Below are 55342 nucleotides of genomic sequence, written 5' to 3' on the forward strand. Positions count from 1 at the left end.
CGTGGGTTCCAGATGGTGTTCGTCGACAAGGATGGCGTGGTCAAACTGCGCAAGCCGTCCCCGTGGAGCGTGCGCGAGATCGGCCGTTCCATCGACAAGACGCCCCTGCGTGAGCGCGAAATTCGCGAACGGCGAGAAGGCGGCTGAACGCCTTCGCCACGCCCAAGCCCCTCGGCGCAGAACGCCGGGAAGCTTTGGGTATATGGCGAAAACGGGTTCATGATCACTCAAACTCGATGATCACGTCGTCCACGGCGAGGCTGTCGCCGGGACCTGCGTTTACCTTGGCCACAACACCCTTCTTCTCGGCGCGAAGGATGTTTTCCATCTTCATCGCCTCGACAGTGCAGAGCGCCTGCCCCTCCTGCACTTCCTGTCCGACTTCGACGTCGATCTTCACGATCAGACCGGGCATCGGGCACAGCAGCATTTTCGAAGTATCCGGCGGCAGCTTTTCGGGCATCAGTTTGGCCAGTTCCGCCTGACGCGGACGGCGCACATGCACCTTCATATCCGCGCCCCGGTTGCGGATACGGAACCCGCCCGAGACCTTGCCAACCTTCAGAACCAGCGGGCTGCCATCGACATCCAGCACGGCCAATTGATCACCGGGTGTCCAGTCAGAAGCAACTCGCAGAGTTACACCGTCTTCGAATTTGACGGTTGCACCCTCTCTGTCGGCGTTGACCTGAACCGCGAAATCCTCACCCTGCAGCGTTACAACCCAGCGTTTGCCAACTTTGCGTTCGTGGTTGTCCATGCGACCCGAAACACGGGTCCGGCGGATTTCGGCAACACGGTGCATTGCGGCACAGGACGCTGCGATCCGGCGCAGGTCAGCCTCAGGCAAAGTGACACCGTCGAATCCGTCCGGGTATTCCTCGGCAATGAAGGCCGTGGTCATGTCGCCGCTGACGAACTTCGGGTGATCCATCACTGCGGACAGGAACGGCAGGTTGTGCCCAATGCCCTCGACCTCAAAACTGTCCAGCGCTACGCGCATGGCTTCTATCGCTTGCTCACGGGTCGGAGCCCATGTGCACAGCTTGGCGATCATCGGGTCATAGTACATGCTGATCTCGCCGCCTTCGTAGACGCCGGTGTCGTTGCGCACCGCGTGTTCGCCCTCGGGCGCCTCACCTTGCCATTTGCCATTCACCAGCAGCGGACCGGCGGCGACTTCCTGCGGTGGGCGATAACGGGTCAGACGACCGATCGACGGCAGGAAGTTGCGATAGGGATCTTCCGCGTAAAGGCGGTTTTCGATGGCCCAGCCGGTCAGCGTCACGTCGTCCTGCGAGATCGTCAGTTCTTCACCGGCAGCCACTCGGATCATCTGTTCAACCAGATCGACGCCGGTAATCAGCTCCGTCACCGGGTGCTCCACCTGCAGACGCGTGTTCATCTCGAGGAAGTAGAAGTTCTTTTCGCCATCGACGATAAACTCCACAGTACCCGCGCTGGCGTAGTTCACGGCCTTGGCCAGGGCCACTGCCTGTTCACCCATCGCTTTGCGGGTTTCCGGGTCGAGGAATGGCGACGGCGCCTCTTCTACAACCTTCTGGTTCCGACGCTGGATCGAACATTCACGCTCGCCCAGATAGATGCCGTTGCCATGACTGTCGCACAGAACCTGAATTTCGATGTGGCGCGGCTGAGTCACGAATTTCTCGATAAAGATCCGGTCATCGCCAAAGGAGTTCGCTGCTTCGTTCTTGGACGACTGGAACCCTTCGCGCGCTTCTTCATCGTTCCACGCGATCCGCATGCCTTTACCCCCGCCACCGGCGCTGGCCTTGATCATGACCGGATAGCCGATCTCATTGGAAATCCTGACAGCCTCGTCTGCGTCCTCGATCAGACCCATGTATCCGGGAACGGTCGAAACACCCGCCTCCTGCGCGATTTTTTTCGAGGTGATCTTGTCACCCATGCTTTCAATCGCCCCAACCGGCGGACCCACGAAGGCAACACCTTCGGCGTCCAGAGCCTCGGCGAATTTCGAGTTTTCAGACAGGAAGCCATAGCCGGGGTGCACGGCCTGCGCACCGCTTTGACGAATGGCATCCATGACCTTGTCGATCACGATGTAGGACTGATTTGCAGGCGGAGGCCCGATGTGAACGGCCTCGTCCGCCATGGACACATGCAACGCGTTCTTGTCCGCGTCCGAATAAATGGCGACGGTGCCGATACCCATCTTGCGGGCGGTCTTGATGACCCGGCAGGCGATTTCGCCCCGATTGGCGATCAGGATCTTGTTGAACATGGAACGTCCTTTGTCTTGGTGTTCTGAAAACGCAAAACGCCGCCGCAGAGAGCGTTCTCCACGACGGCGTTTCGCGCGATGACGGTCGGGGCGAAGCGCGCCCCGAAAAACCTGGTGTTACCTACAGTTGTTCTGCGTCTTGCAATACAAGACGTTGCCCGCTGCGCCGACCACCGCTCCAAAGAGCGGGTCGGAGTTGAGAACGGCTGCGCCCACCGCTCCTGCGCCGCCGCCCAGCAGTGCCTGTTCGCCAGTGGAGTCACCACAGGCGGCAAGGCCCGCACAGGTCGCCACTGCAAGGAAGAATTTCGAGATTCGCATGATATCTGCCCCTTTTGGATTCTTGATGCGTTCAGGGGCAGATGTCGGATTCTCGCCGTGTTATTCAATAACAGGCAGACCTGATCGATTTTTTGCGCAAGATTGTGCCGCTTTATGTCTGAAACGTGCGCAAAGAAAAACGCGGACAGGACTTTGCGAAAATCACAAGCCTGCCCGCGGAAGGAAGGGGTACGGAATAGTAGGTGCATGTGCGACGCAGGCAAAGTAGAGCCGCACGGCCCAATCACCATGCACGGTGTGGTTGCGGCTGCAAACCAGGATTCACAGCCTGCGATCTTTCCGGCTGGAATCTGCCCATCCCGTAAAATGTCGCGCAGATTTGCGCCGATCAGGGTCGACGAATATTCATGAACATTCGCCGATAACCCCGTCACATTACTGTTACAAATCGACTTCGATGCCGGGCTTTCTGCGCCTGCCACATCACATTCTGCGGGCGCAAAGAGCGGCAAAAAACCCTGCTGCTTCATGCGATTAAAATGCCGTTTCACTGGACGGTGATGTGAGCCTCTGATTTCTGCAAAACTTCTTGAGATTTTCGGGCGCGCCCGTCCCGTCCTCGTGATTTCCCTCAAATTCCCTTGCGTGAAACGGTGCTCCTGCACACTCGCACACAAGGAAACATCCACATGATTACAAAGAGAAAAACGGCACATTTGCTTGCCGTTTCCGCGCTTGGCCTGACCGGAACCACCGCTTTCGCTCAGGACGCGCAAACTCAAGCCGAGCTCGACGCCTTGCGCGCCCGTGTCGAAGCTTTGGAAGCCGAAAAACCGGGGGCCGGAACCGGTGACCTTCGAATCGGAAACACCACCCTCGATGTCTACGGGTATGTTAAGGCCGACTTTTTCTATGATTTTGATTTCGAGCTTGGGGATCTCGCCGACGCAACCAGAATTGGGGAACCCGCCAATGCGACAAGCGGCACCTTTGGTGCTACTGTGCGTCAGTCGCGCATCGGGCTTCTCACCAGCACACCTTCTGCCATCGGAGATATCTCTGGTCAGTTGGAGGTCGACTTGTTCGCCTCGGGCGGTGCCGCCGAGTTCCGCCTGCGACACGCCAACATCCGCATCGGCGACAACTGGTTGATCGGTCAGTATTGGACCAACTTCCAGCCGCTGGACACCTACCCGACGACCGTCGAATTCAACGGTCCTGTCGGTATCCCCTTCGCCCGCGTTCCGCAGGTGCGCTACACCAACACGATCGGTTCGAACACCACGTTTGCACTTTCGATCGAGGAAAACGTTGGCGGTTCTGACTCGAACGATCCGGTCCTGACCGGGGCCATCGAATTCAACGATGGCAAGTATATCGCCCGGGCTTCGGCTCTGTATGGCAAGGCGCAATCCGGGGATGTTGAAGTGGACCAGACCGGCTTCACTGTCTCGGCTGGTATCCGGCCCTGGGACGGTGGCCTGTTCCAGGTCAACTATGTCGACGGTGAGGCTTTGGGGCCATACCTGATCGCTGCAGGTGACGCTATCGTCAACGGTCAGGCCAATGACGTCGACGGCTTCACTGTGGAATTCCGTCAGGACATCGGCCAGAAATGGAATGTCGGCATTGCCTACGGAGAAGAGGATTACGACCTGCCGACCTCGACCGGAACATTGTCCTTTACCGAAGTTGAGACGGTCCACGTGAACGCCTTTTATCAGGCCACCGACAATCTGACGCTCAGCGCCGAGTACTTCTTTGGCGAGCGGAACGACGCCCCGACCGGACGAACATTTGACGGAAACCGGGTGCAGTTTGCGGCTCAGCTGAATTTCTGAACGCACATACCGGCCCTGCCCCGATGTGGGCAGGGTTCCGGATCGGGAGATCCCCAAACCTTTATGTGCGACAGCTGATTGCACGGTCAGCGCACCCCGTCGAAAATATCGGGAAAAGAAACCCGGCCCACATCCGGATCAATCACCAGCAGCGCATCATAACTGGCTGGATCAAACGGGTCTTCGGCCGGCACGACCTCGCGTTCGAACAGCCAGCTAAGGCGACCTGCATCCAGATTGCCGCGTTCAAAAGGCTGATCGCCGAAATGTGCCCACAGGGCTTCCATGAACGCCGCATCCGCCCGCTTGTCCGCGGGTTTACGATCGCGGAACCTGTCGCGCCGGGTCAGTGGCGTTACGCCTTTAGGGTTGGCCCGGCGAATGGTGAACTGAAAGTCCGTGCCCGGCAGGCGTCCGGGAAACCCGCGATGTTTCAGCATGTCGTCACCTCGCGATTGCCAGGATTTACAGGGATCGGATATCCACATCCGTCACAGGATGATGTCATGGCGCGCACCTCCAAAGCCGCGTAGCTGTTCAGAAACGTTCTGACAGAATGAAAAACCAGTTTCATGGTCAGAGCCCCTCCCAGATACACCGGGATTGTTCCAGCCGGTAGGCTTCAAAAAATTGGGTGGCATCGGGGGATGCGCGGCCAAACTCGATTGGTCGGTCGGATAGGGAAATGACCACGCGTGCAGGATCAAGCTCGTGCTTTGCCACGTACGCAACCGCAAGTGTTTGACACAGATGCTCCATATCGGCCGAGGCAACGTCATACCCGATCCGGCCAACCGTCGAGCCGATTTTCGGCGCAATAAACCGAAACCGAACCCACAGCTCACCGGGGTTGTTGTCCAGCAGAACGTCACTCAAGTGCACGGGTTGGCCAGATGGAACAGGCAGCAGGTTTTCTGTTTCTGCCAATACGGGGGAAACACATCCAATCAGGGAAAGAACAAAGGCGCGATCCCGGACCCACCGTAGGCAGGCTCCTCTCTCCGGGATCGCGCGCGCATGGCTTTTGGCCCGCGCTTTTCTATGTCCTATAAGATAGTTCATTTAGCAGTTGTGGCCTCAAAGTCAATTTTTTCCCCAATCAATCTGCCCTGACCGTTGTTCCAAGACGCCCCGGCCGGGCAGATCAATCGGCGTGTGCCCTTAAAGCGGAATGTTGTCGTGCTTTTTCCACGGGTTCTTCAGCTGCTTGTTGCGCAAGCTGGCAAAAGCCCGGGATACACGACGGCGGGTCGATTGCGGCATGATCACCTCATCGATAAAGCCACGCTCGGCTGCGACGAACGGGTTCGCAAACCGGTCCTCGTAATCCTGAGTGTGCTTTGCGATCTTCTCGGCATCGCCAAGGTCGGCACGGTGGATGATCTCGGTCGCGCCTTTCGCGCCCATCACGGCGATCTCGGCCGTGGGCCAAGCATAGTTGAAATCGCCGCGCAGGTGCTTCGACGCCATAACATCATATGCACCACCATAAGCCTTGCGGGTGATGACAGTGACTTTTGGAACCGTCGCTTCGCCATATGCAAACAATAGTTTGGCGCCGTGTTTAATAACTCCGCCGTATTCCTGCGATGTCCCCGGCAGGAAGCCCGGCACATCCACCAATGTCAGGATCGGGATTTCGAAACAGTCGCAAAAGCGCACGAAGCGCGCCGCTTTGCGAGAGCTGTCGATGTCCAGACAACCGGCCAGAACCATCGGCTGGTTTGCCACAACGCCTACTGTCTGCCCCTCAAGCCGGATGAACCCTGTGATGATGTTCTTGGCGTAGTCTTCCTGAATCTCGTAGAAGTCGCCCTCATCCGCCACCTTGGTGATGAGCTCCTTCATGTCGTAGGGCGTGTTCGGGTTGTCGGGAATCAGCGTATCCAGCGAGGTTTCGATCCGGTCGGGCTCATCAAAGAACGGACGCACCGGAGGTTTCTCACGGTTGTTGAGCGGCAGGAAATCAACAAGACGACGCACTTCTGCCAACGCTTCGACGTCATTTTCAAATGCGCCATCGGCGACCGAAGACTTTTTGGTGTGGGTCGATGCGCCGCCCAGCTCTTCGGCGGTGACAACCTCGTTGGTGACGGTCTTAACCACATCGGGGCCAGTCACGAACATGTAGGACGTGTCTTTGACCATGAAGATAAAGTCGGTCATCGCAGGGCTGTAAACCGCGCCGCCAGCACAGGGGCCCATAATCACGCTGATCTGCGGAACCACGCCCGATGCCATGATATTGCGTTGGAACACTTCGGCATAACCCGCCAGCGACGCCACGCCTTCCTGGATTCGCGCCCCGCCCGAGTCGTTGATGCCAATCACAGGGGCACCATTCTGGATCGCCATATCCATGATCTTGCAGATTTTCTGCGCATGCGTTTCCGAAAGCGAACCGCCGAACACAGTGAAATCCTGGCTGAACACATAGACCATACGGCCATTGATCGTGCCCCAGCCGGTGACAACTCCGTCGCCCGCAGGTTTCTGATTTTCCATCCCGAAATCGGTGCACCGATGGTTGACGAACATGTCGAACTCTTCAAAGCTGCCTTCGTCCACCAGCAGTTCGATCCGTTCGCGTGCAGTCAATTTGCCCCGCGCGTGTTGCGAGTCGATGCGCCTTTGTCCGCCCCCCAGCCGCGCGTCGTTGCGGCGGTCTTCTAGCTCGGAAAGGATGTCTTTCATAACGATGATCCCCTGTAAAATCTGGCGGGACATTATACGCTGAGGCACCCAGACCAAAGCACCTTTCGGCAAATTTGCAAATCTTTGTCAACTCATGAATTGCATATTGTAAAGTGGCAAATTTTTGCTGCTGATGCCTAAGATGGATGGCATTCCCTGGCGCGGTCACTATACACGTGAACCATGCAGTTTAGTTCTTCGTCGGCGCATCGCTCGCCACCAACTATTACTACGCTTGTTTTGCTGTCGGGATTGTCCGCGCTCAGCCTCAATCTCTTTCTACCCAGCCTTCCCAACATGGCCCTCCACTTTGAGGCCGACTACAAGGTCATGCAACTGTCGATCGCCTTGTATCTGCTGGTGAACGCTGTGCTCCAGATTCTTATCGGCCCAATTGCGGACAAGGCGGGGCGTCGCCCCGTGCTACTTTGGGGGCTGGCCCTGTTTCTGCTGGCCACGCTGGGTTGCATCTATGCCCCCAACGTCGAAATTTTTCTGGTTTTCAGAATGTGCCAGGCAATCGTCGTTGTTGGGATGGTCCTAAGTCGCGCGGCCGTGCGGGACCTCTACGATCAGGATCAGGCGGCCTCGATGATCGGTTATGTAACCATGGGCATGGCCATTGTCCCTATGATCGGCCCTGCAATCGGCGGCTTGCTCGAAGAAAGCTTCGGGTGGAAAGCCAATTTCTGGCTGCCGTTCATCCTTGGCGCACTGACATTGTTGCTGACCTATTCAGATTTTGGCGAGACCTCGGCCAAAAGCGGCAAAACACTGATGCAACAGTTCAGGGAGTACCCCGAACTACTTGGGTCACCACGGTTTTGGGGGTATTCGCTGTCTTCGGCGTTGTCGTCCGGTGCCTTCTTTGCGTATTTGGGCGGGGCTCCATTCATAGGCACCGAACTGTTCGGCCTCAGCGCTGCTGAGGTCGGCATCTACTTTGGCGCGCCCGCAGTCGGATACTTTTTCGGGAATTTCTTCAGTGGTCGCTACTCTGTGCGTTTCGGCGTCAACCGGATGGTGCTGTGGGGATGCTGGATGAATGCGGCGGGCGTCGCACTGTCAGCCGTATTGTTCCTGGCAGGATTCGGAACAGCACTCAGCTTTTTCGGCTTTATGACCTTTGTCGGCATTGGAAACGGGATGACGATACCCAACGCCACGTCCGGAGCCCTGTCGGTTCGACCACATCTGGCCGCCACTGCATCCGGACTGAGCGGCGCGATCATGCTGGGCGGCGGCGCAGGACTAAGCGCCCTCGCCGGAACGTTACTGACCCACGAGACCGGAGCGATGCCCTTGCTGTGGCTGATGATGGCGACCTCAGTTCTGGCCGTCTGCGCGATTTTGTCTGTTATTCGGCGCGAGCGGCAATTGGGCCTTTGACACGGCTTGCCTATGGCGGTTTGCAAAGTTAGCTTACCGAAATAGAAAAGTTGCAAAGGCCCGCTATGGCAACCCAAAAACTCTATGCTGGCGCAAAACTGCGCGAAATGCGCACGCGCCTGACGCTGACCCAAAAAGAATTTGCCGCCAAACTGGGCGTATCACTGCCCTATCTAAACCAGATGGAGAACAACAACCGGCCGATCTCGACCACAGTTGTTCTGGCACTAGCTCAGGAATTCGGCATGGACGTGACCGAGCTGAGCACCGGTGATAGTGAGAGGCTGGTCTCGGACATGCGCGAAGCGCTGGCGGATCCGGTCTTTGACGATGCCATCCCACCACTTGCCGATCTGCGCCTGACGGCCTCGAACGCGCCAGCGCTGGCACGGGCTTTCATCGCGCTACACAGAACCTACCGCCAGACGCACGAGCGGCTGGCTTCGCTGGACGAGGCGTTGGGGCGCGAAGACGCACAGATCCAGGCCAGCCCGTGGGAAGAAGTACGGGACTTTTTCCATTACTGCGACAACTACATCGATGCGGTGGATCGCGCGGCCGAGCGATTTGCGAGCCGCGCCCAGGATGCCGGCGGCATTCGCACAGCCGCCCTGGACAGCCTTTCCGAGCGCGGTATCAGGGTACAGTTTCGGGATATCGAAGAAACCAGGATTTACGATCCCGACGGCAAGACACTGCTGCTTTCCTCTCGGATCGCTCCGCAGACCCAGGTTTTTCAGTTATTGCTGCAGATCGCCCTGATCAGTCAGGACAAGTTGCTTGAGGCGACACTGGACTTTGCCAAGTTTCAAAGCGACGAGGCACGCGCGATTGCCAAGATCGGGCTTGCAAACTACTTCGCAGGGGCGTCGCTGATGCCCTATGCCGAGTTCCTGGCCGCAGCACAGGAATATCGCCACGATCTGGAGCTGCTCAGCAACCGTTTTGGCGCGTCAATCGAACAGGTCGCTCACCGGTTGTCGACGCTGCAACGCCCCGGGGCAAAGGGCATTCCCTTTTTCTTCGTGCGTGTGGATCAGGCCGGGACCATCACCAAAAGACACTCGGCTACACGGCTGCAATTTGCCCGGTTCGGAGGCGCCTGCCCTCTGTGGAACGTCCATCGCGCCTTTGAAACACCCGGCCATTTCCTGCGGCAACTGGCAGAAACACCTGACGGAGTGCAATACATTTCGCTTGCGCGGGATGTGTCAAAGTCCGGCGGCTCGTTCGGTGCACCAGTGCGTCGTTATGCCATTGCACTTGGGTGCGAAGTGCGCCACGCCGAGGCGCTGGTTTACGCCGACAATCTCGATTTCAACAACGCCAGTGCTTATGAGCCGATTGGTATATCCTGCCGCATCTGCGAGCGGCAGAATTGCCACCAACGCTCGGTTCCGCCATTGGAACGGCGTCTAACAATCAACGCCCATACCCGGGGCACCCTGCCCTACGAAGTGACCTGATCTTCACCTGGCCTGAAAATACCTCGGGCGAGGCGCGGCTTGCCGCGACGGGGGCAGAGCCCCCGCCCCATCTCAAGCCTTAGACAAAATCGCCCAGATCTCGTCCTTGAGCGCCGCGCGTTTTTTGCGCAGGTCCGTTTCTGCGAGATCATCCATCGGTTCGACATTGGTTTCGGCCCGATGAACTTCGCGATTCACCTCATGATATTCATCCGCCAGCCGTGCGAAATGCGCATCCGATTGCTTGAGTTGGCTCATCAACTCAACCTTGTCCGGAAACTCTTCGGCCAGTTCATGCGGGGTGTGGGACATTCCTGTTCGCTCCTGAAAATATGTTGGTACGATTCAAGTCTATTTGCCCCAGCTCCGCCCAGCTTTGACGCGGATCAATTCATGCCCATAATCACCGCTGTGCAACTGCCCATTGCGGATTAATCCACGGCCGGTCATTGGCGGCAGGCAATGCATCCTTGCCCAACAGATGGTCCGACATCTTCTCGCCCACCATGATCGACGGGGCGTTCAGATTGCCATTGGTGATTTGCGGGAAGATCGAGCTGTCAGCGACGCGCAGCCCGTCCACTCCGATCACACGCCCCTGAGGATCGACCACAGCGTTTTTGTCGTCGGCGCGGCCCATACGGCAGGTTCCGCAAGGGTGATATGCACTTTCCGCATGCTCAGCGATGAATGCGTTCAACTCTTCGTCCGACTGCACATCCGAACCCGGCTGGATCTCTTTACCAGAGTAGGGTTTGAAGGCGTCTTGCCCGAAGATTTCGCGAGTCAGGCGAATACAGGTGCGGAAATCCTCCCAATCCTCTTCATGACTCATGTAGTTGAACTTGATCACCGGCGCGTCTTCGACTTTCGCGGAGCGAAGGGTAACGGCACCGCGAGAAGGCGAGCGCATCGGCCCGACATGAGCTTGGAACCCATGCCCCTCTGCTGCCGCCTGACCGTCATAGCGAACGGCAATCGGAAGGAAGTGATACTGAATGTCCGGGTATTCCACACCGGGCTTGGACCGGATGAAAGCCGCGCTTTCGAATTGGTTCGACGCGCCCAGGCCGGTCTTCGTGAACAGCCACTGCGCTCCGATCAGGCCTTTGCTGATCAGGTTCCAGTGTTTGTACAGCGTTATGGGCTGCAGGGACGCCTGCTGGATGTACAGCTCAAGATGGTCCTGCAGGTTCGCCCCCACGCCCGGGCGGTCGGCAACAACTTCGATCCCGTGCTCGGCAAGATGGGCTGCGGAACCTATGCCCGACAACATCAGTAGTTTGGGCGAGTTGATTGAAGACGCCGCCAGAACCACTTCGCGCCGGGCGCGGATGACCTCTTTCTTGCCGCCACGGATCAACTCAACCCCGGTCGCGCGGCCATTTTCAATAACGACCCGAGCGGCCAGCCCGCGGACGATATCGCAATTCTCACGCTTGAGCGCAGGCTTCAGGTACGCATTCGCGGCCGACCAGCGCCGCCCCTTCCAGACGGTTTGCTCCATCGGGCCGAAGCCTTCTTGCTTTTCACCGTTATAGTCGCCCGTGACTTCGTAACCAGCCTGCTGGCCTGCGTCGACAAATGCCTGAAACAAGGGGTTTTCACGTGGACCGCGCGAGACATGCAGCGGGCCATCGGTGCCGCGCCATGTCGGATCGCCACCATGGCCGCCGTCATGCCATGTCTCCATACGTTTGTAGTACGGCAGCACATCCGCATAGGACCAGCCATCGGCACCCATCTCGGCCCACGTGTCGAAATCCCGCGCGTGACCACGGACATAGACCATACCGTTGATCGAGGATGATCCGCCAATCACCTTGCCTCGCGGGCAAGCCAGTTGACGGTTGTTCAGATGCGGCTCGGGCTCGGACCGGTAGCCCCAGTCATACATCGGCATGTTCATCGGATAGCTAAGCGCCGCCGGCATCTGGATAAACGGGCCGGCATCGGTGCCGCCATGTTCGATAACCAGAACCGAGGCCCCGGCCTCGCTCAGTCGATATGCCATCGCGCATCCTGCGGATCCTGCGCCTACGATGACGAAATCTGCTTCCATTTTCGGGTCTCCATGACCCGCCGAGCCTATTTGAGGCGCTTTCGGCGGGAGTATTTTCAAAAAGGTGAAGAGGTCACTCGCCGCGCGGGAAGCGGGCGTTTTCCTCTACGACATTCAGATCCATGTGGTTTCGCATGTAGCGCTCGGATGCCTTTTGCAGCGGCTGGTAGTCCCATGGGTAATAGCCACCCTGCCGCAGCGCTTCGTAAACGACCCAGCGGCGCGCCTGACTGGCACGAACATCCGCATCGAACTGATCCAGATCCCAACGCGCCTGAGATTTGGCGCGCAAGGTCTCGAGTGTGCCTGCGTGTTCTGGTTTCTCGGCCAGGTTTTCCAACTCATGCGGGTCGGCCTCCAGATCATACAATTGATCCGGATCCAACTCGCAGCGATTGTATTTCCACTTGCCATAGCGCAGCGAAACCAGCGGTGCGTACGAAGCTTCGGCGGCATACTCCATCTTCACCGGCGCTGTCCGTTCGGTGCCATTGGCCAGCGGCACGAGGTCCTCGCCATCGGTCCATGGCGCGATTTCGGCCATATCCACGCCTGCCAACGCGCCAAGAGTTGGCGTAACGTCGATTGTCGAAACCGGCGTGTCTATACGGCCTGCCGGCATGTCCGGGGCCGAGATCATCAGCGGCACACGCGCCGAGCCTTCGTAGAAGTTCATTTTGAACCAAAGGCCGCGTTCGCCCAGCATGTCGCCGTGGTCCGAGACAAACATGATGATCGCCTCTTGCCGCGTGGTTTCCAGCACTTCGAGTATTTCGCCGATCTTGTCGTCCAGATACGAAATGTTGGCAAAGTAAGCGCGCCGCGATTTGCGGATGTCGTCTTCGGTGATGTCGAAACTGCGCCAGTCATTGGCATCAAAGATACGCTTCGAATGCGGATCCTGATTGTCATAGCCAAGGTCCGCGACCTCGGGCTGCAGATACTCGCAGTCTTCGTATAGATCCCAGTACTTTCGGCGTGCAACGTAGGGGTCATGCGGGTGGGTAAAGCTGACCGTCACACACCAGGGGCGGTCATCCTTGCCGCGGGCCAGATCATAAAGCTTGGCCTTGGCGTTATAGGCAACCTCGTCGTCGTACTCCATCTGGTTCGAGATTTCGGCCACGCCCGCGCCCGTGACCGAGCCCATATTGTGATACCACCAATCGATCCGCTCGCCGGGCTTGCGATAATCCGGCGTCCAGCCGAAATCGGCCGGGTAGATGTCGGTGGTTAGACGATCCTCGAACCCGTGCAACTGGTCGGGGCCGACGAAATGCATCTTGCCCGACAGGCACGTGTAGTAACCCGCCCGACGCAGATGGTGCGCATAGGTTGGGATATCGCTGCGGAATTCGGCGGCGTTGTCATACACACCCGTGCGCGAAGGCAACTGTCCGGACATGAAGCTAGCCCGCCCCGGCGCGCAAAGGGGCGATGCCGTGTATGCATTGGCAAACCGGGTTGACCGCTCGGCCAGCTTTTTCAGGTTCGGAGCGTGAAGCCAGTCAGCGGGACCGTCTGGAAAGAGGGTCCCGTTAAGCTGATCCACCATCAGGATCAGAATGTTCGGTTTTGTCATTTTTCAGCCTCGAGCAGAGTGTTGAGGACACGCATCGCGTGGTTCACGGCCAGTTGCGGTTCTTCGGGTGCGCTGAGTGCGGCGCGGATATACAGCCCGTCGATCAGGGCGATCATGTTCTCGGCCGCCTCGACCGGGTCGCTCAGAAGCGGACGCAACGCGTCGATGAGGTTTGACCGAATGCGCGCCTGATAGATTTGCCACAAGCGCAAAGCGTCATCGTTGGTCTGCGACAACACGTAAAACGTCATCCACGCCGCAATGACATCCGGTGTAAAACAGGACGGTGCGAAACAGGCCCGGATAATGGCCTGCGCTCGCTCTTGCGGAGCAGCGTTTCTGAGTTCACCGCGGGCTTCGGCGGCAAAATCGGACAAGATGCGGCGCATGGCGGCCAGGAATATCTGATCTTTACCACCGAAGTAGTGATGCGCCAGCGCGCTGGACATGCCGGCCCGCTTTGCGATCTGGCTGACGGTTACATCAAGGGATTTTTTCGACCCGAGCTCAGCAATCGTCGCCTTGACGATCGCATCACGACGGATTGGCTCCATTCCGAGTTTCGGCATCGCTATCCCCTCATTACGTATACTGAGAAAACGCTAAGGGGTTTTTATTGACTCGTCAATCAATAACGTTTTGAGCCACGGGAAACAGCTAGAGTTTGGGTGCGATGCTGGGGGTCGTCAAGCTGCTACGGTTCAGCACCGCCTCACGCCAGGCGATGAAGCTGACGGCGCACAGAATCAGACTGCCCCCTGCAACAACCCAAATGTCGACACGTTCGTTGAAAACGATCGCTCCCAGCAATGTGGCCCAGATCAGCTGCAAGAAGGTTACGGGCTGCGTGACCGCGACCGGAGCCGCTTTCAGCGCCAGCGTCATGAAATAATGGCCCGCCGTGGCAAAGCTGGCGACCAGAAACAGCACGCCAAGGTCGCGCAGACTGGGTGGCGTCCAAACGGCAATCGCAAAGGGTATCAACGCCACCGTCACCCATATGGACATATGGGCCACGACAACCGAGGGCGGAAGATCGCGAACAAGGACTTTGGCGATCAAATACGATCCACCCAAAGTCAGCGCTGTGAACAACATCGTGATATGGCCGGCCGAGATTTCCCGGAACCCTGGGCGCAAGATGATCAGAACGCCAATCAGCGCGACGCAAATTGCTGCGATCCTGCGAATTGCCAGGCTTTCCCCCAGGAAAAGGGCGGCCCCCAAAGTTACGTAGACAGGCGTCATGTAGTTCATCGCCGTGACCTCGGCCAACGGGATCTGCGTCATCGAGAAAAACCACATCATCACTGCAAACGCATGGACGACCCCTCGCGATCCGAGAAGGACGATGTGCCTTTGCGTCAGGCGGGTTTCCAGAACCAACCGCAACGCGGGCAACAGAAACACCAATCCGAATGCAAAACGCAAGAACGCCGCTTGAATCGGGTCCATTGTGGAACCGAGCGACTTCACCAAGGCGGTCATGACCACGAAGGACAGACCGGCAGTGAACATCCAGAGCATACCTGCCAGGGGGCGATGTTGGGCGGCTAAAGTTGTCATGTTAACGGTAGAACACCGAAACCCGGCTAGACGCAACCCGTCACATCAACACAAGTTTGGCAGCAATCGCCAGCATGACCAAACCGATAAGAATATCCAGCACTTGCCATGCTCTTGGTCGCGCAAAGATCGGCGAAAGGACGCCAGCCCCGTACCCAAGCGAAAAGAAAAAGACAAAGCTGGAGGTCATGGCGCCCAGAGCAAATGCCATGCGGTCATCATACTGCGCCGAAATCGACCCAATCAGAACAACCGTGTCCAGATACACATGCGGATTGAGCCAGGTGAACGCGAGCACCGTCAGCAGAACCGGTTTCAGGTTGGTGCGGCTGCCCTCACCAATTTCCATCGCAGCGCCGCCGCGCCAGGCCGAATTCAGGCTCCGCAGCCCGTACCATGTCAGGAAGATCGCGCCGCCATAACGCATTACCGTCTCGAACCACGGCAACGCATGCGCCAGCGTTCCAAACCCGGCCACCCCCGCCGCGATCAGAATAGCGTCTGATACCGCACAGGTGAGACACAAGGGAAATACATGCTCACGCCGCAGTCCCTGACGCAAGACAAACGCGTTCTGCGCGCCAATGGCGAGGATAAGGCTGAAACCAAGCGCAAAACCGGCGATCAGAGATGTGAACATGGAGCCTCCTGCGTTCTGAAGCATTGACTACGCGCCCGAAGGCCATCTATCAAATTAAAGATGTTCATCCGAATTAAGAACTGCTAATGCTGCTGGACCCCAACCACCTGTCTGCACTGTCTGCCATTTTGCGCCATGGCAGCTTTGACGCAGCCGCATCCGATCTAGCGGTGACACCATCTGCCATTTCGCAGCGGATCAAAGCGCTTGAAGACCGCGTTGGTGCAAGCCTGATTAATCGGGGAACTCCCTGCACGGCCACTCCGATGGGATTGCGCATAGCGCAGCATGCTGCGGATATCGGACTGCTGGAGGCGGAATTGGCACGCGAACTGACATTGGATCAGACAAGCGGCCCAGCACGCGTTCGCATCGCGGTTCCAGCGGACGTTCTGGCGACGTGGTTCATCGACGCGATAACGCAGGTCGACGGTCTGCTGTTCGATCTGGTCGTCGACGATCAAGACCACTCGGCCGAATGGCTACGACGCGGCGAGGTCAGCGCCGCCGTCACAGTCGGAGGAGACACGATCCCCGGCGCTGACGCCCTCGCCCTTGGTGCCTTGCGGTACATTCCCACGGCCAACCCGGACTTCATGCGCAAGTGGTTCGCTGAGGGCGTGAATGCCCACACATTATCCCGCGCACCCTGCCTGACGTTCAACCACAAAGACGGTCTGCAAAAAGCGTGGATAACCCGGCAAACAGGTCAGCGCCTATCGCCGCCATCGCATTTTCTGCCCTCTTCGCAGGGATTTGTAGAGGCAGCCATTGCCGGATTGGGATGGGGCATGAACCCTGTCGGCCTTGCGCAGGAAGCTTTGGAGGACGGCCGCTTATGCCCCGTTCTGCCAAACGCTCCGCTGGACGTCAGACTGACCTGGCAGGTCGGCCGGGTCCTGTCCACAGCACTTGCCCCCCTGACCGCCGCGGTCAGGCGCACTGCGGCCATCGCCCTTCTTTCCGTCGACACCTGAGATGTCGTTCAAGAGCGCGCAGTTTCCTTGGTATGGGGAAGGACTAAACGGTAACAGGTGATGGCTGCAAATACGCTGGTGGCGACAATGAAGGCGATTGCCCAGGCGACCTCGTGCATATGCGCCACACCCGCCAAGGCGGCAGAGAACAGCACCCCGGAAATCCTGCAAATGCTTTTGACGGCGGCCGCCCCTTTGACCCGCTGGTCCTTGGGGGCGACATCCAGAAAATATAGCTTTCTGGCGCTGCCGATCCCGGTCACCGCCACTGTCACAATGAACAAGGCCACGGCATGCAGGTGCACCTCATGATCCATGCCCAGAAAATGCACCAGCAAAAGTGCAGCCCCGGTGAATGCAACCATCAGGTTCCCGACCACCATCACGGCGCGGTGTGACTTCATGTTTACGAACTGCCACAACGGAGCGGACACCAGATATCCCGATGCCGACGATACGATCATGGCGGTCAGCCCCTTGGCCGAACTGTGATGAGCCTCGGCGGCGATCAGGGCGAAGAAGGGCACGGAAAGCGAAACAACCACAAGCGGCATACGCATAAGCATGTATCGCCGGAACCATGCTTCATCGAACATGGCGGCGATATCGGTAAAGTTCTCGATGAACTTTCGCTTTCTCGCGGGCGGCGGATCGACCCGTTCCTCGGACGGCCCTGCACCCTCTGACATCATGAGGATCGACAAGCCCGACAAAACGAAAAAGGTCACAGACACGGCGATGACTGCGGAATGGCGGGAGAACGGCGGGTTTTCCTTGGTGAATTCATGCACCAGCAGCGCGATACCAATCGCCCCAAGCCCACCGACACCAAGCTGCAGGTAGTGCATGACCATCCGCGATTTGGAGTGCACGTGATCGCCCAGCAGGTCGGTATACATTAGCGACTGGATTTCTTCGATCAGGCCGATCAGGAAGAACGCCGCCACAAAAGCCAATCCGATGATCGGTACAACTCCGGTCGCTGCAACAACCACAGCCATGACGAGGCAAGCGCCAATTGCGATTTCGGTCATTGCGATTGCGCGTTTCTTCCGTTCCCGCGCCGCAATGGGTTGCGCCAGGAACACGTCCGAGATCATGCTGCCGACCATGCGCACTGACACCAAGGCCCCGGCTATGAACATCGGAAGCTCCAACGAGACCGCCAGAAACGGCAAAACGACGGACGGGCTGCCCAAAGTCCAGGCCACCTGAGACAATATGCTCTGCCCGGCCAGGACCGGGACGTTTCTTTTGGACTTGTCCTGAGCGATGTCCGTCACTCGCTTGTCTGTGTTTCTCCGTGCTCTGCGCAGCGTGTTCGCCGCACAGGGTCGAATAATCTAGTCTTTTTAGCTTACTCAGTTCGGCACGACCGGCCAAGAACCCTTTGTGCGCAATGCAAAAAACCCGGCCAGAGGCCGGGCTTTGTTAGCTTTTACTACGATAAGGGTCAGAGCTGCGCCATCACCTCGTCTGACGCTTCGAAATTCGTCGTTACGCGCTGGACGTCATCGTCGTCTTCCAGCGCATCGACCAGCTTCATCAGCTTTTGCATGTCTTCCAGACCCAACTCGGTCGTGGTGGTGGGCTTCCAGACCAGCTTGGTGGATTCCGATTCCCCCAATGCGGTCTCAAGCGCATTCGACACTTCGTTCAGGTCCGTATCGGCACACCAGATGATGTGACCTTCGTCCGCGCTTTCGACATCTTCGGCACCAGCTTCGATAGCCGCTTCAAACACCGTGTCTGCATCGCCTACGGTCGCCGGATAGACCACTTCGCCCTTGCGCTCGAACATGAAACCGACCGAGCCGGTTTCACCCAGGTTGCCGCCGTTCTTGGAAAAGGTCGAACGCACGGTCGAGGCGGTCCGGTTGCGGTTGTCTGTCATCGTCTCGACGATCACCGCCACACCGTTCGGGCCATAGCCCTCATACCGGATTTCTTCGTATTCGTCGCCTTCGCCTGCAACCGATTTCTTGATCGCGCGGTCGATCACATCTTTGGGGACGGAATTCGACTTGGCCTCTTTCACAGCCAAACGCAGACGCGGATTTTTGTCAGGATCAGGGTCGCCCATCTTGGCGGCAACGGTGATCTCTTTCGACAGTTTGGAAAACAGCTTGGACCGCGCGGCGTCCTGACGCCCCTTGCGGTGCTGGATGTTGGCCCATTTGGAATGGCCTGCCATATTGCGTCCTCGTGATAGTGATTGCGTATTCGGCGCTCATATAGACGTTTGCAGGGCTAAGGATCAAGAGAGCGGCTTGCGACAGTCGTCGCGACGGTTATGGTGGCCGCATGACAACAGACCAGATTATTCTATTTTCCCTTTTCGCCACTGTATTTGGAATGCTGCTGTGGGGGAAGTTTCGATATGACCTTGTAGCCTTTACCGCCCTTTTGATCGGCGTTGTGTTGGGTGTTGTACCGGTTGATAACGCTTTTGCCGGGTTCGGACACCCCGCCACCATCATCGTTGCTTTGGTTCTGGTCGTCTCGGCGGGGCTTGTCCGATCGGGGGCCGTCTTTCTGATCACCCGCACGTTGGTTGATGCTTCACGCGGGCTTGGGGCGCATATTGCGCTGATGGGTGGGATTGGCGCGGTTCTGTCGGCCTTTATGAATAACGTGGCCGCGCTGGCGCTGCTGATGCCGGTCGATATCCAAACCGCGCGCAAGGCGGGGCGATCGGTCGGCCTGACCCTGATGCCGCTGAGCTTTGCCACCATTCTGGGTGGTATGGCCACTCTGATCGGAACGCCGCCCAATATCATCATCGCCTCGATCCGGGCAGAGACGTTGGGCGAACCGTTTCGCATGTTCGACTTTGCCCCCGTTGGCGGTCTGGCCGCAATCGCTGGCCTAGCCTTTGTCGCTCTTGTCGGCTGGCGGTTGATCCCTAATCGCGGAACACAAGAGGAGGCCTCAGAAACCCTGGCCGAATACATTGCGGAATTGACCGTCCCGGAGGAATCCCAACAAGTTGGTAAACGTGTCAGCGAGCTTTATGAGGCTGCCGAGAAGTCCGACGTGGCGATCATCGGCCTTATCCGGGATGGCAAACGGCGCTATGGCCGCTCGGCCCATGCGACAATTAAACCGGGTGATGCATTGGTGCTGGAGGCCCGACCTGAGGCGCTGGACGAATTCCGCACGGCGCTGAACCTCGATTTCTCAGATACCCGCCGTCAGGAATTGCTGACCGCCGAGGGGGACGGTCTGGAAGTGGTTGAGGTTGTTGTGCCTTTGAACGCACGTGTCACCGGCCGTACCGCGCAAGGGTTGGGTCTTGCTTGGCGTCAAAGCACTGTTCTGATGGGAATTTCACGTCAAGGTCGACAGATAACCGAACAGGTGCGCAAAACCCAGATTGAGGCGGGCGACATTCTTTTGCTCCTCTGCCCCCGCGATCGCAGCGCCGATGTGACCGAATGGCTGGGGTGTTTGCCACTTGCGGAACGCGGACTGAACGTCACCGCCAATGAAAAGGCCTGGCTGGCCATTGGTCTGTTTGGCGCTGCTGTGCTAGCGGCCAGTGTCGGGCTGATCTACCTGCCCATTGCATTAGGTCTGGTCGTCGTCGCATATGTGCTGACCAAGATCATGCCTATTGCCGATATCTACAACCATATCGAGTGGCCCGTTGTCGTGCTGCTGGGCTCGATGATCCCGCTTGGCAGCGCGTTGGAGACGTCCGGTGGCACGGAACTTATTGCGAATGCGTTGATTCAACTGACCGATGGCCTCCCCGCATGGGCCATTCTGACTGTTCTGATGGTGGTCACCATGACCCTATCGGACGTGTTGAACAATACGGCCACGGCCATCGTCGCAGCGCCAGTCGGTATCCAGATGGCCCGCACGCTCGAGGTGTCGCCCGATCCGTTCCTGATGACGGTCGCCGTGGCTGCCTCGGCCGCGTTCCTGACGCCGATCGGGCACAAGAACAATACGCTGGTCCTGGGGCCCGGAGGGTATCAGTTTGGCGACTATTGGCGCATGGGACTGCCGCTGGAAATCCTGATCATCGCCGTTTCCATTCCGGCCATCCTTGTGTTCTGGCCACTGTGACGGTTAAGAGCCTTATCATGAAACGATTTCTGATCCTGCAATTGCGCCCGGAAACCGATGCTTCGGATGCGGAGTACGCGTCGATTCTGGACAAGACCGGACTGTCACCGGACCAGGCCCATCGGATCCGATTGGACTGTGAGGCTTTGCCCGACGATCTGGATGTCACAGATTACGCCGGGGTGATTGTCGGTGGCGGTCCGGGATGCGTCAGTGACGATCCGGAAACCAAATCAGAAACCGACGCGCGCATTGAAGGGACCATCATGGGGCTGATGCCGCAAATCATCGCGCGGGATCATCCGTTTATGGGCTGCTGCTATGGGTTGGGCATTTTGGCTGCCCATCTTGGCGGTGATGTCAGCAAAGACAGGTACAGTGAACCTGTCGGACCTTCGACCTGCCACTTGACCGAAGACGGGGCGCAAGACCCGCTGACGGCAGGACTGAGCGGAACATTCGACGCCTTCGTCGGTCACAAAGAGGCGGTACAAGCGCTGCCCGACGGGTGCGTTCACCTGCTGGCCTCGGACACCTGCCCGTTTCAGATGATCCGATGGGGGCAGAATGTCTACGCAACGCAGTTCCACCCCGAAGCCGATGCGCGTGATTTTGAGCAACGCATCAACATCTACAAGAACCACGGCTATTTCCCGCCCGAGGATGCCCAGCGTCTGATCGATATCTGCCATGCCGCGGACGTCACGCAACCGGCCGAAATCCTCCGCAGGTTCGCTGAACGCTACAGATGACCTAACGGCGTTATTGCCTGATCCACGACCGCTCGCTTAGGGTGGCCCGAACGGCTTTGGGAGGAGTTGTTCTTGGATTTTCTAATAAATGTCGGCCTGCCGCTGTCGCTGGCCATTATCATGCTGTCCCTTGGCGTCGGGCTCGAAGTCGCTGATTTCCGCCGCGTCCTTAATCGGCGCTACCCATTCGCCATCGGCGCGCTGAGTCAGGTTGTGCTGCTGCCGGTCGCAGCCTTCATCACGGTCAAACTGTTTGCCCTGCCGCCCGAGATCGCGGTCGGCTTCATGATCCTCAGCTTTTGCCCGGGTGGTGTGACCAGCAACATCCTGTCAAAGCTGGCCAAGGGCGACGTCGCCCTTTCAGTCAGTCTGACCGCCGTCATCAGCTTGCTTTCGATGGTGACGGTCCCATTCCTGGCCGCCTGGTCAGTGAGCTACTTTTTGGGCGATGCCGCGCCAGAGGTTTCGATCACGGGGCTGGCAATCGCCATGTTTCTTATTACCACGCTGCCCGTTGCCATCGGAGTAGCACTTCGCAGCTTTGCAACAGGATTTGCAAACAAGATCGAAGCGCTGCTTTCAAAGCTCGCGACCGTCCTTTTCGTGCTTATTGTTCTGGCGGCCCTGGCCGGAAACTGGCAGCTATTCGTCGACAACCTCGGCATCATGGGCGCCGGGTTGATCTCGCTGAACATCGCGTTGTTGCTGATCGGGCTGGGGCTAGCGCGTGCTGCAAATCTATCGTGGAATGAAAGTAAAACGGTCTCAATTGAGACCGGCATACAAAACTCGACGCTTGGGATTACACTGGCCGCGCTGATCACCGGAACGGAAAGCGGGTTCAGCCCGCTGGCCCTGCCCTCGGCCGTGTACGGCATCACGATGTACGCGGTTGCCCTGCCATTTATCCTGTGGTTCCGCCGCCGTTGAAAGGACATGACATGACCAACAATACTGCAGATGCCATCGTTGTGGGGGCCGGTTTGGCCGGGCTGGCAGCCGCCGCCGAGTTGGGAGATCGCGGCAAGAAGGTGATCGTGGTCGATCAGGAGCCTGAACATTTCCTTGGTGGTCAGGCATTCTGGAGCCTCGGTGGGCTGTTCATGGTCGACACGCCCGAGCAGAGGCGGATGGGCATCAAGGACAGTTATGATCTGGCTCTGCGCGACTGGATGGGAAGCGCGCAGTTCGACCGCGACGAAGATGCCTGGCCCCGCAAATGGGCCGAGGCTTACGTAGAATTCGCGGCTGGCGAAATGCGCCCCTGGCTGCACGACATGGGGCTGCGTTGGTTCCCGATCATCGGTTGGGCTGAACGGGGTGGATCATACGCGGATGGTCATGGAAACTCGGTTCCCCGTTTTCATATAACGTGGGGGACCGGTCCGGGCGTACTTGAGCACTTCATCCGCCGCGTACGCGAACACGTCAAAAGCGGTTTGATCGAGTTGAAATTCCGCCATCAAGTCAGCCACATCATCATGCAGAACGGCGCGGCCAAAGGTGTCTCGGGCGAGGTTCTGGCCGATGACACCGCGGCACATGGTGCCAAAACCAACCGCGATGAGGTCGGAGAGTTCGAGTTTTACGCCCCGGCTGTCATCGTTACATCAGGCGGTATTGGCGGAAACTTTGAGATGGTGCGCAAGAACTGGCCGCGTGACCGTCTGGGCCAGCCGCCAAAAGACATGGTCGCTGGCGTGCCGTTCCATGTCGATGGGCGCATGATCGGGATCAGCGAAAAGGCTGGTGGTCACGTCATCAACGGTGATCGGATGTGGCATTACACCGAGGGCGTGCGCAACTGGAACCCGATCTGGCCATCGCACGGCATCCGCATCCTGCCCGGACCAAGTTCCATGTGGTTCGATGCTGAAGGAAACCGGTTGAAGCCGCCGTGCCTGCCTGGCTTTGATACTTTGGGTACGCTGAAGGAAATCCTGAAAACCGGCCATGAATACAGCTGGTTCGTTCTGACCCAGAAGGTGATCAAGAAGGAATTCGCGCTGTCCGGTTCCGAACAGAATCCTGATATGACTGAGGGTGGTTGGAAAGAAGTTCTGTTCCAACGCATTCTGACCGGGTCTAAGGCCACCGCCCCGGTTGAGGCGTTCAAGGAACACGGAGAGGATTTCATCGTCGCGAATACCCTGACCGAACTTGTGAACGGCATGAACCATCTGGGCGAAGGCCTGATCGACGAAGCCCACCTACGCGCTCAGATTGAGGCGCGAGACTCTCAGATCGACAATCCCTTTACCAAGGACGCGCAGATGGCGGCCATTCTGGCGGCGCGCAACTATCGAGGGGACAAGCTGATCCGGACCGCCAAACCCCATAAGTTCCTTGATCCCGCAAACGGTCCGCTGATTGCGGTCAAGCTGCACGTACTGACGCGCAAAACGCTGGGTGGATTGCAGACCAATCTGGACAGTCAGATGGTTGGTGCAGACGGTCAGGTTGTCCCCGGATTATTTGCCGCCGGAGAGGTCGCCGGCTTTGGCGGCGGCGGCTACCACGGCTACAACGCCTTGGAGGGCTCGTTTTTAGGGGGATGCATCTTCTCAGGACGAAATGCAGGGCGGTCGAGGGCCGTCGCATGACGGCCCTCTACGCCCGATTATTGCCGGGCGAGTTGCACGACGGGTTGCCCGGCGCTGTCCAATAACACCAGCGTATCACCTTTGAATGCATATGCGGTCACTCCTTGCAGAGCTTTGAAAAACTGCCGTTCCACCTCATCCAAAGGCGGCGGGCAGGCCATCAGCGTTGCCGCCATATTGTCCGGGAAATCGATCTTGTTGCCAGAGATTTCGGCCTGACCGGAAAAGCGATTGCATCCACCACTGCCCGAAAACGCACCGTCTTGGGCGAAAGAAAGCGACGGGCGCTTTTCAGTCTCAAGCGAGGCCCCATTCAGCCCGGTGGCCATCCAGTTGGTGTCTTCCAGAGTGGCAGAGCCCGCAGGTTGTGCCTTCACCAGAACCAGATCCGTCGTGTTACCGGAACCATTCGTCAGAACCGGATAGGCGGTGTCAGTTGTGAACAACAGCTTGTCGCCCTGAAAAATCGATCCGCGCACCACATAGCGCATCCCCTCCTGAATCAACGCGTCGTCATAACTCAGCTCGAACTGGGCGGGCACACCGGTCAGCGCATAGCGCTTGGCCGACAGGGTCACCGACGGCGCATCCGCGCGCGAGACATCCTGCAATTGCACATAAAGCGTCGCGTCAGGCGGTACCGCGATGCGTTCGCGATACGTAGCTGTGCCTTCGATCGTTCCACCTGCGGCCGCGCCGGTCAATACGACAGCCATGGCTGCAGCCGTCAGCGCAGTGTATCCGGTCTTGAGCATTGGTGTGCTCCTTCTTGTAAATTCACTTATTCAAAACATTGTGTGAGAATCAGAGTTTACAAGGACTTCGCTGGAAAATCAGCGGTTCTGCGCCGACTTCAAAGGGGCCAGATCAAGGGGATCAGCAATGACGCCAACAAACCGACGGTCAGGTTCAGTGGGACACCAACTTTCAGAAAATCCGTGAACCTGTATCCACCGGGACCGTAGACCATCATGTTGGTCTGATACCCGATCGGCGTCGCAAACGACGCCGAGGCCGCGACCATGACCGCCACGACAAGCGGGCGCGGATCAATCCCGACCGCCTGTGCCAACCCGATGGCAATCGGCGTCACCACGACCGCCACCGCGTTGTTCGACACCAGTTCGGTCAAAACAGAGGTCAGCAGGTAGACGGCCCAGATGATCAGGAATGGCGGTAAGGCACTGAGGCCGGGTGCCACAGCTTCGACGATCAGCGAGACAGCTCCGGATTTGTCGAGCGCAGCGCCAATCGCCAGCATCGAAAAGATGAGGGCCAGCAACCGGCCTTCGACAAAGGAAAACGCTTCGTCGGCGTCGATGCAGCGGGTCATTAAAACAACCGCAACTGCCAGAATCGACAGCAGCAGGATTGGTGCTACGCCCAGCGCAGCCAACACGACGATTCCGGCCAGGGATCCGATAGCGATCGGCGCATGGCTGCGGCGGAATGCGCGGGCCGAAGGCTGGGTAACGTCAACCATGTCCATATCGGCTGCAAGCTTTTTGATATCGGCGGGTGAGCCCTCCAAAAGCAGAGTGTCACCGACCCGAACAACCAGATCATCCAGCTGGCGCCCGATGTTCTGGTTCCGCCGATGCACAGCCAGCACATAAACACCATAGCGGCGACGCAACCGCATCGTGCCAAGTGTCCGTCCGACCATACGGCAGCCGGGGGTGATCAGAACCTCGACCGTTTTGGTCTCAACCGCCGAAACCTGATCGACGCGCTTGAGCTCTTTATTTGTCTGCAAGCTCAGCAATTCCGTCATCTCGGTTCGCAGGACCACACGGTCGCCGACCTTCAGGGTAACGCCCTTGAGGTTACGACGCAGCGACTCGTCGCCCCGAACCACGTCGATCAAGCGCACGCCCGGACGTTTGAACAGCTGGACCCCGGTCACTTCGCGCCCGATCAGGTTGCTGTCGGGTGGAATCACGGCCTCGGTAAAGAACTTCATCTTTGACCGGTCGCTGAGCATGGATGCCATGCTGTCCCGATCTGGCAGCAAACGCGGCGCGATGAAACGCAGGTAGAACATCCCGTAGACCACCACGGCAATGCCCAACGGAGTAACTTCGAAAATCGAAAACGCGGTCATCCCCTGAGCACGGGCGACACCATCGACCAGCAGGTTCGTCGATGTGCCGATCAAGGTCAGCGTTCCGCCCATTATGGCCGCATAGCTGAGCGGGATCAGCAGCTTTGAAGCGGGTACATTCAGGGTTCGGGCAATCTGAACAAAAACCGGGATCATAACGACGACGACAGGCGTGTTCGATACAACTGCCGAGGCCAGGACAACAAATGCCATAAGAGTCGCAATTGCGAGCTTTGGGTTCACCTGCGCCTGTTTCTGAGCCGTCGAGGTAAACGCGTCCAACGCGCCCGTCCGCACCAGGGCTCCCATGATGATAAACATCGCGGCAATGGTCCACGGGGCGGGGTTGGACAGGACAGCCAGCGCGCTTTGGTAGGGCAGAATGCCCGTCACCAGCATCACCGCGACACCGCCGATGGCGACGACTTCGGTCGGATAAACTTCGCGCAGGAACATGATGAACATGCCTGCGACGACCAACAGCGCAAGTATTGCGCTTCCCGTTTCTGTCAGTTGAAGGAATTGCATTCTTGGTATTCAGTCCGAACCCTGGCCTGGCTTACGCGCCCGTCGGGCAGTTTCACGCATTGCGCGCGACAGAGCAAGCCTGACGTGTCCTTATTGCGGACCAGCCGGCTGTAACCGCCCGCCAAGGCGCACCATTTGAACAGATTTGGCCTGCCCATCGCGATCATCTGTTTCAACGAAAACGCCGCTCAGCGTCGCCTCGCCGTTGGCCGGGGTGAACCTTGCCTTCGGCATGCCGGTAATAAACCGGCGCATCGGTTCCAGCTTGTCCATACCAATGACCGAGTCGTAGTCACCGCACATTCCCGCATCCGACAGGTAGGCTGTGCCACCCGGCAGAATCTGCGCGTCCGCAGTCGGAACGTGCGTATGCGTGCCTACCACAAGGCTGGCGCGCTTGTCGCAATAGTGGCCCATAGCCATCTTCTCGGATGTCGCTTCGCAGTGCATATCTACGATGATCGCCTGCGCCTGGCCGCCGCGCGGATGCGATTTCAGAATTGGTTCGATGGCTGAGAACGGGTCGTCGAAGGGACGCTTCATAAAGACCTGCCCCAACACCTGAACCACCAGGACCTTGCGCCCGCCCGGCGCGGTGTACAAACGATGCCCCCTACCCGGCGCTCCTTTGGCGAAATTCACCGGACGCACGATGCGGGGTTCGTTCTCGATGAACTGCAGCATGTCCTTCTGGTCGAACGCATGATCGCCCAACGTCAGGCAATCCGCGCCCGCGTCCAGCAACAGCTTGGCGTGATCCCCGGTCAGACCCATCCCGTTCGAGGCGTTTTCGCCATTGACCACAACAAAATCCAGCCGCCATTCATCGCGCAGACGCGGCAAATGTTGCTGAATGGCCGCGCGTCCGGCGCGGCCCATGACGTCACCCAGAAATAGTATTCTCATGCCTAACCTCCTAAGTGTGGCATCCGGCAAGCACAAGTGCTTAAGGTGGCGCCATGCTTTGTGAAAACGCATTGGACTGGAGACTTTAATGACGCGTTACTACACTCTTTTGGCCGCTATGGCCTTCCTCGCGGCCTGCGATCAGACTGATCAGACTGCGGATCAGCCCGTCGGTCTGGCCAATCCGGCCGCGACCTTCTGCGTAGAGCAAGGCGGGCAGTATGAGATTCAGGATGGTGAGAACGGCCAAACCGGAATCTGCACCTTGCCTGACGGATCCAAGCAAGATGCATGGGAGTATTTCCGCGCCGAAAACATGGGTTAGGCTTTGAAGGTCAGTATCCGGCTTTCCGTAATGACCATGTCCAGCGGCTGATCTGTGTGCTCCAGAGGCAGTCCCACTGCCTCTTGCGCATCAAAAGCAAATCCGATGGCCAGCGTCGGGTGCTTGGCGCGCAACCCTTCCAAGGTGCGATCATAGAAACCGCCCCCATAACCCAGCCTTCCACCATGCGCATCAAAGGCAACCAGCGGCACGATCAAAATCTCAGGATCGAAATAGTCGTCAATCTCGGGAACCATTGCGCCGAACGGGCCATCTTTCAAAACGCCCTCGGGCGTCCAGCGCGAAAACCGCAACGCCTGCCCAGCGGCCTGAATGACCGGCACGCCAACCGGGCCATAGGCTGCGGCTTCGGCCATGGCAGGCAGCGGATCGATTTCGGTTCGGATAGGCATGTAGCCCGACATTGGCACGCCACGATGGCCAGCCAAAACTTCGGACAACCGCCCTGCCGCGCCCGGCAAACGCGCGTCGAACGCCACCTTGCGGCGTGCAAAAGCTGCCTTGCGCGCAGCGGCTTTGATTTCAGTCAGATCGGTCACAGTAGCACCACGCTGGCAAGCCCAAGAAAGATGAAGAACCCCATGACATCCGTTGTGGTGGTCACGAAAGTCCCCGACGCCAGCGCCGGGTCAACGCCCAAACGGTCCAGCAAGACCGGTACTACCGTACCTGCAAAGCCTGCGATGATCATATTCACGACCAAGGCAGACCCGATCACGACACCCAGCATGGGAGAATCGAACCACATCATACCGACCGTCCCCAGAACGATGGCAAAACACAGCCCGTTCAGCATGCCGACCAACAATTCACGCCGGATCACACGCATGACGTTCGCATTGGTCAGGTCGCGAGTCGCCAGCGCGCGCACCGCAACCGTCAGCGACTGCGTTCCCGCGTTGCCACCCATCGACGCGACGATAGGCATCAGGATGGCCAGCGCTACCAGCTGATCAATTGCCGCCTCGAACTGGGAAATCACCAACGAAGCACAGATCGCCGTACACAGGTTCACCGCAAGCCATGGCAGACGGCGCCTACTGGTGGCGGCAACACTGTCGGACAACGAGCTTTCCTCACCCACACCGGCCAGGCGCAGAATGTCTTCTTCGTGTTCTTCATCCAGAACCACCATAGCGTCGTCGATGGTGATGACACCCACAAGCCGCCCGTCCCCATCAACTACCGGAGCGGAAATCAGGTGGTACTGGTTAAAGGCATAGGCAACATCCTCTTCGTCCTGATCGACAGGAATGGTGTGAAATTCCTCTTCGGCGATATCTTGTAGCGGTACGTCCCGCCGGGTGGCCATCAGCTTGCCCAACGTGACCTGCGCCACTGGTTTTAGGCGAGGATCGACCAGAACAACGTGATAGAACTGCTCGGGCAGATCATCATTGGCGCGCATAAAGTCGATGGCCTGTCCTACTGTCCAGTGCTCGGGCGCCAAAACAACTTCGCGCTGCATGAGGCGGCCGGCCGAGTTTTCCGGATAAGACAGCGCCTGTTCCGCCGCAATCCGCTCGGAATCTTCCAGCGCACCAAGAATGGCCTCTTTCTGGGGCTCTTCCAGGTCCTCCAGAAGGTCGACGACGTCGTCGCTTTCCATGTCCCGCACGGCGTCGGCCAGAACGTCGGGGCGCAGGACTCTGATGACCTCTTCCCGGACAGCTTCATCCAGTTCGGACAGGATATCGCCGTCGAATTCCTTGTCGTAAAGACGGATCAAGCGCCCGCGGTCATAGGGATTAATCTGTTCAAGCAGGTCAGCGATATCCGCCGGATGCAGCGGTTCCATCAGTTCGATCAGCTTGTCACGATCATCCACATCAACCGCATAAAGGATCGCGGCAACGGTCCGGCGATCCAGCGCATAGGCGTCTTCTTCGCTGGCTGTCTCGGTCACGGGTTCATCAAAGCCTGTCGTCATGTTGCCCCCGTCTGTTCGCGCATTGACCCCTAATTAGAAGAAGCAGCTACCGGAAAACAATGACAATGCGCCGATTTACCGACAAGTTTCGTCCCCTTATGCTGTTTCGCAGTCCCATACAGGCGGAGATGAATGGAAATGGCGCAAAAAACGCTACTGAAAGGGCGTGTCCTGAGCTTCAACGGATCACCATTCGAAGGTGAGCCGACCGAGGCGGTAACGATCAGCGAAGCGGTGCTGATTGAAGACGGGCGCATCGCTGCCGTTGCAGATGCAGACAGTCTGGTTGCCGCGAATCCGGACGCCAAAGTTGTCGACCATGGCCAGCATGTGATCATGGCCGGTTTCGTGGACGCGCATGTGCACTATCCCCAGACCGCCATGATTGCCAGCTGGGGCAAGCGCCTGATCGACTGGCTGAATACCTACACGTTCCCCGAGGAAATGAAGTTCGGGAACATCGATTATGCCAGTGAGATCGCCAACCGATATCTCAACCTGACGACGGCGCAAGGCACGACAACGATGTGCAGTTTCTGCACCATCCACCCCGAAAGCGTCGACGCCTTCTTCACCGCTGCCCAAAAACGCGGTCAGCGTGTGGTCGCAGGTAAAACCTGTATGGACCGCAACGCGCCCGAAGGGCTGCAGGATACTGCGCAGACGGCCTATGACCAATCGCAGGCTCTGCTGGAAAAATGGCATGGTGTGGATCGGATTTCCTACGCGATCACTCCGCGGTTTTCACCCACCTCAACGCCCGAGCAACTGGAAGCGATGGGCGCCCTATGGGCCGAATACCCTCACTGCCTGATGCAAACCCACCTCAGCGAGCAGACAGACGAAATCGCCTGGGTCCGCGAGTTATTCCCCGACGCGCGGGACTATCTGGACACCTATGAGAAATTCGGCCTGCTGGGTACAAATGGCCTGTATGGCCATGCTATCCACCTTGAAGCGCGCGAACGCGACCGGTTGCGCGAGGTCGACGCCTCTCTGATCCACTGCCCGACCTCAAACACCTTCATCGGTTCCGGTCTATTCGACATGGCCGGGCTAATGTGCGACGGGCATCGGGTGGGTCTGGCGACGGATACTGGTGGCGGCTCCAGCTTCTCGATGCTGCGGACGATGGCGGCGGCTTATGAGATCGGGCAATTGCGCGGAACACCTCTGCACGCGGCTCAACTGCTTTGGCTGGGCACCGTTGGTTCCGCACGTACGTTGCGGATGGACGATAGCATCGGCAACTTGGCAGCTGGGATGGAGGCAGATCTGATCGTTCTCGACCTCGCCTCTACCCCAGCCATCGCTCAGCGTGAAGCCTGCGCCGATGACCTGTGGGAGGCAATATTCCCAACCATCATGATGGGCGACGACCGCGCGATTGCCGAAGTGTGGATCGCCGGTCGTCGCGTGACCACCTAGACCTGCAACGCGCGGGCCAGTTGGTTCTGCCGTTCGATCACGCGGGGCATGTCCAGCGTTGAGACATGCCCATCCCGCACGATTTGGCGCCCCTCAACAAAAAGGTGTTTCACCTTCATCGGGCCGGCCAGCAACAAAGCTGCCGGGTCCCAACTGCCCGCGCTTTCGATGCAGCGTGTGTCCCAAATAGCGATGTCGGCACGCTTTCCCGCCTCTAGCCGCCCACAATCGGGGCGATTCAAGACATCCGCCCCGCCGCGCGTCGCGATCTCCAGCGCTTCTCGGGAAGACATGGCATCCGCACCATTGGCGACACGCTGAAGCAGCATGGACTGACGCGCTTCAAGGATCAGATTGCCAGAGTCATTGCTGGCCGATCCATCGACACCCAACCCGACCGGAACGCCCTGATCGCGCATGGCTCGAACGGGCGCGATACCTGACCCCAATCGGCAGTTGGAACATGGGCAGTGGGCAACACCTGTGCGGGTTCTGGCAAACAAATCGATCTCGGCCCCGTCCAGCTTGACGCAATGGGCATGCCAGACATCTGATCCGGTCCAACCCAAGTCCTCGGCATATTGACCGGGGCGACACCCGAATTGCGCCTGAGAATAGGCAATGTCTTCATCGTTTTCAGCCAGGTGAGTGTGCAGCATCACACCCTTGTCGCGCGCCAGAATCGCTGTGTCGCGCATCAGATCGCGGCTGACGGAAAACGGGGAACAGGGGGCCAACCCAACCCGGCACATTGATCCCTCGGAGGGATCGTGAAACGTGTCGACCACACGGGTCATGTCGTCAAGGATCGCATCTTCGACCTCGACCAGCGCATCTGGCGGCAAACCTCCATCGCTTTCACCGATGCTCATCGCACCGCGCGTCGGGTGGAACCGCATGCCAATCTCGGCCGCGGCGGCAATCGTGTCATCCAGACGCGCGCCGTTCGGGTACAGGTACAGGTGGTCGGAACTGAGCGTGCAGCCGGAAAGCGCCAGTTCAGCCAGACCGATCTGAGCCGACACGAACATCTCTTCCGGGCCAAAGCGCGACCAGATCGGGTACAACGTCTGCAACCATCCGAACAGCAGCGCATCCTGTCCGCCTGGAACCGCCCGCGTCAGCGACTGGTACAGATGGTGGTGCGTGTTCACCAGCCCCGGCGTCACAACGCAACCCGAGGCGTCGTGGACTTCTCCGGCCGTCTTCAGATTGTGACCTATCCGTTTGATCTGCCCGCCTCGGATCAGAATATCAGCGCCCGACAGCTCCTGCCGCGCGTCATCCATCGTCAGAATGGTATCCGCGTTTTTGATAAGGATTTCGGTCATTTCGCCCTCCTGCATCAGCCCGTTTCATGCATGGAGTGCAACGGCTGGCGGAAAACGGGCACAAGAACCAGCCGGGCAAAACTTACCCGACCGATCTATATGCGGCAACCAATATCAGTAGTTGCGCAGGATTTCCAAAGCGGCTGCGTGCAGGTCCGGGTTTGCGGCGGCCAGAGCACGTCCGCCATTGTGGGCCGGACCGCCCTGCCAGTCTGTCACGACGCCACCTGCCGCCTCGATAACGGCGATTGGGGCTTGGATATCATAGGCGTTCAGGCCGGATTCGATGACCAGGTCAACCTGCCCCGCCGCAACCAGCGCATAGGCATAGCAATCCATTCCATAACGGGTCAGTTTTGCTTGACGGGCCACGGCCTCAAACCCCGAACGTTCTTCGGGTGTACCGACCTCAGGGAAGGTGGTGAAGACGATTGACTGATCCAAAGCAGACGTTGAGCGTGTTTGCAAAGCCGCCTTTCCCGTCGGCCCGGTGACTTGCGCGATATCCGCCGAGCCTACAAACCGCTCGCCGATATAGGGCTGATCGATCACACCCATGATCGGGCCGTCAGAAGTACTAAGGGCAATTAGCACACCCCAGGTGGGTGTTCCGCTGATGAACCCTCGGGTGCCGTCAATGGGATCAAGCACCCAGGTGCGGCCGCTGGTGCCTTCGTCACGGCCGAACTCTTCGCCAAAAATGCCGTCGTTGGGCCGATGGCGCGCCAGAACCTCGCGCATTGCCTTTTCGGCGTCGCGGTCGGCGATGGTGACAGGGTCGAACCCGTCATCCAGTTTATTCGAGGTCTGAAGATTGGTTTGTCGGAAAAACGGAAGAATGGCCACGCGTGCCGCGTCGGCCATTTCTTCGGCTACTTCCAGATCGCTTAACGGTGTCTCTTGCATGCGTTACCCGTGCGGCGCGCGCATTGCAGAGTCAACCCGCGAATTTAAGCTACGTCGCTGAGAACCCGAGCCAGTTCGAACAGGCGGCGGCGCTGGTTTTCGGGAATCGCATAATAGGACCGCACAAGGTCCAGAGCTTCCTTGTCCCCCATCAGATCGGCAGGAACCGATTTTTTGCCAGTGCTTTCTTTTTCGGCCTCTTCCAGACCTTCGAAGAAAAAGCTGACGGGGACGTCCAATGCCTCAGCAATATCCCACAGGCGAGACGCGCTGATCCGGTTGGCACCCGTTTCATACTTTTGAATTTGTTGAAACTTAATACCAACTTGCTGAGCCAACTGTTGCTGGGTCATGCCAATCAGCCAGCGGCGATGTCGGACGCGCTTGCCCACATGGACATCGACGTGATGGGTCATTGGTATTCTCCTCTACTACACACAACTACCAAGGGCGCGTGATCTTTGTCATCGCAACACTAGCGAGTCGCGCTTAACCACTCCCTAATTTGGATCATGCCCCCAAAACAGCACCATAGCGCAATATTGCCTCATTTGGGTATTTTTTCAAGAAGGTTGAATCGGTTTCCGGCGACAAAGATTTATGGTTGTGCGATTTCGACCCAACGTTTTGGTGTGCACCAACAACCTATAGCGCACCATGCAACCAACCCCGCCGGGAATTGATTGACAATCCGCAGTTGAAACTAATCTATGCCCCGAAATAAGCACGGAGCGCGATCATGCTGGCATACTCCATTCCAACCGAAGGCGCTGCAGCCCGACTGAGTGAAGTCGCCCTGCCCGAGCCCGGCTCAGGGCAGGTCCGCGTCGCGATCAAGGCGTGCGGACTGAACTTTGCCGACTTGCTGATGCAGAAAGGGACCTATCAAGACACACCGACCGCTCCGTTCACGCTTGGATTGGAAATCGCCGGTGTTGTCGACAAGCTGGGCCCCGGCGTCGCACACCTCAGCCTCGGAGATCGCGTGGCTGTATATTCCGGTCAGGGTGGCCTGGCCGAGTATGGCGTCTTTGATGCGGACCGAGCGATCCCCCTGCCCGATGGGATCGGCTTTGAAGACGCAGCGGCGATCCAGATTGCCTATGGCACCAGTCACATCGCACTGGACCATCGAGCCCGCCTCCAACCGGGCGAAACCCTGTTGGTAACTGGGGCTGCAGGCGGCGTCGGGTTGACAGCTGTCGAGATCGGCAAGCTGATGGGCGCTACCGTGATCGCCCATGCAAGGGGCCAGGACAAACTGGATGTCGCCCGCGCGGCAGGTGCGGATCATTTGATTGACGCGTCCGAAGACTTGCGCGCGCGCGTTAAGGAACTGGGCGGCGCGGATGTCGTCTATGACGCAATCGGCGGGGATGTGTTCAAAGCTGCGTTCCGGGCAACCAACCCGGAAGGGCGGCTGCTGCCAATTGGATTTGCAGGCGGGGACGTTCCGCAAATCCCGGCGAATCATCTGCTGGTGAAAAACCTGACGGTGATTGGGTTCTACATCGGCGGCTACCTGAAGTTTCGGCCCCAGATCGTTCACGACAGTTTTGACACTCTGTTTGGCTGGCTCGCCGAAGGTCGGATCAAGCCGCATATCAGCCATGTGCTTCCATTGGACGAAGTTGAAAAGGGCATGCACCTGCTGCGCGACCGGGTTGCTACTGGCAAAGTCGTGGTGATGCCCTGACAGGCTCTTACCCCACAACAGCCTTCAACGGCGCGCTGCCCAGCATTCGGAAATTCTGACGAACCAAGGCGGCCAGTGCCTCGACAACAGCACCGCGTCCGGCCTCGCCGCCATACAGGTTGATCATGTGCGCTGGCAGATCGGGTAACGCCCCTGCTGCGTCGATCTGTTCAAGATGTGCCGCTTCGGTCCCGTCCAACATGGCGTGAATTGCCAGGTCAGCGCTGACGGTAGCCTCAATGGTGCGGTCGTTCTCCGTTTCGACCGACAGCTCCCACGGGATGCCTGCCGCGTCCAAGGCCGAAATCATCTGAGGCCGAAACACACACCGCCGACCAACAGCCAGAGGGATCGGACGCTTGCGCCACGCCGTCCCACCCGGAGCACCAATCCAGCGCAACGGCAACTCGGCCACGGTTTCAGAACCGTCCCCCGTCGAAGCCTCAGTCGTTAAAATCAGATCGCACTCGCCGCGATTGAACATCTCTTTCAGCTGTAGCGAATAGGACGACACCAATTGCACACGGACCCGCGGGAATTCCGCGTTGAACCGTTGCAGAACCCGGGGAATAGCCGGGTAGACAATGTCATGAGGAACACCCAGAACGACCTCACCTTCGTAAGCCTGGTCCGTGAGCTTGGAAATCACTTCATCATTCAAGGCGATCATGCGCCGGGCGTAGGCCAGCAGTTGTTCACCAGAAGCTGTCAGGGCAATTGTGCGGCCAGTGCGGTCCAACAGCTCCAAACCCAGAAGCTCCTCCAGTCGCTTCAGCTGCATTGAAACGGCGGACTGCGTCAGATGCAGAAACCCAGCGGCCCGCGTCACACCGCCTTGATCCGCAACGGCAACGAATGAACGGAGCGTGGTGATATCCAGATTTCGCATGTTCACAGATCCTTATGTATCACTTCATAAATATTCATTTTCAAAATGTGACATACTGCGCCATATAAATCAAGGAAGTTGATGGAACTAAAGCAAACCATCGAAATTCTATGAAAGGACAATAGATATGACCCAAATTGCACTCAAACAACACTGCAAGCCCCAGCGTCGCTTTTCGTTGTCCTCGCTTTGGGGCGTGCTGGCCCTTCAGCGTCAGCGCCACACGCTTGCAAGGCTGGATGATCGCGCCCTGGAAGACATCGGGATCACCCGTGAACAGGCCGAAGCCGAGGCCGCGCGTTTTGTCTGGGACGCGCCGGAATTCTGGCAAAAGTAACGCCTGCTTGCATCTTTTTACGATGAAAGGCAGTCCGGATCACCGGGCTGCCATTTTTGTTGCGTGTTTTAGCCAGTTTCCGGCGTTAAACCCTTGAAACGCAGCCCGCACTTGCCGATATTTGCGGGGAACGGGGCCTGTATCGGGGCCACGACAAGAACTATGCGAAGGGAGACCCTTAATGGCACAATTTGACACGATCCGGACGGCGACCGGCGCGCGCGCTGCCCAGATTGACGAGGGCCTGCGCGCCCACATGAACAAAGTCTACGGAACGATGTCCGTAGGCATGCTGATCACGTTTGCTGCGGCCTGGGCGATTTCCGGTCTGGCGACCACAACCGATCCGTCGGCGGCAGCCGCGCAAATCAGCGAAAGCAAATATCTGACTTCGTTCGGGTACACCCTGTTTGCTTCGCCCCTGAAGTGGGTGATCATGTTCGCGCCGCTGGCCTTTGTTTTTGGCTTCAGCGCCGGGATTAACCGCCTGTCCGCAGCTGGCGCACAGACTGTGTTCTACCTGTTCGCCGCGGTTATGGGCGTTTCGATCAGCTGGATCTTCCTGGTCTTCACCGGGCAGTCGATCATTCAGGTGTTCCTGATTACAGCAATCGCCTTTGCAGGCTTGTCGCTGTACGGCTACACGACAAAGAAAGACTTGTCCGCAATGGGCACGTTCCTGATCATGGGCGTGATCGGCCTGATCGTAGCCTCGATTGTGAACATCTTTCTGGCTTCTTCGGCTGTCGCCTTTGCCATCTCGGTCATCGGCGTGCTGATCTTTGCTGGTCTGACCGCGTATGACACGCAGAACATCAAAACCACCTACCTGCAAATGGCCCATTCGGGCGATCAGGAATGGCTGGGTAAAGCCGCGATCATGGGCGCACTGAGCCTGTATCTGGACTTCATCAACATGTTCATGTTCCTGCTGCAGCTGTTCGGCAACCGGGAATAACGGCAAATCTTTGTTCGAAACAGAAGGCGGGTCACATCGGCCCGCCTTTTTTGTTGGCTCGCATCACAGGAAATGAAAAAGCCTTCACCAGCGTGGTGAAGGCTTTTGCATACGGTATCCGTTGGCTTGATCAGCTACAGTTCAAAGCCACGGAAAACCCCGAGCTGCGCGACGACGTCCCTTTGCGAAACACTTCACCAGCTGGCAAACACCCGGTGAACTGCTCGGCGTTTTGGCCGAAGGCCGCGCCGATATTGTTGTCCACGCGAGTGCTATTGTTTGCCGTCCGAAGCACGCCGAACAAAGTACCATTCACTTTGACGGTGCTGAGGTACAGGTTTACATCCGAGCCGCTCAGGACGACGGCATTGGTGTCGGTCTGCCCGCCATTGTCGATCGCGACCCGCGCAACTTTCTGCGGCTCGGTTTCTTCTGTGGCCACATTTACAGCGGGCAGAACGGCAAGCTCTGCCGGGATGTTTGTAGTCTGTGGCACAAACGCGACCGCGCCCGGAACGTCCGAGACAGTTCGCGGCTCACCATCAATGCCGGTAAACCCCACACCAGAGCGGTTATAGGGGTCCTCACAGGCCGCAAGGGCGAGCACGGTTATTGTGGATAACAAGATTTTTTTCATGGCGACCAACATTTTGGGACGGTTTGCTGAAGCGTATGGTCAAGGTGCTCTAAAAAGCAACCCGCCGCCCGGACGAATAGCAAAGGCGCTGATGCGCCACTGCAACGGCCAAGTTTTCGGGAACAACCAGGGCGCCACCTGGCAGCGGCCTCAAGTGAAACAAAAAAAGGGTTCCGCTGTTGCGGAACCCTTTTGAACTTGTCCGTGATGGACGGCAGATTACTTAATCTTGCCTTCCTTGTACTCGACATGCTTACGAACGACCGGGTCGTATTTACGAACGGTCATTTTCTCGGTCATTGTGCGAGCGTTCTTTTTGGTCACGTAGAAGTGGCCCGTGCCCGCGGTCGAGTTCAGACGGATCTTGATTGTCGTCGGCTTCGCCATGGTTATCTCCTGCGTCCGGAAAGGCAGGGGCCTTTCGGTTGAATTCCTATGAGCGTGCGCTTTTACGCCTTGCACGCCCCGTGTCAAGGGCTATCGGGCACATGGGTGACTGTTATGGGAACAGACTTGGGCCTACAGGGTTGGCGCGCCCATATACGCGTGTATCTGGTCGCGTTCGGCGTCCGATAGACCCAACGCAGTAGCCAGTTGCCTCAGGTAAGATGCCTCCCGCTGGTTATCCAGACGAATCGCTGCCAATGATGTCGCGTAAACTTGCGTTTTCAGCGGCGCACCGGAATCGGCAGCCAGCCCGATCACATCGATCGGGGCATTCAGTTGGTCCTGAACAAACGCGCGTTCCTCATCGCTGATATCGTCGCCCAACTCGCCGAGAATGGTTTCCTTTTCATGTTCATCCAGCTCTCCGTCCGCCTTGGCCGCCTGGATCATTGCGCGCAGCATCAGCTTGGCCTGCTCCTCCATCACGGCACCACCCGGAGTGCCCTTGAACACTGTTTCCATCATATCCACGGTTTGCTGGCTGCCGGTCTTTGCCGCGCCCTGCATGGCATTCAGCAATCCACCAAGACCAGCGGCTCCGGCCGGGTTCGCCATGCCGAGTTTTCCGATCATTTCCTGCAGTCCTGCTGCGCCGCCTGGCATGCCGAACTGTTCCGCCATCTTGCCAAGCTGATCCATGCCAAAGCCGCCTCCGGCGCCTTCCATCATGTCCTGCAGCCCGGCCATTCCGCCCATTTGTTTGTATTTCTCAATGCCTTTTGCGGCGGCAAATCCAACTGCGACCGAGGCCAATGCTTTCATGAAACTCATAATAATCCTCCCGGTTTTCAAAATGCGTTTCCGCAATTTAACAGATTTCTGTGACGTAATCATTCGCTGCCGCGACGGGCGGCCAATCAGATCACGCGAAAGCCCGCCTCGCGCGCTAATCTAAATTAGGCGATTTTGGCAGGTCGCGGCGTCAGCATGCTTCAATGATCTTACAACAGGCGTATTCCCGCACATGCCTGAACCTAATTTGTATGAAATTCGAATTTGTGATAGTTTCCGCCCTACAAAAAATCCCAAGAAGCCAATTTCGGGCTCGGTCATCGAGGCACCATGAACAGGCAAGCGACTGCGAAAGCAGAGTTTGCATGGTTGATATTGTTTTGGGGGGCATCATGACAGAGTGGACCATCAAGGGCGAAGAGCTGGCCAATTGCAATTGCAACTTTGGTTGCCCGTGCCAGTTCAGCGTACTTCCAACACACGGCAATTGCGAAGCCGTCGTCGTGTTCGACATCGAAAGCGGCCACTACGGAGACACCGATCTGGCCGGAGTGCGAGCTGCGGGAGTATACTACTGGCCGGGTCCGATCCATGAGGGCAAAGGCCAGATGCAACTGATCATCGACGAAAGCGCCAGCGCAGATCAGCGCGCGGCACTTCAGGCCATCATGACGGGCGAAGATACCGATGAGATGGCAACGATGTGGTACGTCTACAGCGCAATGGCGCCGACCAAACACGAAACGCTTTACGTTCCGATTGAGCTGAACTGGGATCGCGACGAGCGCACGGGTTTTGCCAAGGTAATGGGGATATTCGACGTCGAGGTCAGCCCGATTCCGCATATCGTGTCCGGCGCGGCGCACAGGGCTTCGATTCAACTGCCGAACGGGTTCGAGTACCGTCATGCCGAGGCCGCCTCTGGCTCAGCCAAAACACATGGCGGTGAAATCAGCCTGACCTTCGACGCGACCCATGCGCATCTGGCCCATCTGAACATCTCGGGCCATGGTGTCCTGGGCGCCTGATCCGAGGCACATCATGACATCGTACCCCACTCCGCCCCGCACAGGGACGGTCGAGCGGCTGATGCGACATGACCGGGCCATTGTACTTGGCGGCGTGTTCCTGATCGTTCTGGCCTCGGCATGGTACACCATCGCCGGGATCGGCATGAAAATGACAGCGGCCGAGATGACCAGGATGGCAGGTCCGATCGGAGAGCCCATGCTAATGGGCGGTCCACCCGTTTGGGATCTGCAATACGCGATCCTGATCTTTCTCATGTGGTGGGTCATGATGATCGCGATGATGACGCCCAGCGCTGCCCCGACGGTTCTACTGTACTCGGCGATAAAGAAGGTCGGGCGCGAGCGTGCAATGGCAGCGCGCTTCAGCTTTTGTTTCTTAGCGGGTTATCTGATCGCTTGGGCATTTTTCAGCCTTGTTGCAACCGGCTTGCAGTGGGGGTTGGAAAACGTCGGGCTTTCAGATGGTCCAATGATGACAATCCGGTCCAAGGCCTTTGCCGGGTGCGTGCTGATTGCCGCCGGGGCCTATCAGTTGTCTGACCTCAAAACCGCGTGCCTGAAGCACTGCCAGAGCCCTGCCCGGTTCATCGCAGATCACCACCGGCCCGGAGCCTATGGCGCGTTCCGGACCGGAGCCCATCACGGGTTGTACTGCCTGGGCTGCTGCTGGGCATTGATGGCGCTGCTGTTCGTGGGCGGGATCATGAACCTGTACTGGATCGCCGGTATTGCCGTGTACGTGGCGCTGGAAAAGCTACTGCCCGGTGCGCGCTGGCTGCCCGCACTGACGGGAATAGTGCTGATCGCAGCGGGTTTGTGGTTCGCTCTGGACGCAGTTCTGACTGGGTTCTGAGCAAAATTACAGGTCGTGGAGCCGGCCAATTTCATCGTTCCAAAAGCATTGATCCAAGGAGGAAAGATAATGCCTGTTTTCATCACATACGCGTCCTATTCGCAGGAAGGCATCAAAGGAATGTTGAAGAAACCCGCAGATCGCACGGCACCTGTAAAGCAGCTGTTGAAAAAGGTCGGCGGCAAGCTGCTGGCGTTTTACATGACCACCGGGGACAATGACGTTGTGGTCATAAGCGAGGCCCCGGATGGGACTGATGCAGTTGCAATTGGCATGGCCGTTGCCGCGTCCGGCGCTGTTTCAAAGATTGAAACGGTGCGTGCCTGGACGGCGAAAGATTTTGTCGCCGTCACCAAAAAAGCCGCGAAACTGACTGGTGCCTACACGCCGCCGGGCAACTGATCGAGAGATACGCGCGGAGGGCCTGTAAGCCGGATCTTGTTCCGGGGTTGCCCCCTTCGATGACCATTCCTCTAGGCCGCGCATTGCTGCACGGCTCAAGCTGCCAACCCGGTCCCTCTCGGCCAAGACGCGCTTAGCGGTGGTATCGGCTGACGCCGACCTGCCCGCGCGGGGACCCTATTTGGCATTGCTCCCGGTGGGGCTTGCCGTGCCGTCCCTGTTGCCAGAGACGCGGTGGGCTCTTACCCCACCGTTTCACCCTTACCACACGCATGTGGCGGTCTGATTTCTGTGGCGCTTTCCGTCGGGTTGCCCCGCCCGGGCGTTACCCGGCACCGTTGTCTTGTGGAGTCCGGACTTTCCTCTCGGGCTTTCGCCCCAGCGGCCATCCGGCCCTCCGCGCATTTGGGTGCGTATGCTTTGGGCCCGGCGGCGTCAAGGGTCGATGAGGGGGCGAAGAGGCCAACCCCTTCTTGGCCTGCGGCCAGTTCAACCCCGAGGTATTTTTGGCCAGGTGAAGCGCGGATTAGGTTTGTTTGCCCAACGGCGCGAGATCGGCAGGGCGCAACGGGCCTTTGCCCCAGGGTCGATAACGCAGGCGAACAGCGGACAACAGGGTTTCGTCGTCGACATCGGCGCTGAATCCGGCGGCCTTTGCCAAAGCGCGGAACTGATCCGCTGGAGCGTCTCGAGGCCCCTCACGGTTTCCGCGTCGCCCGGCCAGCGCGTTGCGTTCTAGCCGCAACCAGTCAAAGCGGGAGCCCGGATCAAATTTACGGCCTGGGGCCATGTCGGAATGCCCGATTACGCCATTTGGATGAATGTCCCAGCGGTGCATGATCTGGCGCAGCAGCCACTCCAGCACGTTCATTTGTGGCTCGGAGAACGGATGCGTGCCGGTGTTGTCCAGCTCGATGCCGATCGAGCGGGAGTTGATGTCATTCTGCCCATGCCACTCTCCGGCCCCGGCGTGCCAGGCGCGGTCCTCTTCCCGAACCATCTGCCAAAGCGTTCCGTCACCGCCAATCAGGTAATGTGCCGAGACTTCGTGAATCGGGTCGCATAGCCGGTCCAGCGCATCCTGCGCGCTATCCATGGCCGTGTAATGCAGAACGATCAGCGACGGCGTCAGCCCGTCCCTGCGCGGCCCAAAGTTGGGTGATGGATGCCAGATCGGCGTGAGTTGGTCAGTTATTGACGGCACTGCGGAATGCACTGGGATCCCAGCCGCAGGCGTAGCCATCGCCATCAGGGTCCAGCCCATTGCGATCCCGCTGCGGGCCGCCATTGGCCAGAAACTCGATCTGAGCTTGGTCAGGAGATGGGAACTTGGCGCAGTTGCGCTGAGCCTTGGCGTCGAGGTTGAAACCGGCACGGCTGTAGATCTGTGTTCCAACAGGGTTCGAAGTACTCAGAGCATATTGCACGATATTCGGTTGCCCATCCGTGTCGCGCTGCGGAACAGCGGTCGGCGTGACGACCTCGTAGGTCTGGCGATTCTGCTGAATCAGCGCCGCGTCGGATTCAATTGTGCGGCGGCCGGATACGGCCTCAAAATCCTGCTCATCGGAGATCGCGTTGCTGCTGGTCGCAGAAAGCGGGGCCTGAGTGACCGTGCTCTGACCCGATGTGCTGGCCAAAGCGGCAGCTGTTGCCGAGGCGATATCCGCGTTTTCGCCTGTCGGAATTGTACCGGGCGCGCCCAGTTGCTGTTCTGACACTTCAGCCGGGCCAACCAAAGGGTTTCCGGTATACCCCTGCCCCGCCAGTTCAGCTTCGCGCTGTGCCTGGTATTGAGGCGTATTGAAACCTGTACCCTGGACCGGGGCCACCGTGTTGCAGGCGGCCACAAGCCCGATTGCGGGGATCAGAAGCGTAAAGCGCATTCAGCTGCTCCGTCTTAGCTGGTCTTGCCTGATCCGAGGATTACCACCATTTCCCCGGCTTGGCCACAAACCCGGCGGCGCTTTCCAGCGCATAGGCTGTGTTCAGCAGATCGCCTTCTTCCCAAGGACGGCCAATTAGCTGCAGACCAAGCGGCAGACCTTGTTTGTCCAGACCAGCCGGGACCGCGATACCGGGCAGACCGGCCAGGTTTACCGTCACAGTAAAGACGTCGTTCAAATACATCTGAACCGGATCCGCTTCGGTCATTTCACCCAGACCAAAGGCTGCCGATGGAGTCGCCGGGGTCAGGATGGCGTCGACTCCGGCCGCGAACACGTCTTCGAAGTCTTTCTTGATCAATGTACGAACACGGCGCGCGCGGTTGTAATAGGCGTCGTAGAAACCGGCCGACAGCACGTAGGTGCCCACCATGACACGGCGCTGAACCTCGTGGCCGAAGCCTTCTGCGCGGGTTTTCTCGTACATCTCGGTGATGCCGTCGCCCTGCGCCAGCGTAGCGCGGCGGCCATAGCGAACACCGTCATAGCGCGCGAGGTTCGAGGATGCCTCGGCCGGGGCAATCACGTAATACGCGGGCAACGCGTATTTGGTGTGCGGCAGCGAGATATCGTCGATCTCGGCGCCCGCAGCCTTCAGCATCTCGGCCCCTTCGGCCCAGAGCTTTTCAATCTCGGCAGGCATACCCTCCATACGGTATTCCTTGGGGATACCGATTTTCTTGCCCTTGATATCGCCGGTCAGCATCGCCTCGAAATTCGGAACGGCCAGTTCGGCACTCGTCGAATCCTTGGGGTCGTGACCGCACATCGCCTCCAGCATGATGGCCGCGTCGCGCACGTCTTTGGTCATCGGCCCGGCCTGATCCAGCGAGGATGCAAAAGCCACGATACCCCAGCGCGAGCACCGGCCATAGGTCGGCTTGATGCCGGTGATGCCGGTGAAGGCGGCGGGCTGACGGATCGAACCGCCGGTGTCGGTGCCGGTGGCCGCAAGACACAGGTCAGCGGACACGGCCGAGGCCGATCCACCAGACGAACCACCTGGTGTCAATTGCGCATCATCATTGCCACGACGCCATGGGCTGACCGCGTTGCCGTAGACGGAGGTTTCGTTGGACGAGCCCATCGCGAATTCGTCCATGTTCAGCTTGCCCAGCATCACAGCGCCAGCATCGGCCAGTTGCTGGGACACGGTGGATTCGTATTCGGGTTTGAAGCCTTCCAGAATTTTCGAGGCGGCTTGCGAGGGTACGCCTTTGGTGCAGAACAAATCCTTGATGCCGATCGGCAGGCCGCACATCGACGGGGCGTCGCCAGCCTTGATCCGCTCATCCGCAGCCTTGGCGCGTTCTAGCGCGATCTCGGGTGTCTTATGGACAAAAGCGTTCAGCGCGTCGGCCTCATCAATAGCCTTCAGGCAAGATTCGGTCAGTTCAACCGAAGTCACTTCACCCTTACGCAGCGCGTCGCGGGCTTCGGCCAGGCCCAGTTTGTTCAGATCGCTCATGTCTTACTCCACAACTTTGGGAACAGCGAAGAACCCTTCGCGCGCATCAGGGGCGTTGGCCAGAACCTTGTCCTGCTGATTGCCATCGGTGACCACGTCCTCACGACGCTTCAGGCGCATCGGTTCGACCGAGACCATCGGCTCGACGCCTTCGACATCCACTTCGTTGAGTTGCTCGATGAACCCAAGGATGGTGTTGAACTCGGATGCCAACGCCGGTAGCGCGTCATCCTCGACTTTGATCCGGGCCAGTTTGGCCACCTTGGCGGCATTGCTTTGGTCAATCGACATCGGATATCCTCATATGCGTTAGGGGGCATTTACCTGTCTGGTCGTCGGGTCGCAAGACCGCCGAGGCCCCGATTCTGCCTTGGATCTGTCGCGAAGGCCCACAAAGTCCGATCCGGTCATTCAATTCTGCATACCCCCTATGCAAAAAAGTGAACCATTTAGTTCACCTTACCTCTTGAAAAACTGAACTGAACTGTTCACTTCATATGGCATGGCACAGCCTATTAATCGGAGAAAAGCGATGAAAACGTTCATGACCGCCTTTGTATTGGCCACCACAGTTCTTGCAGCGCAGGCCCAGGCAGGCGCTTTTGGCCCAACCATGGACACCCTGACCCGTAGCCTGATGTTCCCCGATCAGGTTTCCGAGCCCGTCACCCAGGATCAGACCAAGCCGGGCAAATAATGTAACCTGCGGCCGGGTCGGTTAAACTGGCGCCGACCCGGCAATTGCTTGCTGCACCCCACATGGCAAACCGTTACGATGGCACGAAATGACCCACCGGGCTGCGCTGCAGACCCAACAAGCCAACGGAGCGGAAGATGAACGCGCGCAAGCAAGCTGTTCTGGACGCAATTGATGCGGCCAACTCACATGACCCCAAGTTAGAAGACGGCCAGCCAGCCGAGCTTTTGTATGGTCAGCGCATGAGCGCCGAGTTGGACCGATTGTTCCCGGATGCATCCGACCCACTGCAGATCGCCGCGCGGGGTCAGCACGTGGAGCGTTGGAAACTGGCGCGTAGCGAGTATCCCGAAGGTCGCGCCGGATACCTTGCCTGGCGCAAGGCGCAGGGCGTCCATCACGCTGACGTCGTAACGGGCTTGATGGAACAGAACGGCTACGACGCCGACGACATCGAAGCCGCCGATCGTATGCTGCGCAAACAGGGCATCAAGCGCGACGATGAGGTTCAGGCGCTTGAAGACGTGATCTGTTTTGTTTTCCTTAAATGGTATTTCGCTCCGTTCGCCGAAAAGCACTCAGCCGAGAAAATCCAGAGCATCGTCGAAAAGACTGCCCGCAAAATGTCAGCCGACGGCCGGGCGCGGGTTTTGTCCGAATTCGACCTGCCCGACCATCTGGCCATCGCGTTTCAAGACTGAGACGCGCGGGCCATATGCCGCCGATAGACCTCGATCATCCAGCCCAGCATGACGGCGTTCAGGATATGCCACATGAAATGCGTGCCCAATGGGATTTGTCCGCAAATCGGTTCGTCCAGCGCGCGAAAGGTGATCGAGGCGATCAGGATCACCGCTCCGATGGCCAGACCACGGGCGGTGTCCGGCACCCGGTGGCGCAGCAAAAACGCATAGATCAGGATCAGCAGCGGTACCGGCGCATAGGCCGCTGATCCACCCAGACCGGGCACAAATTCAAACAGTGGCACCGTCGCTGCGGCATAGGGAATGAACAGCGCCGCCACGAACCCGGCCGTCAGCGGCCGCATGTGCCAGACGTCCCGGTTGATCGCGAAGATATAGACCAGAATGTACAGCAGGATCGGCAGAACGTCCGCCATCGCCGCCCAGGCCTGCGCGTGGGTATGGAACAGGTAACTGCCGACCCCGATGGCGGCGAGAATGAATACCAGCAGCATCGCCAAAGGCATCCCATGCCCGCGCACACGCCGCCACATGACAAAAGCCGCGATCAGAAACGCGGCGTTTGTCACTGCATTTATCGGCTCGGCCCAATAGGCGGGCGACAAGCGCTCGCAATAGCCATCAATTTCCTGAAACCAGTCCATGAACTTTTACATATCCGATGTTAGGTTAAAGCCAACACTTTGTTCGGGAGGACTATTTCATGGATATCATTTGGCTGGGTCACGGCAGCTTTCGCATCGAAACCGGAGGCCAGGTTCTGCTGATCGACCCCTGGCTGACAGGCAACCCAGTCTTGTCCGAGGACCAGCACGATGCCGCCCTTGAAGGCGCGACACATATTCTGTTGACACATACGCATTTCGATCATGTCGCAGATGTCGTCTCGCTGGCCAAACATCTGAACGTTCCGGTGGTCGGTCAATACGACCTGATGGGGTATTGGAGCGAGGCCGAGGGGCTAGAAACCATCGGTTATAACAAAGGCGGAACCGTGAACCTGAACGGGATCAAAGTGTCGATGGTCCCGGCCTCGCACAGCTCGACCTTTTCCACGCCGGACGGGCTGCGCACCGGCGGCAGCGAAGTCGGGTTCATGATCGCCTCGGAAGGGCACATGCTCTATGTCTCGGGCGATACCGACATCATGGCTGATATGGATTGGATGGGGGACTACTACAAACCCGATATCGGCATCCTGTCTGCCGGCGGGCACTTCACGATGGACATGAAAGGCGCGGCGTATGCGGCCAAGCGGTACTTCAACTTCAAGACCGTGATTCCCTGCCACTACAAGACCTTTCCGGTTCTGGAACAATCGGCTCAGGCCCTGATTGACGGTTTGCCGGGTGTGGAGGTCATTGAGCCGGCAGTGATGACGCCGATACGGCTATAAGATATAGTCAAAGTCGTATTTCGAACCAAAATCTTCAAAGAATGGATGATCGCATTGCCACATCTCCGGAATTGGAGGCCATATTACAAAGGTGGGTCTCGGCATTTGGCGCGCGTGATACAGATGTCGTCGTCAATCTGTTTTCAAAGTCCAGTGCTCTGACATATCTGGGATCAGCGGACGACGAGTTCTGGATCGGAGACGCGCTTCGGACCGGGTACAAAGCCTATATCGAGGACGTCCCGAAATTCGTTATCAACGAGTCCAGCATCGTCGCGCATGAAATTGGCTCGGTCGGATGGGCTGTCTGGCGCGCCAAGGTCTACGCGCCGGAAACAGACAAGGCGGTGAATTTTCGTATTTCCTTTGTATTCATTCTTGAAGACGCCGTGTGGCGCATTGTTCAGATCCACAATTCCAATCCCGTTTCGAATATTGAAGCGATGGGGTTCGAATCCAAAAGCTTCGACGACCTGTTGCTGGGCGTGGATCAGGAAGAACTGCAGCAAAGCCCTTCGGGCATAGCGTCGATCATGTTCACCGACATCGCCGACAGCTCGGCCATCGCACAGGCGATCGGTGATCAACTCTGGAACCGGGCCGTCAGGTGTCACTTGGAAAAAGTCGAAGCGCAGATCGATCAAACAGGTGGGAAAATGATAAAATCGCTGGGCGACGGGACAATGTCCGTGTTCCCAACTGCCCGTAGTGCGCTTGAGGCAGCCCAGTCGATCCAGCAAAAATTGCATTCCGACAAAATCGAACCGCGCCTTCGGGCCAGAATCGGCATTCACACAGGCGATGTTCTGGAGACCGACGGGGACTATTTTGGAACGGTGGTAAACAAAGCGGCGCGGATCGCATCTCTGTGCGCCCCGGATGAGATTCGTGTGTCTGACGCCACCAGGATAATGGTTGGAAGCGGAAAACAGTTCTCGTTTTCCGATGCCGCAACGGTCCCGCTGAAAGGCCTGAAGGGAGACCACAAGATCTACAGGCTTGACTGGCAGAAGTGACACCGCTGCACGGCGCCAAGTTCAGGTCGCCCGCCGCTCGGCAAAGAAAGATTTCAGCAGACTTTCGGATTCGCTTGCCGAGAGGCCGTCGTAAACCTCGGGCACATGATGGGCTTGCGGATGCGAAAACACGCGCGCGCCATGAGCCACACCACCAGATTTTGGATCGGAGGCCCCGTAATAAATGCGACGGATACGTGCCGCCGCCAAAGCCGCCGCACACATCGCGCAGGGTTCCAACGTCACATAAAGATCGTGATCAGGCAGACGCTCGGACCCGACTTCGGCGCAGGCCGCTCGCAGTACCAGAATTTCGGCATGGGCGGTGGGATCATTCAGCTCTCGCGTACGATTACCGTCGGCAGATACGACCCTGCCGTCGGCCGAGACGATGACCGCACCCACCGGAACTTCGCCGCGATCCGCCGCCGCGCGCGCCTGTTCCAGCGCGAGTTTCATATGAGATCTGAACTCCATGCCCCTGACTGCCTCAGAAACCAGTCTTTCGCAAGCGGGCGGGATGCGCTATGGCCAGCGGATGAGCAACACCCCTCCTCCCGGCGACCGGATCGCCAAAGTCCTTGCCCGCGCAGGCGTTGCCTCGCGCCGGGAAGCCGAACGCATGATCGAAGCCGGTCGTGTGAGTGTGAATGGCAAGACTATCGACAGCCCCGCGCTGAACGTCACTGCCAAGGACAGGATCACCGTCGACGGCAAACCGGTGTCGGAACCGGAACCTTCGCGCCTTTGGCTGTATCACAAGCCGTCCGGTCTGGTGACAACGACGCGCGACGAAAAGGGCCGCGCGACGATTTTCGACAACCTGCCCGAGGACATGCCCCGCGTCATGAGCGTTGGTCGATTGGACCTGAACTCGGAAGGATTGCTGCTGCTGACCAACGACGGAGGCATCAAGCGCAAGCTTGAACTGCCCGCGACAGGCTGGCTGCGGAAGTACCGCGTGCGAGTGAATGGCCGCCCCAAGGACGAGGATTTCGAACCCTTGCGCAAGGGACTGGTGATTGAGGGCGAACGCTTTCAGCCGATGACCGTCACGCTGGACCGCCAGCAAGGAGCAAACGCCTGGCTTACTATCGGTCTGCGCGAAGGCAAGAACCGCGAAATCCGCCGCGCAATGGAAGACATCGGCTTTGCCGTGAACCGTCTTTTGCGCGTGTCCTATGGCCCCTTTCAGTTGGGAAATCTAAAGCCCGGAGAGGTAGAGGAAATTCGCCGCCGGGTCATGCGGGATCAATTGGGGCTGGACGCCGAACCCGACCCCCCGGCCAAACGACCCGTCCGCCCCCAGAGAAAACGGCCTCCGATCGGCAAGAAACCTCGCAAGTGACGCAGGTTAGGCAACCTTCCCCCTAGCGCCATCGCCTCTCATGGCCTAGATTTCCCTCAGGGGCATCATTGGGGGGCGCCATGTCCGGGACCGGAGTGCAAAAACTGGCCTATATCGTGCTGCTAGCGCTTATGTTGGGCGTGTGCACCGGCGTGCTTGGAGGCTTGTGAGCACATGGCCAAACGCTATGGTGGAAAATTCAGCCCCCAGGGCGACCCGTCGGATCAACCTCCGCGCGGCCAGTATGACGGCGCACGTGTCGAACCGGCCGGGGCACGCGCAAACCTGTTGTTTCTTCCTGCCGTTCCGCTGGTGTTTCTGTCATTGAACGACGGTGCAGTGGGAATGACGATCGGACTGATTGCGGCCGGTGTTCTGACCGCAGCCGCCTTCCTGCTGCGCGAGGGGTTGCGGGCCGAGTCCGCCTATCACGCCCGACGCACAGCTCGACGTCCGGCTTTTCCCAGAAAGATATTCTCCAGCCTGTTGACCGGGCTTGGGATCGGCCTGGCCGCCTATCGCACCGAGTTTCTGGACGCTGCGACAGCGTCCGAGGCCAGTCTGATCGCCCCGATCCTGTTTGGAGTTGTGGCGACCGTCCTGCACTCCGTCTCCTTCGGATTTGACCCGATGAAAGACAAGGGGATGGAAGGCATCGACACCTTTCAGCAAGACCGCGTCGCCCGTGTGGTCGAGGACGCCGAAACCCATTTGTCCGAAATGACGGATGCCGTTAAACGTGCCGGCGACCGCAGGATCGAAGCGCGTGTGGAACGGTTTCAGGATACCGCACGCGACCTTTTCCGCACGGTCGAAGAAGATCCGCGTGACTTGGCAGGAGCACGAAAGTACCTGACGGTTTACCTTCAGGGTGCACGTGACGCGACAATCAAGTTCGCAGATGTTTATTCCCGCACCCGCGATGCAGAGGCTCTGGCAGACTTCTCGTCTTTGCTGGATGACCTTGAACAGAATTTCGCGGCACGTACCCGCAAAATGCTTTTGGATGACCGCAGCGATCTGACGGTCGAGATTGATGTGTTGCGCGAAAGACTGCAACGCGAAGGCGTCCGGTTGGACTGACCGGCCATCATTTGAGAGAGGATTATCCCCATGTCCGATGACATCAAGAACAAGGCGGTCGAAGCTGAAACGCTGGTGCAGGAGGTAACGGCCGTTGCCCTGCCAGACCCCACGGCCGAGGTCGTCTCGCTTGAGGAAGCCGACGAACCTGTTGGCGCTGAAATCCGTAAGCGGATGGCAGAGATCGACATGGAGAACACCAACTCCATCGTTTCCTTTGGGTCCTCTGCACAGGCAGAGCTGCAGGAAATCAGTCAAGCCATGCTGGCGGACGTGCGCAACAAGGATGTGGGCCCCGCCGGTGACAGCTTGCGCAACATCGTGACCACGATCCGCGGGTTTTCGGTCAGCGAACTGGATGTCCGGCGCGAGCGCAGCTGGTGGGAGAAACTGATCGGCAAAGCGGCGCCTTTTGCCAAGTTCACCGCGCAATATGAAGAGGTTCAGGGTCAGATCGACCGGATCACCGACGACCTGTTGTCACACGAACATACGCTGCTGAAAGACATTAAGTCTTTGGATTTGCTCTACGAAAAGACGCTGGGTTTCTATGATGAACTCGCGCTGTACATCGCTGCAGGCGAGGAAAAGCTGACCGAACTGGACAGCCATGATATCCCCGAAAAAGAGGCCGAAGTTCAGGCCGCGCCTGAGGATGAGCAAGTCATGAAAGCACAGGAACTGCGCGACCTGCGCGCTGCGCGCGATGATCTGGAGCGTCGGGTGCATGACCTGAAACTGACCCGCCAGGTGACGATGCAGTCGCTGCCCTCGATCCGGCTGGTGCAGGAAAATGATAAGTCGCTGGTGACCAAGATCAACTCGACACTCGTCAACACAGTGCCTCTGTGGGAGACGCAGTTGGCACAGGCGGTCACCATTCAGCGCAGTGCCGAGGCAGCCTCTGCCGTACGTGACGCAAATGACCTGACGAATGAGTTGCTTACGTCCAACGCTGCCAATCTGCGTCAGTCGAACAAGATGATCCGCGAAGAAATGGAACGCGGCGTCTTTGATATCGAAGCGGTCAAACAGGCCAACGCCGACCTCATCGGAACGATCAACGAAAGTCTGGCGATTGCTGACGAAGGCAAGGCCAAGCGCGCTGCCGCCGAGCAAGAGCTGCAGAAGATGGAAGCCGAACTGCGCGACACGCTGGCCGCTGCCAAGGCCCGCAAGGACGGGGTCGGCGACAACGCTGGAACTGCGGTTTCGAGCTAAAGGCAGGCTGGGCGTGCGATTTTCGAGTGCACTTAAACCCGCGTTGGCGCTTGTATCGCTGCTGGCTTTGGCCAATTGCGATGAGGCACTGACGTCATCCGTTGTTCCGGAACAGCGTCCTGTCGCACCTGCGCCTGAGCCAAACGCTTATGTCCCGCCGTCAGCCGCCAGTCAGGATTTGACGCGGTTTTATGAACGGGTCGAACGTGACTTGCTGACAAGAGGACTGTTACGCACAGACGGAGGTGGTCCGGACACCCCCTACGACGCAGACGATCTGGCCCGAAATTTTGAGGCGATTGCCTTTTACAGCGAATACCCCGACCATGCGGTGGCCGTTGCGTCCCGCCAAACGGACGGGCAGCTGAGCCGTTGGGCGGGGCCTGTGCGGGTCCAAACCGAATTTGGCCCTTCTGTCCTGCCGGCCACCCGCACGCAGGACGTGGCCGAGGTGGAATCGTATTCCGCAAGACTGGCCAGAGTGACAGGGCACCCGATTTCGGTGGTCAGCCGACGGGCTAATTTTTATGTCTTCTTTGCGGGCAAGGACGATAGCGTCTACGTGGTTAGCCGGTTGAAACAGTTGATCCCGAATATCAGCCAGGATTCTCTGGATCTTGTGGCAAACCCGCGCTCCGACATCGATTGCTTTGTTTTTGCTCTGGGCAACAGCTCGGCCCCAAATAAATACGTTCGGGCCGTGACCCTGATCCGGTCTGAACTGCCAGATCTGCTGCGTCGCAGTTGCATTCACGAGGAGATAGCTCAGGGGTTGGGGCTGTCCAACGACAGCCCGGCTGCACGTCCGTCGATCTTCAACGACGATGACGAGTTTGCGCTGCTGACCAGCCATGACGAAAAACTACTGACAATGTTGTACGATCCGCGCTTGGAAACCGGTGTTTCGGTCGACAACGCCCGCCCCGTGGTGCGGATCATTGCACGTGAACTGATGGGCCAGCCGCTCTGAGCCCCGGAAGAGGAGAACCCCAATGGGCATTTTCGATTTTCTGACCGGAGAATTCATCGACGTCATCCACTGGGTCGACGACACCCGCGATACCATGGTCTGGCGCTTCGAACGTGAGGGCCACGCGATCAAATACGGCGCCAAGCTGACTGTGCGCGAAGGTCAGGCTGCGGTCTTTGTCCATGAAGGGCAACTGGCGGACGTTTTCACGCCGGGTCTCTATATGCTTGAGACCAACAACATGCCGATCCTGACGACGCTGCAGCACTGGGACCACGGGTTTCAGTCGCCGTTCAAATCCGAGATCTATTTCGTCAACACGACCCGTTTCAACGATCTGAAATGGGGCACCAAGAACCCGATCATGCTGCGGGACCCCGAATTTGGGCCTACTCGCATCCGCGCCTTCGGCACCTATACGGTCAAGGTCAAGGATCCCGCGAAGTTCCTGATCGAAATCGTCGGCACAGATGGCGAATTCACCATGGATGAGATCAGCTTTCAGATCCGCAACATCATCGTGCAGGAGTTCAGCCGCGTAATCGCAGGTTCTGGTATCCCGGTTCTGGACATGGCGGCCAACACCGCCGATCTGGGCAAGCTGATCGCCGCCGAAGTCTCGCCAGTGCTGGAAGGCTATGGGCTGGAGATGCCCGAGTTCTATATCGAGAATATCTCTCTGCCGCCCGCCGTCGAGGCCGCGCTGGACAAGCGCACCTCAATGGGGCTGGCTGGCGATCTGGGCAAGTTCACGCAATATTCCGCAGCCGAAGCGATGACCGCCGCTGCCAATAACCCCGGTCAGGGGGGTGGCATGGGTGCCGGACTTGGCATGGGTATGGGCATGGCGATGGCGCAGCAGATGTCGAACATGGCAGCGGGTCAACCGAGCGGCCCGTGGGGAGCGCCCGCCCCCGCTGCCCCGCAACCACCAGCGCATGCGGCACCGCCTCCCCCTCCCCCGGTCGAGCATGTCTGGCATATCGCGGTGGATGGACAAACCAGCGGCCCGTTCTCGAAGGCAAAGATGGGGCGCATGGCGACCGAGGGCGAGATCACGCGCGATACCCATGTCTGGACCGCCGGTCAGGATGGCTGGAAGAAGGCCGGGGACGTGCGGGAACTGGCCCAACTGTTCACGATCCTGCCTCCGCCTCCGCCGGGTGCCTGATTTTGGCATAAATGGATGACCAAGGCTCAGCAATGACCGACGAACACCGCTTTCCCTGCGATCAATGCGGCGCGGATTACCGGTTCAACCCCGGCGATGGCACGCTGACCTGCGACCATTGCGGGCATTCGGAAACTATCGGTACCAGCCCATGGGGCGGCGCCAGTTTGAAAGAGCTGGATTTCAATGCAGCGCTGCAAGACAAGCTGCCCGAAGGTGAAATTGAAGAAACCCGCGTTCTGTCCTGTCCGAACTGCGCGGCTCAGGTAGAATTCGACCCAAACACCCACGCGGCGGAATGCCCGTTCTGCGCTACGCCCGTTGTCACTGAAACTGGCGTTAATCGGCATATAAAACCCAAGGGCGTTCTGCCCTTTGCATTGGACGAGCGTTCGGCCCACAAGGCGATGTCGGATTGGCTTGGCAAGCTTTGGTTCGCGCCGAACGGTTTGAAGGAATATGCCCGCAAGGGCCGCAAGATGCAGGGGATATATGTCCCCTACTGGACCTTCGATGCGGATACGCAGTCCAGCTATCAGGGCGAACGTGGCACGGTTTATTACGAAACCCGAACGGTCATGCGCGACGGCAAGCCAATGCAGCAGCGTGTGGCCAAAGTGCGGTGGTCCCCAAAATCCGGCCGGGTTGCGCGGTTTTTTGA

Annotated in this window: 59 protein-coding genes and 1 other RNA gene (2 of these 60 only partly in view); 28 read left to right on the forward strand and 32 right to left on the reverse strand. The window is 58.4% G+C overall.

Going from position 1 to position 55342, the window contains the following annotated elements:
• Positions 1 to 147, forward strand: partial view of a DUF4174 domain-containing protein gene (locus tag ACR0AA_RS04035; protein WP_480662483.1) — the final stretch only. 300 nt of this gene lie to the left of the window's left edge; 147 of the gene's 447 nt are visible here — the last part of the coding sequence; its start codon lies beyond the left edge, outside the window; the stop codon is at positions 145 to 147.
• A gap of 76 nt (positions 148 to 223) precedes the next feature.
• Here ACR0AA_RS04035 and ACR0AA_RS04040 read toward each other — a convergent pair whose 3' ends face one another.
• Together ACR0AA_RS04040 and ACR0AA_RS04045 are read right to left on the reverse strand one after the other, a co-directional pair.
• Positions 224 to 2269: an ATP-binding protein gene (locus tag ACR0AA_RS04040; protein ID WP_480662481.1), complete on the reverse strand. Its 2046-nt coding sequence runs from the start codon at positions 2267 to 2269 to the stop codon at positions 224 to 226.
• A 117-nt stretch (positions 2270 to 2386) separates the two neighbouring features.
• Entirely contained in the window at positions 2387 to 2590 is a 204-nt protein-coding gene (locus ACR0AA_RS04045) for a hypothetical protein (RefSeq protein ID WP_480662480.1), read from the reverse strand.
• Between the two features lie 650 nt (positions 2591 to 3240).
• Between ACR0AA_RS04045 and ACR0AA_RS04050 the strand changes: the two genes are divergently transcribed.
• Positions 3241 to 4392: a DcaP family trimeric outer membrane transporter gene (locus ACR0AA_RS04050; RefSeq protein WP_480755491.1), complete on the forward strand. Its 1152-nt coding sequence runs from the start codon at positions 3241 to 3243 to the stop codon at positions 4390 to 4392.
• An 86-nt stretch (positions 4393 to 4478) separates the two neighbouring features.
• Here ACR0AA_RS04050 and ACR0AA_RS04055 read toward each other — a convergent pair whose 3' ends face one another.
• The 3 genes from ACR0AA_RS04055 to ACR0AA_RS04065 all read right to left on the reverse strand — a co-directional run bounded on the left by ACR0AA_RS04055 (position 4479) and on the right by ACR0AA_RS04065 (position 7086).
• On the reverse strand, positions 4479 to 4832 hold the full coding sequence (locus ACR0AA_RS04055) for a hypothetical protein (RefSeq protein WP_480662476.1): 354 nt from the start codon (positions 4830 to 4832) through the stop codon (positions 4479 to 4481).
• A 136-nt stretch (positions 4833 to 4968) separates the two neighbouring features.
• A complete protein-coding gene (locus ACR0AA_RS04060) occupies positions 4969 to 5454 on the reverse strand; it encodes a DUF6497 family protein (RefSeq protein ID WP_480662475.1) in 486 nt (161 codons plus the stop codon).
• 99 nt (positions 5455 to 5553) lie between these two features.
• A complete protein-coding gene (locus tag ACR0AA_RS04065; protein WP_480662473.1) occupies positions 5554 to 7086 on the reverse strand; it encodes an acyl-CoA carboxylase subunit beta in 1533 nt (510 codons plus the stop codon).
• Between the two features lie 183 nt (positions 7087 to 7269).
• Between ACR0AA_RS04065 and ACR0AA_RS04070 the strand changes: the two genes are divergently transcribed.
• Together ACR0AA_RS04070 and ACR0AA_RS04075 are read left to right on the forward strand one after the other, a co-directional pair.
• Positions 7270 to 8475, forward strand: a complete 1206-nt coding sequence (locus ACR0AA_RS04070) for a multidrug effflux MFS transporter (protein WP_480755492.1) — start codon at positions 7270 to 7272, stop codon at positions 8473 to 8475.
• A 65-nt stretch (positions 8476 to 8540) separates the two neighbouring features.
• On the forward strand, positions 8541 to 9941 hold the full coding sequence (locus ACR0AA_RS04075) for a helix-turn-helix domain-containing protein (RefSeq protein ID WP_480755493.1): 1401 nt from the start codon (positions 8541 to 8543) through the stop codon (positions 9939 to 9941).
• 72 nt (positions 9942 to 10013) lie between these two features.
• On the opposite strand, the gene ACR0AA_RS04080 is transcribed toward ACR0AA_RS04075, so the two are convergent.
• The 6 genes from ACR0AA_RS04080 to ACR0AA_RS04105 all read right to left on the reverse strand — a co-directional run bounded on the left by ACR0AA_RS04080 (position 10014) and on the right by ACR0AA_RS04105 (position 15791).
• The gene (locus tag ACR0AA_RS04080; protein WP_239337210.1) at positions 10014 to 10253 is read right to left on the reverse strand and encodes an HP1242/YdcH family protein; all 240 of its coding nucleotides are present in this window, start codon (positions 10251 to 10253) and stop codon (positions 10014 to 10016) included.
• A 91-nt stretch (positions 10254 to 10344) separates the two neighbouring features.
• Complete coding sequence (betA, locus tag ACR0AA_RS04085) at positions 10345 to 12003, reverse strand: choline dehydrogenase (protein ID WP_480755494.1); 1659 nt, start codon at positions 12001 to 12003, stop codon at positions 10345 to 10347.
• Between the two features lie 73 nt (positions 12004 to 12076).
• Entirely contained in the window at positions 12077 to 13585 is a 1509-nt protein-coding gene (gene betC, locus ACR0AA_RS04090) for a choline-sulfatase (RefSeq protein ID WP_480662465.1), read from the reverse strand.
• A complete protein-coding gene (betI, locus tag ACR0AA_RS04095; RefSeq protein ID WP_480662463.1) occupies positions 13582 to 14154 on the reverse strand; it encodes a choline-binding transcriptional repressor BetI in 573 nt (190 codons plus the stop codon). Before betI ends, betC begins: the two co-directional genes overlap by 4 nt.
• 88 nt (positions 14155 to 14242) lie before the next feature.
• A complete protein-coding gene (locus ACR0AA_RS04100) occupies positions 14243 to 15151 on the reverse strand; it encodes a DMT family transporter (RefSeq protein WP_480755495.1) in 909 nt (302 codons plus the stop codon).
• Positions 15152 to 15191: 40 nt separating this feature from the next.
• Positions 15192 to 15791 carry a LysE/ArgO family amino acid transporter gene (locus ACR0AA_RS04105; protein ID WP_480755496.1) on the reverse strand — a complete coding sequence of 200 codons (600 nt, stop codon included), beginning with the start codon at positions 15789 to 15791 and terminating at the stop codon, positions 15192 to 15194.
• Between the two features lie 86 nt (positions 15792 to 15877).
• On the opposite strand from ACR0AA_RS04105, the gene ACR0AA_RS04110 reads away from it, so the two are divergent.
• On the forward strand, positions 15878 to 16768 hold the full coding sequence (locus ACR0AA_RS04110) for a LysR family transcriptional regulator ArgP (RefSeq protein WP_480755497.1): 891 nt from the start codon (positions 15878 to 15880) through the stop codon (positions 16766 to 16768).
• A gap of 8 nt (positions 16769 to 16776) precedes the next feature.
• Here ACR0AA_RS04110 and ACR0AA_RS04115 read toward each other — a convergent pair whose 3' ends face one another.
• Together ACR0AA_RS04115 and ACR0AA_RS04120 are read right to left on the reverse strand one after the other, a co-directional pair.
• A complete protein-coding gene (locus ACR0AA_RS04115) occupies positions 16777 to 18051 on the reverse strand; it encodes a permease (protein WP_480755498.1) in 1275 nt (424 codons plus the stop codon).
• 170 nt (positions 18052 to 18221) lie between these two features.
• Positions 18222 to 18962 (reverse strand): YebC/PmpR family DNA-binding transcriptional regulator, encoded by a 741-nt coding sequence (locus tag ACR0AA_RS04120; protein WP_480662454.1) that lies wholly within the window; start codon positions 18960 to 18962, stop codon positions 18222 to 18224.
• A 110-nt stretch (positions 18963 to 19072) separates the two neighbouring features.
• Between ACR0AA_RS04120 and ACR0AA_RS04125 the strand changes: the two genes are divergently transcribed.
• The 4 genes from ACR0AA_RS04125 to ACR0AA_RS04140 all read left to right on the forward strand — a co-directional run bounded on the left by ACR0AA_RS04125 (position 19073) and on the right by ACR0AA_RS04140 (position 24200).
• Positions 19073 to 20845, forward strand: a complete 1773-nt coding sequence (locus ACR0AA_RS04125) for an SLC13 family permease (RefSeq protein ID WP_480662452.1) — start codon at positions 19073 to 19075, stop codon at positions 20843 to 20845.
• A 17-nt stretch (positions 20846 to 20862) separates the two neighbouring features.
• Positions 20863 to 21597: a glutamine amidotransferase gene (locus tag ACR0AA_RS04130; protein WP_480662450.1), complete on the forward strand. Its 735-nt coding sequence runs from the start codon at positions 20863 to 20865 to the stop codon at positions 21595 to 21597.
• Between the two features lie 72 nt (positions 21598 to 21669).
• The gene (locus tag ACR0AA_RS04135) at positions 21670 to 22527 is read left to right on the forward strand and encodes a bile acid:sodium symporter family protein (protein ID WP_480755499.1); all 858 of its coding nucleotides are present in this window, start codon (positions 21670 to 21672) and stop codon (positions 22525 to 22527) included.
• An 11-nt stretch (positions 22528 to 22538) separates the two neighbouring features.
• Positions 22539 to 24200, forward strand: a complete 1662-nt coding sequence (locus ACR0AA_RS04140) for an FAD-binding dehydrogenase (protein ID WP_480662446.1) — start codon at positions 22539 to 22541, stop codon at positions 24198 to 24200.
• A gap of 17 nt (positions 24201 to 24217) precedes the next feature.
• On the opposite strand, the gene ACR0AA_RS04145 is transcribed toward ACR0AA_RS04140, so the two are convergent.
• The 3 genes from ACR0AA_RS04145 to ACR0AA_RS04155 all read right to left on the reverse strand — a co-directional run bounded on the left by ACR0AA_RS04145 (position 24218) and on the right by ACR0AA_RS04155 (position 27738).
• On the reverse strand, positions 24218 to 24955 hold the full coding sequence (locus tag ACR0AA_RS04145) for a YbaY family lipoprotein (protein ID WP_480662444.1): 738 nt from the start codon (positions 24953 to 24955) through the stop codon (positions 24218 to 24220).
• A gap of 98 nt (positions 24956 to 25053) precedes the next feature.
• Positions 25054 to 26832 carry an SLC13 family permease gene (locus tag ACR0AA_RS04150; protein WP_480662442.1) on the reverse strand — a complete coding sequence of 593 codons (1779 nt, stop codon included), beginning with the start codon at positions 26830 to 26832 and terminating at the stop codon, positions 25054 to 25056.
• A gap of 90 nt (positions 26833 to 26922) precedes the next feature.
• Positions 26923 to 27738: a TIGR00282 family metallophosphoesterase gene (locus ACR0AA_RS04155; RefSeq protein WP_480755500.1), complete on the reverse strand. Its 816-nt coding sequence runs from the start codon at positions 27736 to 27738 to the stop codon at positions 26923 to 26925.
• Between the two features lie 88 nt (positions 27739 to 27826).
• Between ACR0AA_RS04155 and ACR0AA_RS04160 the strand changes: the two genes are divergently transcribed.
• Complete coding sequence (locus ACR0AA_RS04160) at positions 27827 to 28063, forward strand: putative hemolysin (RefSeq protein ID WP_480662438.1); 237 nt, start codon at positions 27827 to 27829, stop codon at positions 28061 to 28063.
• Here the strand turns inward: ACR0AA_RS04160 and ACR0AA_RS04165 are convergent.
• Together ACR0AA_RS04165 and mgtE are read right to left on the reverse strand one after the other, a co-directional pair.
• A complete protein-coding gene (locus ACR0AA_RS04165) occupies positions 28060 to 28623 on the reverse strand; it encodes a 5-formyltetrahydrofolate cyclo-ligase (protein ID WP_480662436.1) in 564 nt (187 codons plus the stop codon). The genes ACR0AA_RS04160 and ACR0AA_RS04165 overlap by 4 nt on opposite strands.
• A complete protein-coding gene (gene mgtE, locus ACR0AA_RS04170) occupies positions 28620 to 30014 on the reverse strand; it encodes a magnesium transporter (protein ID WP_480662434.1) in 1395 nt (464 codons plus the stop codon). Before mgtE ends, ACR0AA_RS04165 begins: the two co-directional genes overlap by 4 nt.
• Before the next feature lie 138 nt (positions 30015 to 30152).
• On the opposite strand from mgtE, the gene guaD reads away from it, so the two are divergent.
• On the forward strand, positions 30153 to 31442 hold the full coding sequence (gene guaD / locus ACR0AA_RS04175; protein ID WP_480755623.1) for a guanine deaminase: 1290 nt from the start codon (positions 30153 to 30155) through the stop codon (positions 31440 to 31442).
• On the opposite strand, the gene ACR0AA_RS04180 is transcribed toward guaD, so the two are convergent.
• From ACR0AA_RS04180 to ACR0AA_RS04190, 3 genes are all read right to left on the reverse strand, one after another.
• Positions 31439 to 32773 (reverse strand): 8-oxoguanine deaminase, encoded by a 1335-nt coding sequence (locus ACR0AA_RS04180; protein ID WP_480755501.1) that lies wholly within the window; start codon positions 32771 to 32773, stop codon positions 31439 to 31441. The two genes, guaD and ACR0AA_RS04180, sit on opposite strands and share 4 nt — an antisense overlap.
• A gap of 114 nt (positions 32774 to 32887) precedes the next feature.
• Positions 32888 to 33679, reverse strand: a complete 792-nt coding sequence (gene hisN / locus ACR0AA_RS04185; protein ID WP_480755502.1) for a histidinol-phosphatase — start codon at positions 33677 to 33679, stop codon at positions 32888 to 32890.
• 44 nt (positions 33680 to 33723) lie between these two features.
• A complete protein-coding gene (locus ACR0AA_RS04190; protein ID WP_239337245.1) occupies positions 33724 to 34095 on the reverse strand; it encodes a helix-turn-helix domain-containing protein in 372 nt (123 codons plus the stop codon).
• A gap of 323 nt (positions 34096 to 34418) precedes the next feature.
• On the opposite strand from ACR0AA_RS04190, the gene ACR0AA_RS04195 reads away from it, so the two are divergent.
• Complete coding sequence (locus ACR0AA_RS04195; RefSeq protein ID WP_480662428.1) at positions 34419 to 35375, forward strand: NADPH:quinone oxidoreductase family protein; 957 nt, start codon at positions 34419 to 34421, stop codon at positions 35373 to 35375.
• A gap of 7 nt (positions 35376 to 35382) precedes the next feature.
• Here the strand turns inward: ACR0AA_RS04195 and ACR0AA_RS04200 are convergent, their stop codons facing one another.
• On the reverse strand, positions 35383 to 36264 hold the full coding sequence (locus ACR0AA_RS04200; RefSeq protein ID WP_480662426.1) for a LysR family transcriptional regulator: 882 nt from the start codon (positions 36262 to 36264) through the stop codon (positions 35383 to 35385).
• 127 nt (positions 36265 to 36391) lie between these two features.
• Between ACR0AA_RS04200 and ACR0AA_RS04205 the strand changes: the two genes are divergently transcribed.
• Complete coding sequence (locus tag ACR0AA_RS04205; protein WP_480662424.1) at positions 36392 to 36601, forward strand: DUF1127 domain-containing protein; 210 nt, start codon at positions 36392 to 36394, stop codon at positions 36599 to 36601.
• A gap of 181 nt (positions 36602 to 36782) precedes the next feature.
• Entirely contained in the window at positions 36783 to 37559 is a 777-nt protein-coding gene (locus ACR0AA_RS04210; protein ID WP_170422898.1) for a Bax inhibitor-1/YccA family protein, read from the forward strand.
• A 130-nt stretch (positions 37560 to 37689) separates the two neighbouring features.
• Here the strand turns inward: ACR0AA_RS04210 and ACR0AA_RS04215 are convergent, their stop codons facing one another.
• Positions 37690 to 38196: a hypothetical protein gene (locus tag ACR0AA_RS04215; protein ID WP_480662422.1), complete on the reverse strand. Its 507-nt coding sequence runs from the start codon at positions 38194 to 38196 to the stop codon at positions 37690 to 37692.
• Here ACR0AA_RS04215 and ACR0AA_RS04220 point away from each other — a divergent pair.
• Positions 38195 to 38392: a hypothetical protein gene (locus ACR0AA_RS04220; protein WP_480662420.1), complete on the forward strand. Its 198-nt coding sequence runs from the start codon at positions 38195 to 38197 to the stop codon at positions 38390 to 38392. The genes ACR0AA_RS04215 and ACR0AA_RS04220 overlap by 2 nt on opposite strands.
• A 23-nt stretch (positions 38393 to 38415) precedes the next feature.
• Here the strand turns inward: ACR0AA_RS04220 and rpmG are convergent, their stop codons facing one another.
• Together rpmG and ACR0AA_RS04230 are read right to left on the reverse strand one after the other, a co-directional pair.
• A complete protein-coding gene (gene rpmG, locus ACR0AA_RS04225) occupies positions 38416 to 38583 on the reverse strand; it encodes a 50S ribosomal protein L33 (RefSeq protein ID WP_007799108.1) in 168 nt (55 codons plus the stop codon).
• Between the two features lie 132 nt (positions 38584 to 38715).
• The gene (locus ACR0AA_RS04230) at positions 38716 to 39414 is read right to left on the reverse strand and encodes a DUF533 domain-containing protein (protein ID WP_480662419.1); all 699 of its coding nucleotides are present in this window, start codon (positions 39412 to 39414) and stop codon (positions 38716 to 38718) included.
• 326 nt (positions 39415 to 39740) lie between these two features.
• Here ACR0AA_RS04230 and ACR0AA_RS04235 point away from each other — a divergent pair, with 326 nt between their 5' ends.
• The 3 genes from ACR0AA_RS04235 to ACR0AA_RS04245 all read left to right on the forward strand — a co-directional run bounded on the left by ACR0AA_RS04235 (position 39741) and on the right by ACR0AA_RS04245 (position 41661).
• Complete coding sequence (locus tag ACR0AA_RS04235; RefSeq protein ID WP_480662417.1) at positions 39741 to 40403, forward strand: DUF1326 domain-containing protein; 663 nt, start codon at positions 39741 to 39743, stop codon at positions 40401 to 40403.
• A gap of 13 nt (positions 40404 to 40416) precedes the next feature.
• Entirely contained in the window at positions 40417 to 41259 is an 843-nt protein-coding gene (locus tag ACR0AA_RS04240) for a DUF2182 domain-containing protein (RefSeq protein ID WP_480755503.1), read from the forward strand.
• Positions 41260 to 41328: 69 nt separating this feature from the next.
• Positions 41329 to 41661, forward strand: a complete 333-nt coding sequence (locus tag ACR0AA_RS04245; RefSeq protein ID WP_480662413.1) for a GYD domain-containing protein — start codon at positions 41329 to 41331, stop codon at positions 41659 to 41661.
• A gap of 9 nt (positions 41662 to 41670) precedes the next feature.
• Here ACR0AA_RS04245 and rnpB read toward each other — a convergent pair.
• From rnpB to gatC, 5 genes are all read right to left on the reverse strand, one after another.
• Positions 41671 to 42062, reverse strand: an RNA gene (gene rnpB / locus ACR0AA_RS04250) — RNase P RNA component class A.
• A 125-nt stretch (positions 42063 to 42187) separates the two neighbouring features.
• The gene (locus ACR0AA_RS04255; RefSeq protein WP_480662876.1) at positions 42188 to 42904 is read right to left on the reverse strand and encodes an N-acetylmuramoyl-L-alanine amidase; all 717 of its coding nucleotides are present in this window, start codon (positions 42902 to 42904) and stop codon (positions 42188 to 42190) included.
• Entirely contained in the window at positions 42849 to 43547 is a 699-nt protein-coding gene (locus tag ACR0AA_RS04260) for a hypothetical protein (protein WP_480755504.1), read from the reverse strand. The genes ACR0AA_RS04255 and ACR0AA_RS04260 overlap by 56 nt, the downstream gene beginning before the upstream one ends.
• Positions 43548 to 43587: 40 nt before the next feature.
• Positions 43588 to 45075, reverse strand: a complete 1488-nt coding sequence (gene gatA / locus ACR0AA_RS04265; protein WP_480662409.1) for an Asp-tRNA(Asn)/Glu-tRNA(Gln) amidotransferase subunit GatA — start codon at positions 45073 to 45075, stop codon at positions 43588 to 43590.
• Positions 45076 to 45078: 3 nt separating this feature from the next.
• Complete coding sequence (gene gatC / locus ACR0AA_RS04270) at positions 45079 to 45366, reverse strand: Asp-tRNA(Asn)/Glu-tRNA(Gln) amidotransferase subunit GatC (protein ID WP_058275619.1); 288 nt, start codon at positions 45364 to 45366, stop codon at positions 45079 to 45081.
• 241 nt (positions 45367 to 45607) lie between these two features.
• On the opposite strand from gatC, the gene ACR0AA_RS04275 reads away from it, so the two are divergent.
• Positions 45608 to 45772: a hypothetical protein gene (locus ACR0AA_RS04275; protein WP_480662407.1), complete on the forward strand. Its 165-nt coding sequence runs from the start codon at positions 45608 to 45610 to the stop codon at positions 45770 to 45772.
• A gap of 137 nt (positions 45773 to 45909) precedes the next feature.
• Positions 45910 to 46473: a DUF4202 domain-containing protein gene (locus ACR0AA_RS04280; RefSeq protein WP_480662405.1), complete on the forward strand. Its 564-nt coding sequence runs from the start codon at positions 45910 to 45912 to the stop codon at positions 46471 to 46473.
• On the opposite strand, the gene ACR0AA_RS04285 is transcribed toward ACR0AA_RS04280, so the two are convergent.
• Positions 46464 to 47120 carry a ceramidase domain-containing protein gene (locus ACR0AA_RS04285; protein ID WP_480662403.1) on the reverse strand — a complete coding sequence of 219 codons (657 nt, stop codon included), beginning with the start codon at positions 47118 to 47120 and terminating at the stop codon, positions 46464 to 46466. The two genes, ACR0AA_RS04280 and ACR0AA_RS04285, sit on opposite strands and share 10 nt — an antisense overlap.
• Positions 47121 to 47179: 59 nt before the next feature.
• Between ACR0AA_RS04285 and ACR0AA_RS04290 the strand changes: the two genes are divergently transcribed.
• Together ACR0AA_RS04290 and ACR0AA_RS04295 are read left to right on the forward strand one after the other, a co-directional pair.
• The gene (locus tag ACR0AA_RS04290) at positions 47180 to 47872 is read left to right on the forward strand and encodes a metal-dependent hydrolase (RefSeq protein ID WP_480662401.1); all 693 of its coding nucleotides are present in this window, start codon (positions 47180 to 47182) and stop codon (positions 47870 to 47872) included.
• Between the two features lie 41 nt (positions 47873 to 47913).
• Positions 47914 to 48888, forward strand: a complete 975-nt coding sequence (locus tag ACR0AA_RS04295) for an adenylate/guanylate cyclase domain-containing protein (RefSeq protein ID WP_480755505.1) — start codon at positions 47914 to 47916, stop codon at positions 48886 to 48888.
• Between the two features lie 21 nt (positions 48889 to 48909).
• Here ACR0AA_RS04295 and ACR0AA_RS04300 read toward each other — a convergent pair whose 3' ends face one another.
• Positions 48910 to 49365: a nucleoside deaminase gene (locus ACR0AA_RS04300; RefSeq protein WP_480755506.1), complete on the reverse strand. Its 456-nt coding sequence runs from the start codon at positions 49363 to 49365 to the stop codon at positions 48910 to 48912.
• Between ACR0AA_RS04300 and ACR0AA_RS04305 the strand changes: the two genes are divergently transcribed.
• The 6 genes from ACR0AA_RS04305 to ACR0AA_RS04330 form a co-directional block, all read left to right on the forward strand.
• Positions 49364 to 50236: a pseudouridine synthase gene (locus tag ACR0AA_RS04305; RefSeq protein WP_480755507.1), complete on the forward strand. Its 873-nt coding sequence runs from the start codon at positions 49364 to 49366 to the stop codon at positions 50234 to 50236. The genes ACR0AA_RS04300 and ACR0AA_RS04305 overlap by 2 nt on opposite strands.
• 174 nt (positions 50237 to 50410) lie before the next feature.
• Entirely contained in the window at positions 50411 to 51319 is a 909-nt protein-coding gene (locus tag ACR0AA_RS04310) for a 5-bromo-4-chloroindolyl phosphate hydrolysis family protein (protein ID WP_480755508.1), read from the forward strand.
• Between the two features lie 30 nt (positions 51320 to 51349).
• Positions 51350 to 52540 carry a toxic anion resistance protein gene (locus ACR0AA_RS04315; RefSeq protein ID WP_480662391.1) on the forward strand — a complete coding sequence of 397 codons (1191 nt, stop codon included), beginning with the start codon at positions 51350 to 51352 and terminating at the stop codon, positions 52538 to 52540.
• Positions 52541 to 52553: 13 nt separating this feature from the next.
• On the forward strand, positions 52554 to 53510 hold the full coding sequence (locus ACR0AA_RS04320) for a DUF2927 domain-containing protein (RefSeq protein ID WP_480755509.1): 957 nt from the start codon (positions 52554 to 52556) through the stop codon (positions 53508 to 53510).
• 22 nt (positions 53511 to 53532) lie between these two features.
• Positions 53533 to 54681 (forward strand): SPFH domain-containing protein, encoded by a 1149-nt coding sequence (locus tag ACR0AA_RS04325; protein ID WP_480755510.1) that lies wholly within the window; start codon positions 53533 to 53535, stop codon positions 54679 to 54681.
• A gap of 32 nt (positions 54682 to 54713) precedes the next feature.
• A protein-coding gene (locus ACR0AA_RS04330; RefSeq protein ID WP_480662386.1) for a TFIIB-type zinc finger domain-containing protein crosses the window boundary here: on the forward strand, positions 54714 to 55342 show its 5' portion. The gene runs 460 nt beyond the window's last position; only the first 629 of its 1089 coding nucleotides appear in the window; the start codon lies at positions 54714 to 54716; its stop codon lies off the right edge, out of view.

This window comes from Ruegeria sp. CE8 (assembly GCF_056537465.1).

Bases quoted from the DNA above. Each gene is read 5' to 3' on its own strand.
- ACR0AA_RS04235 (WP_480662417.1), top strand. From the start codon at position 39,741: ATGGTTGATATTGTTTTGGGGGGCATCATGACAGAGTGGACCATCAAG.
- ACR0AA_RS04290 (WP_480662401.1), top strand. From the start codon at position 47,180: ATGGATATCATTTGGCTGGGTCACGGCAGCTTTCGCATCGAAACCGGA.
- ACR0AA_RS04140 (WP_480662446.1), top strand. From the start codon at position 22,539: ATGACCAACAATACTGCAGATGCCATCGTTGTGGGGGCCGGTTTGGCC.
- ACR0AA_RS04315 (WP_480662391.1), top strand. From the start codon at position 51,350: ATGTCCGATGACATCAAGAACAAGGCGGTCGAAGCTGAAACGCTGGTG.
- ACR0AA_RS04285 (WP_480662403.1), bottom strand. From the start codon at position 47,120: ATGGACTGGTTTCAGGAAATTGATGGCTATTGCGAGCGCTTGTCGCCC.
- hisN (WP_480755502.1), bottom strand. From the start codon at position 33,679: ATGCAAGAGACACCGTTAAGCGATCTGGAAGTAGCCGAAGAAATGGCC.
- ACR0AA_RS04050 (WP_480755491.1), top strand. From the start codon at position 3,241: ATGATTACAAAGAGAAAAACGGCACATTTGCTTGCCGTTTCCGCGCTT.
- ACR0AA_RS04080 (WP_239337210.1), bottom strand. From the start codon at position 10,253: ATGTCCCACACCCCGCATGAACTGGCCGAAGAGTTTCCGGACAAGGTT.
- ACR0AA_RS04210 (WP_170422898.1), top strand. From the start codon at position 36,783: ATGGCACAATTTGACACGATCCGGACGGCGACCGGCGCGCGCGCTGCC.
- ACR0AA_RS04100 (WP_480755495.1), bottom strand. From the start codon at position 15,151: ATGACAACTTTAGCCGCCCAACATCGCCCCCTGGCAGGTATGCTCTGG.
- ACR0AA_RS04120 (WP_480662454.1), bottom strand. From the start codon at position 18,962: ATGGCAGGCCATTCCAAATGGGCCAACATCCAGCACCGCAAGGGGCGT.
- ACR0AA_RS04040 (WP_480662481.1), bottom strand. From the start codon at position 2,269: ATGTTCAACAAGATCCTGATCGCCAATCGGGGCGAAATCGCCTGCCGG.
- ACR0AA_RS04305 (WP_480755507.1), top strand. From the start codon at position 49,364: ATGCCCCTGACTGCCTCAGAAACCAGTCTTTCGCAAGCGGGCGGGATG.
- ACR0AA_RS04160 (WP_480662438.1), top strand. From the start codon at position 27,827: ATGACGCGTTACTACACTCTTTTGGCCGCTATGGCCTTCCTCGCGGCC.
- gatA (WP_480662409.1), bottom strand. From the start codon at position 45,075: ATGAGCGATCTGAACAAACTGGGCCTGGCCGAAGCCCGCGACGCGCTG.
- ACR0AA_RS04260 (WP_480755504.1), bottom strand. From the start codon at position 43,547: ATGCGCTTTACGCTTCTGATCCCCGCAATCGGGCTTGTGGCCGCCTGC.
- ACR0AA_RS04075 (WP_480755493.1), top strand. From the start codon at position 8,541: ATGGCAACCCAAAAACTCTATGCTGGCGCAAAACTGCGCGAAATGCGC.
- ACR0AA_RS04255 (WP_480662876.1), bottom strand. From the start codon at position 42,904: ATGGCTACGCCTGCGGCTGGGATCCCAGTGCATTCCGCAGTGCCGTCA.
- ACR0AA_RS04230 (WP_480662419.1), bottom strand. From the start codon at position 39,414: ATGAGTTTCATGAAAGCATTGGCCTCGGTCGCAGTTGGATTTGCCGCC.
- ACR0AA_RS04215 (WP_480662422.1), bottom strand. From the start codon at position 38,196: ATGAAAAAAATCTTGTTATCCACAATAACCGTGCTCGCCCTTGCGGCC.
- guaD (WP_480755623.1), top strand. From the start codon at position 30,153: ATGGCGCAAAAAACGCTACTGAAAGGGCGTGTCCTGAGCTTCAACGGA.
- ACR0AA_RS04045 (WP_480662480.1), bottom strand. From the start codon at position 2,590: ATGCGAATCTCGAAATTCTTCCTTGCAGTGGCGACCTGTGCGGGCCTT.
- ACR0AA_RS04110 (WP_480755497.1), top strand. From the start codon at position 15,878: ATGCTGCTGGACCCCAACCACCTGTCTGCACTGTCTGCCATTTTGCGC.
- ACR0AA_RS04060 (WP_480662475.1), bottom strand. From the start codon at position 5,454: ATGAACTATCTTATAGGACATAGAAAAGCGCGGGCCAAAAGCCATGCG.
- ACR0AA_RS04240 (WP_480755503.1), top strand. From the start codon at position 40,417: ATGACATCGTACCCCACTCCGCCCCGCACAGGGACGGTCGAGCGGCTG.
- rpmG (WP_007799108.1), bottom strand. From the start codon at position 38,583: ATGGCGAAGCCGACGACAATCAAGATCCGTCTGAACTCGACCGCGGGC.
- ACR0AA_RS04055 (WP_480662476.1), bottom strand. From the start codon at position 4,832: ATGCTGAAACATCGCGGGTTTCCCGGACGCCTGCCGGGCACGGACTTT.
- betC (WP_480662465.1), bottom strand. From the start codon at position 13,585: ATGACAAAACCGAACATTCTGATCCTGATGGTGGATCAGCTTAACGGG.
- ACR0AA_RS04180 (WP_480755501.1), bottom strand. From the start codon at position 32,773: ATGACCGAAATCCTTATCAAAAACGCGGATACCATTCTGACGATGGAT.
- ACR0AA_RS04195 (WP_480662428.1), top strand. From the start codon at position 34,419: ATGCTGGCATACTCCATTCCAACCGAAGGCGCTGCAGCCCGACTGAGT.
- ACR0AA_RS04200 (WP_480662426.1), bottom strand. From the start codon at position 36,264: ATGCGAAATCTGGATATCACCACGCTCCGTTCATTCGTTGCCGTTGCG.
- ACR0AA_RS04205 (WP_480662424.1), top strand. From the start codon at position 36,392: ATGACCCAAATTGCACTCAAACAACACTGCAAGCCCCAGCGTCGCTTT.
- ACR0AA_RS04295 (WP_480755505.1), top strand. From the start codon at position 47,914: ATGGATGATCGCATTGCCACATCTCCGGAATTGGAGGCCATATTACAA.
- betA (WP_480755494.1), bottom strand. From the start codon at position 12,003: ATGGAAGCAGATTTCGTCATCGTAGGCGCAGGATCCGCAGGATGCGCG.
- ACR0AA_RS04280 (WP_480662405.1), top strand. From the start codon at position 45,910: ATGAACGCGCGCAAGCAAGCTGTTCTGGACGCAATTGATGCGGCCAAC.
- ACR0AA_RS04190 (WP_239337245.1), bottom strand. From the start codon at position 34,095: ATGACCCATCACGTCGATGTCCATGTGGGCAAGCGCGTCCGACATCGC.
- ACR0AA_RS04070 (WP_480755492.1), top strand. From the start codon at position 7,270: ATGCAGTTTAGTTCTTCGTCGGCGCATCGCTCGCCACCAACTATTACT.
- ACR0AA_RS04145 (WP_480662444.1), bottom strand. From the start codon at position 24,955: ATGCTCAAGACCGGATACACTGCGCTGACGGCTGCAGCCATGGCTGTC.
- ACR0AA_RS04105 (WP_480755496.1), bottom strand. From the start codon at position 15,791: ATGTTCACATCTCTGATCGCCGGTTTTGCGCTTGGTTTCAGCCTTATC.
- ACR0AA_RS04220 (WP_480662420.1), top strand. From the start codon at position 38,195: ATGGCGACCAACATTTTGGGACGGTTTGCTGAAGCGTATGGTCAAGGT.
- ACR0AA_RS04130 (WP_480662450.1), top strand. From the start codon at position 20,863: ATGAAACGATTTCTGATCCTGCAATTGCGCCCGGAAACCGATGCTTCG.
- ACR0AA_RS04155 (WP_480755500.1), bottom strand. From the start codon at position 27,738: ATGAGAATACTATTTCTGGGTGACGTCATGGGCCGCGCCGGACGCGCG.
- ACR0AA_RS04275 (WP_480662407.1), top strand. From the start codon at position 45,608: ATGAAAACGTTCATGACCGCCTTTGTATTGGCCACCACAGTTCTTGCA.
- ACR0AA_RS04125 (WP_480662452.1), top strand. From the start codon at position 19,073: ATGACAACAGACCAGATTATTCTATTTTCCCTTTTCGCCACTGTATTT.
- ACR0AA_RS04325 (WP_480755510.1), top strand. From the start codon at position 53,533: ATGGGCATTTTCGATTTTCTGACCGGAGAATTCATCGACGTCATCCAC.
- mgtE (WP_480662434.1), bottom strand. From the start codon at position 30,014: ATGACGACAGGCTTTGATGAACCCGTGACCGAGACAGCCAGCGAAGAA.
- ACR0AA_RS04300 (WP_480755506.1), bottom strand. From the start codon at position 49,365: ATGGAGTTCAGATCTCATATGAAACTCGCGCTGGAACAGGCGCGCGCG.
- ACR0AA_RS04245 (WP_480662413.1), top strand. From the start codon at position 41,329: ATGCCTGTTTTCATCACATACGCGTCCTATTCGCAGGAAGGCATCAAA.
- gatC (WP_058275619.1), bottom strand. From the start codon at position 45,366: ATGTCGATTGACCAAAGCAATGCCGCCAAGGTGGCCAAACTGGCCCGG.
- betI (WP_480662463.1), bottom strand. From the start codon at position 14,154: ATGCCGAAACTCGGAATGGAGCCAATCCGTCGTGATGCGATCGTCAAG.
- ACR0AA_RS04065 (WP_480662473.1), bottom strand. From the start codon at position 7,086: ATGAAAGACATCCTTTCCGAGCTAGAAGACCGCCGCAACGACGCGCGG.
- ACR0AA_RS04150 (WP_480662442.1), bottom strand. From the start codon at position 26,832: ATGCAATTCCTTCAACTGACAGAAACGGGAAGCGCAATACTTGCGCTG.
- ACR0AA_RS04310 (WP_480755508.1), top strand. From the start codon at position 50,411: ATGGCCAAACGCTATGGTGGAAAATTCAGCCCCCAGGGCGACCCGTCG.